This is a genomic window from Bacillus mesophilum (genome assembly GCF_008923265.1).
Classification (GTDB): domain Bacteria; phylum Bacillota; class Bacilli; order Bacillales; family Cytobacillaceae; genus Cytobacillus; species Cytobacillus mesophilum.
This window is the reverse complement of the sequence record NZ_WBOT01000002.1, coordinates 747822-805492: the sequence shown is the minus strand read 5'-3', so window position 1 is coordinate 805492 and position 57671 is coordinate 747822. Positions and strand designations below refer to the sequence as shown.

Here is a 57671-nt window from a genome sequence, read left to right as displayed (position 1 = left end):
TTGTATGTGCCCAAGGATATATTGCATGCGAAATTTAAAGATTTGCATGATGACGTATATCGAGCTGATGCAGTAGACAAAGCTGTTACTTTTATAACAAATTATAGTAAAAATCCTTCTCAAAAGGGCCTTTATTTTTACGGACAATTTGGTGTAGGGAAATCATACTTGTTAGGTGCAATAGCAAACGCGCTCGCAAATCAAGGGGTCTCTTCGATGATTGTATACGTTCCAGAATTATTCAGGGAAATGAAGAGCTCTATAGGTGATTCAACATTAAATGATAAAATGGAAGCTATTAAACGGGCTAACGTTCTTATGTTTGATGATATTGGAGCAGAAACGATGTCCAGCTGGACAAGGGATGAGGTTCTTGGACCATTGCTTCAATTCCGTATGCTTGAGAACCTGCCGACATTTTTTACTTCGAACTTTGATTTAAAAGAACTTGAACATCATTTATCCTATACACAGCGCGGTGAAGAGGAACGGATGAAGGCGCGCCGCATTATGGAACGGATTAAATTTTTATCCGAGCCTGTTTTGGTTGAAGGTCCGAATAGAAGAAGATAATATTTTTGGCTGCCTGTTTAGAACAGGCGGTTTTTTTGTATTTTGAATTTTGACTTAAAACCTCATTTTTGGCGATAAATTTTCTGGGCGGCGGATATCATGGCCCTCTCAATGAGAATAGCATATCTTTTTTCTTCTTTTTCATCAGTAAAAAGATATTTTATTCGAATTCTCATAAATAGGGTAAAAATCTGCTTACATTTAACTTAAACGGCCGATTTTTTCTCAGAATCCATCTATCGATCATTAGTTGAATCAGCTAATCACATTTCTGCTTCTAATTTAGACATGTCTCCCATATACATTAAAGGAAACCTTGCACCTGTTTAGTCATTCACTATGCAGGGGAAGCGAAAGGTAGAGATTTCTTTTAAGGGGGGATTTGGTTGATCGAAATCATTTTCCGAAGTAAGAAGGATGCATTACGTTTACATACACTGCTTCAAGATTTGCTGACCGCTTCAGGCTGTACTGATCAAATTCATCTTCGATATGAAGATCACCATATAGGTAAGCTGCAATTTTTTCATGAAGCTGAAAATGCCATACACTTGCTGAAAGAGGCTTTTTATGAGTTTGTCATAGAAAGCAAGATGGAGGACTGGTTTCGCACTATTTTAATAGATCAATATTTTTATCACGACGAGGAAGAACAGCACCAGATTATAGAAATAGCTCAATCTATTATTGAAGGCAATCGAGAGGACCTTTCTTCTTTTATACTTGACCGCAATGTGAAGGAAAGTGTCAGGAAAGACATTCACCAGATGATACAGCCAGACATCAGCTTCTCCTTCGACTCTTTTGTGAAATTTAGAATGCGCTCATTTATGGATCAGCTGGTCAAGTATATCGAAATTTCAATTGATGAATACAAAATGGAGCAGGAATACCAAATGTTTGTGCAAATGCTGCGTGAGTTCCTCGCAAAGCGCCAGTCAAAATTCGAAGAGATTCATGTGCTGATGAATGAAGGGGTCTTTTTTTATGATGAAAGCCTGATTGAGATTCGAAATACCGAGCTGCGGGCTCTTATAGACAGAAAGCTTCTCTTTCATCATCCTGTTTATGTCGACTCGGTAACGATTGCACCGCTCTTATCCATCGCACCGCATACAGTTTATTTGTATTGTGATGATGAGGAATTTCCTTTAGTGCGGACAATCTCAAATATTTTTGAAGAACGGCTGACGATTAAACCGGTTTCTGCTTTCCAATCCTGTAAGGACTTGCAGGAATTAAGCGGGCAAACACGTGAAATTAATTAAAAAACACAATCTGCAGCTTTGTTTAGAAAAATTTACAAAGGATGCCCTTGATTTTTTTGCTGTAAAAAAGCTATAATACGTACATATTACATTAATACAGCAAAAGTTATGACAAGGACATGGGTATTCTTTTCTTGTTTGAAGAGAGGGAAGGCATGGCTGCAACCTTCCTAGCATAGATTGGATACTTACCACCTTTTGAGCTCCGGCCAGGAAATGGGCTGGCGGATTACATCCGTTATTTTCTACAAGTCATTTTTTCCTATGGGGAAAATGAGAAGTAGGGTGGAACCACGTGTATATAATAACTCGTCCCTTTTTTGGGACGGGTTTTTTATTTTTCTGAAAAACATAACTTTTACCATTCATTAGGAGGAAAAGACGATGACTGAAATGATTAAAATTTCATTTCCAGACGGTGCAATCAAAGAATTTGCCAATGGTGTAACAACTGAGGAAATTGCGGCGTCCATCAGCCCAGGGCTGAAGAAAAAGGCAATCGCTGGCAAGGTGAACGGAGAAATGTACGATCTCCGCAGAGAAATTGAAGGAGATGCAGCGGTTGAAATCGTAACGAATGATTCTCCTGAAGCGCTTGAAGTATTGCGCCACAGTTCGGCTCACTTAATGGCTCAAGCGATTAAACGTCTATATAAAAACGTGAAGCTTGGTGTTGGTCCAGTTATTGAAGGCGGCTTTTACTATGATGTGGATATTGAAGAATCATTAACACCAGAAGATCTGCCGGTTATTGAAAAAGAAATGAAGAAAATCATCAATGAAAACATCGATATCGTCCGTAAAGAAGTCAGCCGTGATGAAGCGGTCGCTCTTTATAAGGAGATTGGCGATGAATATAAGCTGGAGCTTATTGAAGCCATTCCGGCAGACGAAAAGGTAACAATCTATGAGCAGGGAGATTTCTTTGACCTATGCCGCGGCGTCCACGTTCCGTCAACAGGAAAGCTAAAAGAGTTTAAGCTCCTGAGCATTGCAGGAGCATACTGGCGAGGAAACAGCGATAACAAAATGCTTCAGCGTATTTATGGGACAGCTTTCTTTAAAAAGGAAGATCTGGCTGAGCATCTTCGCTTGCTTGAAGAGGCAAAAGAACGTGATCACCGTAAGATTGGAAAAGAGTTAAACTTGTTTATGACTTCTCAAAAAGTCGGACAAGGTTTGCCGATGTGGCTTCCTAAAGGTGCAACAATCCGCCGCAACATTGAACGTTATATTGTCGACAAAGAAGAACGCCTGGGCTATGACCATGTGTATACACCAATCATGGGAAGCGTTGATTTATATAAAACGTCTGGTCACTGGGACCATTATCAGGAAGACATGTTCCCTGTGATGGAAATGGACAACGAACAGCTTGTGCTTCGCCCAATGAACTGTCCGCACCATATGATGGTATACAAAAATGGCATTCACAGCTATCGCGAATTGCCAATCCGTATTGCAGAATTAGGAACAATGCACCGCTATGAAATGTCAGGCGCTCTTTCAGGTCTTCAGCGTGTGCGCGGAATGACATTAAATGATGCTCATATCTTTGTACGCCCTGATCAAATCAAGGAAGAATTCAAGCGTGTTGTGCATTTAATTTTAGAAGTATACAAAGACTTTGACATAAATGATTATTCTTTCCGTTTATCCTACCGTGATCCTCAGGATACGGAGAAGTATTTTGATGATGATGATATGTGGGAAAAGGCACAGGCAATGCTGAAAGAAGCAATGGATGAAATCGGCCTTGACTACTTTGAAGCTGAAGGAGAAGCGGCATTCTACGGTCCAAAGCTTGATGTGCAGGTAAAAACAGCTCTTGGCAAGGATGAAACATTATCAACAGTTCAGCTTGACTTCCTTCTTCCAGAGCGTTTTGATTTAACATATGTTGGTGAAGACGGGAAACCGCATCGTCCGGTCGTTATCCACCGCGGTGTTGTATCAACAATGGAACGTTTTGTGGCGTTCTTAATTGAAGAATACAAAGGTGCGTTCCCTACATGGCTAGCACCTGTACAAGTTCAGGTGATCCCTGTTTCACCAGAAGTGCACTTCGACTATGCAAAAGAAGTGCAGGAACAGCTTCAGGCACAAGGATTGCGTGTTCAGCTTGATGACCGGAATGAAAAAATCGGCTATAAAATCCGTGAAGCACAAATGCAAAAAACACCATATATGCTTGTAGTCGGAGACAATGAAGTAGCTGAAAAAGCAGTCAATGTCCGCAAATACGGCGAACAAAAATCAGAAACAATCGCATTTGCAGACTTCTTGGAGAATATCAAGAAAGAAGTTAAGAGATAAAAGTTCAGTTATTAATTGCTTTATCAAAAAGAGAATTTGAGCAATATGCCCGTTGATTGGAACGGAATGGCACGAGACTCCTGCGGGAGAAGTGAGAAAGGTGAGATCCCACAGGCGCGCAGCGCCGAGGAAGCTCACCTCTCACCCGCGGAAAGCGAGTGCCATGCAGTGGAAATCACCCCTATTTTTTCATGTGAAAAAGAAATTACAAAATTTATATTGCCAAATCCCTATTCTTTTGATATCATTTTCTTCGTTGCAATAAAAACGACAGTTTGACAGCCTATTGTCTTTTGTGATATAGTATCTAAGGAAATTGAATACTGTTTGAGGAAAAGAAGAAGCACCCGCTTCTCACCTGATTGACGCAAATAGCAGTTGGCAGGTTTTACGTGAACATTTTTTGTTTATATACGTAAGTGTGGGTGTTTTCATCCGCACTTTTTTTATTGCCCATTTAGCTTTGATCCGGTGCAGCTAGCAGCTTCTTTCAGAATTCGACAGTATGGTGGAGCTAAAGAATACGTCTGGCCCCAGCAAAGCTACTGATCAAATCAATCTTGACCCAAACATTGTGTTCCGATTAAACCTTGGAGGTGTCTAACTATTAGCAAAGATATGTTGTTAAACGAGGGTATTCGCGCCCGCGAAATTCGTCTCATTGACCAGAATGGCGAGCAATTAGGAATTAAGTCTAAAAATGAAGCACTTGAGATTGCTGCTCGTGTAAATCTTGATCTTGTGCTTGTTGCACCGAATGCAAAACCGCCAGTTGGCCGTATTATGGACTATGGCAAATTTAAATTCGAACAGCAGAAGAAAGAGAAAGAAGCGCGTAAAAATCAAAAGATCATCAGTATTAAAGAAGTGCGTCTAAGTCCTACGATTGAAGAGCATGACTTTAATACAAAGCTTCGCAATGCGATTAAATTCCTTGAAAAAGGCGATAAAGTAAAGGCATCGATTCGTTTCAAAGGTCGTGCAATTACACATAAAGAAATCGGCCAGCGCGTTCTCGTCCGATTTGCAGAGGCTTGCTCTGAAGTTGGAACGGTAGAATCACATCCTAAAATGGATGGCCGTAGCATGTTCATGGTGCTAGCACCGAAAAACGACAAGTAAGAGGAGGAATTCCAAAATGCCAAAAATGAAAACTCACCGCGGCGCTGCAAAGCGTTTCAAAAGAACAGGTTCTGGTAAGCTGAAGCGTTCTCACGCTTACAGAAGCCACATGTTCGCGAATAAATCTCAAAAGCAAAAGCGTAAACTTCGTAAAGGAACTCTTGTTTCTTCAGGCGATTACAAGCGCATCCGTAACTTATTAGTAAATCTTAAGTAATATCCGATATTAGGAGGGAAATTTAATGCCACGTGTAAAAGGCGGTACTGTTACTCGCAAACGTCGTAAAAAAGTTATAAAATTAGCTAAAGGTTATTTCGGTTCAAAACATACATTATACAAAGTTGCTAACCAGCAGGTTATGAAATCTTTAATGTATGCTTACCGTGACCGTCGCCAGAAAAAGCGCGACTTCCGTAAACTATGGGTTACTCGTATCAACGCAGCAGCTCGCATGAACGGTCTTTCTTACAGCCGTTTAATGCATGGCTTAAAGCTTGCAGGCATCGAAGTAAACCGCAAAATGCTAGCTGAATTAGCGATTGCTGACGAAAAAGCATTTGCTGAATTAGCTGCAGTTGCTAAACAAAACTTAAGCAAGTAATTGCTTCTAAAAAAGCCATTCTCTTTCATGAGAATGGCTTTTTATACTTTTAGAACGTATACTCAACTTAAAACGAAAGAGAAGCAGGTACAGATATGATATTAATTACAGCAGCATTCATTATTATCGCTATAAATATTGTCGGGTTTCTGATCATGATGATCGATAAGCGAAAAGCGGTTAATCAGGAGTACCGTATCAGTGAAAAAAACCTATGGACAGTCGCCATATTCTTTGGTGCAGCGGGGATGACAGTAGGCATGAACATGTTTAGGCATAAAACAAAGCATACTCAGTTTAAAATAGGTCTGCCCTTGCTTACTATTATTCAGCTGGTTATTTTATATTTTTTACCGCACATCATTTAACTTCATATCCAGCGGGAATCAGATAGGACATATTGTAGGCTGATCGCTTTCTTAATCCAAGTTGTCATAACCGCTGATTTCTCCCCATATGCTAGAGTAGACAGCATGACTACGCATAATGAAGGGGTGAAATAAGGTGGCGGTACTGTTAACGATGGTGGAGACCGCAGGAATTCTAGCTCCAATGGCATTTATCCTTTTTCATATTGTAAGGCAGTTTCTTTTTATTCCAGTTCCGCTTGTCTGTGTAGCAGGAGGAGTGATGTTTGGCAGTGTTTTTGGTGCGCTTTTTTCCTTAATTGGCTTAACCCTCAGTAGCTTTTTGTTTTTCTTTTTGATTCATAGGCTGCCAAACACACATGGGAAGTTATCGAATTTAAAAAAGCGCTGGTTTGGGGAATACCGAAATATAAACGTATCCCAAGCAGCAGTATTAAGGCTTGTTCCTTTCCTCCATTATCATTTGATCAGCTTTTGTATAATGGAAAAGTGCAAAAGCTTTCCTCAGTATGCAAAAGCTACTGTCATTGCGAATATTCCGCTTGCTGTATTTTATACTGTGTTTGGCCAATTTATCAGCAGGTTTACACCGACCATGATCATCGTCATTTTGGGAGTCATTACACTGCTTTGTTATTTATTGCGTGAAAAAGTAACAGTTATTAAATGGACGGAGTTTTTTAAGGAAGCAGCATAAAAATATAATAGATTTGATTTTCATCCACTAGGCACCTTCCAATAGGAAGGTGCCTTTTCAATTTAAGATAAATCTCGATTAAATAGCACTCATTGGTCTCCTGACAATGGGTATCGTATTTTCTGTATTGGATATTATAGAAATAAATTACAAATTTATATATGGGATATTTTTTAGAATTCAGGAGGTACATGGCATGGTACAAACCAATAAGCTTAATGTCTCGGAGATAGGTTCCGTTTGGCAGACCTATCAAGAGAAAACACTTATTATGAGATTTTTGGAATATTTCATTGAAAAGGCAGAGGATCCTCAAGCAAGAAATATTCTTGGCGGGTTATGGCAAGAGCTTAATTTCTATGTGACAGAAATGGAGAATCTTTTTTCTGAACAAGGAATGCTTAAGCCAAATGGGTTTACTTCAGAAGATGTTAATCTGGAGGCTCCGAAATTATATGATAATGGATTCGACATTATGTTTGTACGTATATTAAAGGAAGTAAGCATGGGTCTTTACACGCTTGGCATGAATATGACCTATAATAAAAAGGTCATGGGAATTTATGAGGGACTCACTACAGTTACCCAGAAAATCTATAAGCTGTCAACTTCGTACTTGCTTGAAAAAGGCATTTTGGTTCCTCCGCCATTCGTAACGGTACCGAAACAAACGGAAGTGATTCAGAATAAGAATTATATGGCAGGTTTTAAGTTAATAGGTGATAAAAGGCCTTTAAATGATCTGGAGGTTGGGATCCTTCACCATAATCTTGAAGCTAATAATATTGGAATGCAGCTGATTACAGGGTTTGCTCAATGTGCACAAAATAAAGAGGCGAAGAAATATTTTATAAAAGGAAAGGAGCTCGCTAAGAAACAAATAAAAGCAATGCAGGAATTACTTTTGGAGGGAGATATTCAGCTATCAGCAAAGTCAGGAGCCACGGTAACGACTTCAACTGTTCCTCCATTTTCAGATAAGTTAATGATGCACTGTATTTATATTCTTAACGGATTCGGTCTTATTGGATCTGGAACAGGCGGTTTTTTCAGCTTAAGAAATGATCTGGCAATGAAAACACTTCTATTGGCAAAAGATGTTTATTTCTATGCGCAGGAAGGGATCGAGCTCAAGATTAAGTATGGCTGGTTCGAGGAGCCGCCGCAAATGGAAGACCGTTCACAGATTATAAAGAAGGGAAAATGAATAAAGGGTACTGTTGTAGAAGATATTAACGATAGTGTCGGACCAGCCTGGCACTAAAATAGGATGTGGAGGGATACAATTTGAGTACAATTTCAAGCTTAATTAAAAGGGTTATTTCTTTAATAATTAAGATTGCGTTCTTGATTGAAACCTCTAAACAGCGCCTAAACCGATTATCAAACCTGCTGCCGACAACATAGGCAGCAAATAAAAGTACAATTCTTAATAGAACATAATAAAAGGTAAACACAAATTCGTGTTTACCTTTTGTTAACAACAGGTTTTCCTATTGCATAAATTCCTTAACAGGACTTTTCCAATCAATTTTTGCACTCGGGTACTGCTCTGAAATTTTCTTTTCAATAAATAAGAAGTCTTCCTTTACAAGCCCCTTTAAAGCCGTAACTTTATGAGGCCAGACAAAAATTGAGACAACATCGAAAGAAGCCGCGGTTGTACCTAAGTACTTCTCTCCTTCAAATAGAACTCCTTTATATGTTACTAAGAAATTCTTATGAACGTTAGTTTCATCATCATAAAAATAATAACGTTTCTGCTCATGGGCAAGTTCAAGCTTTCTTTTTGGATTTAATAAATATTTTACAGCAGTGTATATTAAAAAGATGATGATTGCTAAAAGCAACAGACGCAACAGCCACATCATAACAAGCCCTCCAAATGCGATTTGCTACTATGTACGGATGAACTTCAAAAAAGTTTCAACTTTTTTTTATTTATTATAAAATTTATCATATATCGGTTCCTTTTATATATAATCGATGTGTGATTGATCAAGATAGGATGGTGCTGGAATGAATTTTGAAAGACTATTTAACATGCAAAAAGAACTGGATGCTCATATTGAGGCCAAACATGAATTAACTAATGAAAATCTATTTGACCGAAAAGTGCTTGCTCTGCTGGTTGAACTTGGAGAACTGGCAAATGAAACACGTTGCTTCAAGTTTTGGAGTGTAAAGCCGGCAGCTGCCCAGGAAACAATTTTGGAAGAATATGTAGATGGAGTTCATTTTATTTTATCTCTTGGAATAGAGCTTCAGTATGAATCAGCTGCTCCGGTTATTGAAGCTGCTGATCAGAATGACATAAATGAACAATTTCTTGCTGTTTTTGAACAGATACATCAGTTTAGGGCAGAAAAAACACGGGCTTCTTACGAAAAGCTTTTCTTAGTGTATTTACAGCTTGGCCAATTACTTGGCTTTTCAGCCGCTGATATTGAACGGGCTTATTTTGAGAAAAATGAAGTAAACTATGAAAGACAAAAAGAAAATTATTAGCTGAATTTTTGCACATTAACAGGGCAGTCTAGTATAATGAAGTGGAATACATATTAAGGGAGTCGAAATAATGGCTAAATTAGATGAAACGTTAACCATGCTTAAGGATTTAACGGATGCAAAAGGAATTCCAGGCAATGAGCGTGAAGTTCGCGAAGTCATGAAACAATACATAACTCCATTTGCAGACGAAGTAACAACCGATGGATTAGGAAGCTTAATTGCCAAGAAAACAGGCAAAGAAGGCGGACCAAAGATCATGGTTGCCGGCCATTTAGATGAAGTAGGTTTCATGATTACAAGTATTGATGACAAAGGTTTTCTTCGTTTTCAAACGGTTGGCGGCTGGTGGTCACAAGTTATGCTTGCCCAAAGAGTCACAATTGTAACAAGCAAAGGGGATGTAACGGGCGTAATTGGCTCAAAGCCACCGCATATTCTTTCAGCTGAAGCTCGTAAAAAGCCTGTTGATATCAAAGATATGTTTATTGATATTGGTGCCACAAGCCGTGACGAAGCAGCTGAGTGGGGCGTTAAGCCTGGTGACATGGTTGTTCCTTATTTTGAATTTACAGTGATGAACAACGAAAAAATGCTGCTTGCCAAAGCTTGGGATAACCGCATCGGCTGTGCAATTGCAATTGATGTATTAAAACAATTAAAAGATGCTGAGCATCCGAACGTGGTATACGGAGTAGGAACAGTCCAAGAAGAAGTTGGCCTGCGCGGTGCAAGAACAGCTGCACAGAAGATCCAGCCTGATATTGGTTTTGGCGTAGATGTTGGAATTGCTGGAGATACACCTGGTATCACAGAAAAAGAAGCTTTAAGCAAAATGGGCAAAGGACCGCAAATTATCCTTTATGATGCATCAATGGTATCACATAAAGGCTTGCGAGATCTTGTAACAAACACTGCAGATGAGCTGAATATTCCATATCAATTCGATGCTGTGCCTGGAGGCGGAACAGATTCAGGTGCGATCCACCTGACACATAACGGTGTTCCTTCTTTATCCATTACAATTGCGACAAGATATATCCATTCACATGCAGCAATGCTTCATCGTGACGATTACGAGAATGCAGTGAAACTAATTGCAGAAGTCATTAAGCGATTAGATGAAGATACAGTTAATAGCCTGAAATTTGATTGATAAAAAGAATCCGCAGATGCATGTCTGCGGATTTTTCTCATGTATACAAAGCTCCTCTTATTTCAAGCCGCTTTCAAGCGTGTGCAGCATTTCCTGTTTGTCTTCCTCAGAAGAGTTGTTCCAGATGACTTCAAAAAGAACACCAAGACCAGGCAGCATTTTTTCTTCCCCATTTTGGATAGCATCAACAATTGTATCCTTTAATTCATCCTGATTGTTTCCAGAAACATTATGAAGAATGGCATTACGCAGATTCAAGTTCATTTTTTTACACTCCTTCCAATTTCATGATTACATTCATAGTTTTTCTTTTCTCAGATTTATTATGTATGGTATTTACGTTATAATAGACAAACTGATGTTAGAAAAAGGAGAGAACACTGTGAACTATATTCACTCTGCACAAAATCAAAAGGTTAAGCAGTGGAAGAAACTTTTGACAAAAAAAGAGAGAGATAAGACGCTTACTTTTCTAGTAGAAGGCTATCATCTTGTCGAGGAAGCATTAAATAGCGGCAGCATTGCAGAAATCATAATGGGAGAACAAGTAGAACTGCCCGCAGCATGGAACTATGGAGATATCCCTGTCAATGTTGTCAGTAATGAGATCATTCAGCTGCTCTCTGATACTGAAACGTCACAAGCGATCTTTGCTGTCTGTGAACAGAAAACATATGACAGCGTTCTTGAAGAAGGAAGGAAGTTTCTCTTACTTGATGCGGTACAGGATCCCGGCAACTTAGGAACAATGATCCGAACAGCTGATGCAGCCGGTATGGATGCTGTTTTCGTCGGAAAAGGCAGTGTCGATATGTACAATCCAAAAGTTCTGCGTTCAGCGCAAGGCAGTCACTTTCATCTGCCGATCATCGGGGAAGATCTTGGTGTATTGATTTCTAAGCTTAAACAGCAGGGTGCAGCTGTGTACGGAACTGCATTGGAGAACGGCCGTCCATATACAGAAATAGATAAAAGTGATATTTTCGCTCTATTAGTTGGAAATGAAGGCAATGGTGTCAATTCGGAGCTTTTAGCTGAAACAGATGAAAATCTGTATATCCCTATTTTCGGGAAGAGTGAGTCTTTAAACGTATCAATTGCTGCCGGTATTTTAATGTATCATTTGCGTTCTTGAAATGGGCAGTGAATTTGCTTAAACGATTTGAAAGTTGTAAAAGAATGTACTATAATTAACAACAAATTATATGTAAAAAACAATGACGGAGAAAAGTAGCCTGCTGGAACTTTTTTAGGGAGAAAACACCTTGACTGCAAGTGTTTTTAAAAGGGATGCAAGTGAACATTCACCTCCAGAGTTGGCATCGGGACCATAGCAATCTGGCTATGTAAAGATGCACCGGCATCTGGCCGTTATCTCAATGAAGCGAATACATATACGCGGGTTCCCCTGTTTACATGTATTAAAAAGGGTGGTACCGCGAACCAAAACCTCGTCCCTTTATAGGGATTAGGTTTTTTTGTTTGTCCAAAAAAAGGAGGTTATTATACATGCAAGAACGTTTAAAAGAGTTGCAGACTGAAGCTCTCGAACGCGTGAACACAGCAGATGATCTTAAAGAGCTAAATGAGATCCGGGTTTCTTATTTAGGAAAAAAAGGTCCAATTACAGAAGTTTTAAAAGGAATGGGAAAATTATCAGCTGAAGAGCGTCCAAAAATGGGGGCTTTGGCAAATGAAGTGCGAGATGCGATTGCTGCTGCTATCGAATCGAAGCAAAAAAATCTTGAAGAAGCTGCTGTTGCTGCAAAGTTAGCTGCAGAAATGATTGATGTGACTTTGCCGGGACGACCTGTTAAATCAGGAAATCACCATCCTCTAACACGTGTGGTGGAAGAGATAGAAGATTTATTTATCGGAATGGGCTATACAGTGGCAGAAGGGCCAGAAGTGGAAAAAGACTATTATAACTTTGAGGCATTGAATTTGCCGAAGGACCACCCAGCCCGCGACATGCAAGATTCCTTCTATATCACAGAAGACATTTTGCTGCGTACTCAAACTTCTCCTGTTCAGGCTAGAACGATGGAAAAACACCAAGGCAAAGGGCCGGTTAAAATTATCTGCCCAGGGAAAGTGTTCCGCCGTGACCATGATGATGCAACACACTCTCATCAATTCATGCAGATTGAGGGCTTAGTTGTAGATGAAAATATCCGTATGAGTGACTTAAAAGGAACGCTAGAGGTTTTTGCAAAAGCGATGTTTGGCAGCGACAGAGAAATTCGTCTGCGCCCTAGCTTCTTCCCTTTCACAGAACCTTCAGTTGAGGTCGATGTTTCTTGCTTCAAATGCGGAGGCAAAGGCTGTAACATCTGCAAAAAAACAGGCTGGATCGAAATCTTAGGAGCTGGAATGGTACATCCAAATGTTCTTGAAATGTCTGGCTTTGACTCAAAGAAATATTCTGGTTTTGCATTTGGAATGGGTGTTGAGCGCATTGCGATGCTTAAATACGGTATTGATGATATTCGTCATTTCTATACAAATGATGTCCGGTTTTTAAAGCAATTTTCAATTCATGAATAAGTGTCAGGAGGAAAACACATGTATGTTTCATATAAATGGCTCCAGGATTATGTCGATCTTTCTGGCATAACTGCTGACGAGCTTGCTGAAAAGATTACAAGAAGCGGAATTGAAGTCGAAGGTGTAGAAAAGTTAACAGAAGGAATCAGCGGTGTTGTAATCGGACACGTGCTTGAAAGAGAGCAGCATCCGAATGCCGATAAGCTGAATAAATGTCTTGTTGATATAGGTGCAGAAGAGCCTGTGCAGATTATTTGCGGAGCTCCGAATGTAGACAAAGGCCAAAAAGTTGCTGTTGCAACAGTTGGTGCTGTTCTTCCAGGGAATTTTAAAATTAAGAAAGCAAAGTTGCGCGGAGAGGCTTCCAACGGAATGATCTGTTCTCTGCAGGAGCTTGGCTTTGAAGGCAAGCTTGTAGCAAAAGAATACGCTGAAGGCATTTATGTTTTTCCTGAAAGTGTTGAAGTTGGCAAGAATGCATTAGAAGAACTTCACCGTGATGATGAAGTACTTGAGCTTGGCTTAACACCGAACCGTTCTGATGCTCTAAGCATGCTTGGTGTAGCATATGAGGTTGCTGCCATTTTAGGCAGAGAGGTAAATCTTCCTGAAGGAAAAGCTTCAGAAGCGGCTGAAAAGGCAGAAGACTATATTTCTGTAGTGGCTGAAGCAGCTGAAGACAATCCATTATATATTGCAAAGGTAATCAAGAATGTAAAAGTAAAACCATCTCCGATATGGATGCAAGCGAGACTGACAGCTGCAGGCATACGCCCGCATAACAATGTGGTTGATATTACGAACTACATTTTGATTGAATATGGGCAGCCTCTTCATGCTTTCGATTACGATAAGCTTGGGTCAAAAGAAATTGTCGTCAGAAGAGCTAAAGATAGCGAAGAGATCGTAACACTTGATGATGCGAAAAGAACACTTTCCAGCGATCACCTTGTGATCACAAACGGAACAGAGCCAGTGGCATTAGCCGGTGTCATGGGCGGTGCAAATTCAGAAGTCCAAGGTGATACGACTACGGTTTTGCTTGAATCAGCTTACTTCAAAGGAAGCACAGTTAGAAAGGCCTCTAAAGATCATGGTCTTCGCAGTGAAGCAAGTGCACGTTTTGAAAAAGGGGTTGACCCGAATCGTGTGCGTGCAGCTGCAGAGCGTGCGGCTGTATTGCTTGAGCAATATGCGGAAGGCGAAGTTCTTGCTGGCAGTGCTGAAGCAAATACATTGAAAATAGAGCCTGCTGTTGTAGAAGTATCGATTGAAAAAATCAACCAAGTTCTCGGCTTACAATTGATGTCAGAGGAAGTTGTGGATATTTTCACTCGTCTGCAGTTCGAGGCTGTTGTCGAACAGGGACAAATTACGGTTACCGTTCCTACCCGCAGAGGAGATATCACAATTGGAGAAGATTTAATTGAAGAGGTAGCAAGACTTTATGGCTATGATAATCTTTTATCCACATTGCCAGTTGGATCTACTACCCAAGGCGGTCTTACGAAATATCAGCAATCTCGCAGAATCGTCCGCAACACGCTTGAAAGTGCTGGATTATACCAGGCCATTACGTATTCTTTAACAAGCGAAGCAAAAGCAAGCCAGTTTGCTCTTGAAGTCCGCGAGCCTCTGCCGCTTGCAATGCCAATGAGCGAAGAGCGCAGTGTATTGCGATTAAGCTTAGTTCCTCAGCTTCTTGAGGTATTGAAATATAATTCAGCACGTCAAAATGACAGCCTGGCTGTTTATGAAATTGGTTCGGTCTTTTTATCAAACGGGAAAGATCAGCTTCCAGAAGAAAAAGAGCATGTGGCAGGTGCTGTAACAGGATTATGGGTCAACCACCCATGGCAGGGCGAGAAAAAGCCTGTTGATTTTTATGTGCTAAAAGGAATTGTGGAAGCATTAGTTGACAAGCTTGGAATTAACGATCGCATCGAATTCCGTCAATCTGAAAGAGATGGCCTGCATCCAGGCAGAACAGCTGAAGTGCTGATAGACGGCAAAGCTTGCGGTTATATTGGGCAAGTTCATCCAACAGTTGAAAAGGAACTGGATTTAAAAGCAACGTATGTTTTTGAATTATCACTAGAGTCTCTTCTAGCAGAAACAGCACCGCTTGTTTACGAAGCGATTCCTAGATTCCCTTCTATTACAAGAGATATCGCCTTAGTAGCGGATCAGGAAGTGTCTTCTGGACATTTGCAATCCATTATTAAGGAAGCAGGAGGCACCCTGTTAAAAGAAGTATCTGTTTTTGACCTTTATGAAGGAGAGCGAATGGAAGCAGGGAAGAAGTCCATTGCATTCTCATTAAAATACTTTGATCCTGAAAAAACATTAACAGATGAAGAAGTGGTTAAAGCACATACTAAGGTGCTAGAGGCACTGGAAGAAAAAGCTGGTGCAGTCCTAAGGGGTTAATTCAGTTATTTAAAAAAGCCAAGAATGCGATGTCTGCATTCTTGGCTTTTTATTATTGTGGTGAATTACAGCTTAAATATCTTTAACGGTGTCATCGATTTTCTTCTTTTCATCTTCACTTTGGCTATTATCCTCGAGCATCCCTTTTGTAGAGCTTTTAAACTCTTTCAATGTTTGGCCCATGGCACGGCCGATTTCAGGGAGTTTCTTCGGTCCAAAAATGATTAGCGCAAGCACTAAAACTAAAATTAATCCTGGAATTCCAATGTTTGATAACATTAAAACACTTCCTTACTTATAATTGGTCTGCAAATTCCTGCTATTATGCTGAAAGAGGGCAGGAAGGTTAAGCTTTTCTATCAAATGAAATGAACTTCCAATTTAAAAAAAGCATTTTTCCATTAAAATAGTTGCATTTCCTATTAAATTCGAGCGTTTACCTATCAAATGGCGCATATCACTGCCGCTTATCTCAAGAAGGAGCCATACTGTTTCATTTTTTTACAGCGTACACATTCCTCTTCCACATGGGACGCTGATGTAAACGCAGCGTGACAGGAGGAACACTCCCTTTGATAGAGGTGGTGTATACGAGTGCTGGCTCTCTGAATATTATCTGTTATAATGATTGCTTTTTCCTGGCAAATATCTGCACAGAGCATGCACCCTGTGCAAGTTTGCGCGGTGATGGTAAGCTCAGTCTCTGAAAAATGAAAACAGTTTTTTCTGCAAAGCATTTCACATGCTTTACATAAGGTGCATTTTGACTCATCCAGCTCGATCTCTTTAAATTGATACTCTCTAAAATAATGGGCAAGCTCCAAATTCTGATGATTAAAGCGCCATTTTGCTGGAGCCATTTGTCTGACTGTCGAAGCTGCTCCTTTTTTCCAAAAAGAAAAGATTTCACGCCGTGTCATTTTTTCGTCTTGCTTTTGTATTTCGAATTGTATCACTAATGCCTCTTCATTAAGTTGTGCTAACTTGCTGTTGATTTCATTGAGAAATCTCTTCCACTCTTCGCTAAGTTCTTTATTGTGAAAGTAAACAGATGTCACTCCTGTTTGATAATATCCAAGCATTTCTTTTACTGAGGGAGGTTTCTCCTCTGCAATGAATACATGATGCTCTATTATGTGTCTTTTTGGATAAAAACCCTCTACAGCCTGAACAGGGCATTCTGCAATGCAATCGCCGCATTCAGTGCATTGATCAGATTGGATAACTGGTTTTCCATCTTTTAAAACAATGGCGTTTATCTCGCAGGAATCTAAACACTTTGTGCAGCTTGAAAAAGGACTTTGATAACGGCTGCACGATTTTAAAATTTCGAACTCATAATCCAAGCTTTCCATCCACCGATCGAATAGACCCATCAAAGCCGCTCCTTTCCTTTTTATTACAAACATAATTTGTGATTCATTTCACAATCAGATTCATGACTATATTATAAATCATGAAACTTGGGAGTGATATATCTTCTATGCACGAAAATTTACTCTTTTTTTTGTACGATAAGCCAATGAATTTTTACGGTGTTGTGACATCCATTGTGAATAGGCGTTTATTCTTATAAGATGAATGTAATGGATATTTCGAGCTTAGAAAGGAATTGAATTTAATGGAAATAAATTTTTCAGTTCCAGACTATTTGCAAAGATTATTAGTTTCCTCGCAAAAGGGAATGGAAGGGATCGCCCAGGAGTTAGCAGATATTTTATCAATCCCTATTCTGATCGCTGATCCTCTTTTAAATCAAATCGTATCTGCCTGGGATAAAGAAGGTACAAAAATAGAATACATTGAAACTGCAATAAATGGTCTAAATCAAGAAGTTCAGGAACCTGTATCATGTGTTATATCTGCAGGAGAGGAGCTTATTAAAGGGGTATGTATGGAAATTCATGTCGATGGGCGTGTTCGGGGATATGTAATTGCGGTGAATGATAGAAGTAGATTTCCTCTTGAACTAAAAGAAATCCTCCAGTTTGCATCAATGCTTTGCTCCAAGGAACTTCAAAATACATTAAAAATGAAACAGGAAAAACAAAAGCTGCGGGAAGTTTTTCTATATGACCTCTTATATGGAAATATTAAAAAAAGAGAAGATATTATTTCGTACGGGCAGATTTGGGGATGGGATTTTCAGCTGGCCCATACTGCAGTCGTTTTCTCCTTAAAAGATTTTGACTATTTTTCAGATGACCGGCATTTAATAGATTTGCTGTTCTATATGATTGAAAAAGCCATGCTTGATCGCAGGCAAAGACCGATCTCTATCAGGAAACGAGGCGAAATTATCCTCATGTATCCCTCGTCCCCTGAAGGGGGAACGGATCATCATTCAGAGATAAAGGATTTTGTTTACTTAATCATGTATTTGTCTAAATCCCATCATCTAAGTGAAAGAATTGCTGCAGGGATCGGAAGGAGAAGAATGATGCCGGAAGAAATTCACCGCAGTTACCAGGAGGCAAAGGTGGCGTATGAACTGGGATTGCTATTGAATATTTCCGTTCCGTTTTTTAGCAGCCTTGGCCTGGAGAGAATCTTATATAATCACGATTTACATGATTTAAAAGAGTACTATGAACATACACTGGGAGAGCTGGAAAAATACGATCTGGATCATGAAAGTGATTTAATGAGCTCTTTAAGTGTATTTGCTGCCAATCAATTTGATTTGACCAAAACAGCTGAAGGAATGTATGTGCACCGCAATACGTTAAGGTACCGTTTTAAAAAGATTGAAGAAATACTTGGTGAAAAGCTGGATGATATGAATGTAAGGCTAAATATTATTGCCGCCTTAAAAATTAAGCAGCTTGGAAAAATCTAAAGATTGAGGTGGTGTACAGCATGAAAATCTTCCGAAATGCTTGCCCGCGAAATTGCTATGCCTCCTGCAGCATGCTTTCTTATGTGAATAATGGGAAGCTTGTAAAGGTGGCTGGAGATGATCAGCATGGCTATACGAAAGGAAACATATGTGCAAAAGGATATGCTTTTACACAATATGTATCTCATCCTAATCGGCTAAAATATCCGATTATGCAGTCACCTCGGAGCTCTGGAAACTGGAAAAGAATATCGTGGGAGCAGGCATATACTATAATTGCTGACAAGATCATTGAATTAAATGAGCGCTATGGATCGAATTTAGCAAGCGGCTATAATAAGTTTTCAGGCAATATTGGGCTGCTGCATTATGCGGCTGAAGCTATGTTTAATAGTATAGGGCCGCATACAAAACCAAAAGGAAACCTCTGTCTGACAACTGGAAATGAGGCTCTTAAGGAGAGATTTAAGCAATTCGAACAAAGCAGCCCTGAAGATATGGCAGCTGCAGATTTAATCGTGATCTGGGGTGCGAATCCCGCTGTTACAAATGTTCCGCAAATGAAGTATATATTCCAGGCAAGAAGAGCGGGTGCAAAGGTAGTTGTCATTGATCCAATATTTACAGAAACTGCAGCAAAAGCAGACCTTTATATTCAAATTAAGCCAGGAACTGATGGGCTTCTTGCTTTATATGGTGCTAAACGTATAGCTGATTCTTCATTCTTTGATGAAAACTATGCTCAGGATTGCACAAACAATTTTATTGAGTTTAAAAGGATAATGGAAGAGGTTCCAAGTGCAGACAAAGTGAGCGATCTTACCAATGCCCCTATATCGGCAATTGAAGAACTTGCAGAATTATATATAGAAGCAGCATCGAGTGTTACATGGATTGGATTTGGTATGCAAAGAACAAACACAGGCGGTGAAAACATTCAAGCTATAAGTGCTCTTGCTGCGATGACAGGTTTCCTTCAAAAAAAGAAAGGAAAGCTCTTCTATGCACACAATGACTTGGAGCAGTTTCCATTACACCTTTTGAAATTTCCGGAACAAAAACATTCCGAAGCCCAGGCTTCGAGAGCAATAGATATAAATTCATTTGCAAAAAATGCCTTAAAGCTTTCGGACCCGCCATTAAAGTTTTTATGGATTGCTTCACGAAATCCCTTCTCCCAGGATAATAATCTGCAGTCATGGATGAAGCTGATACAGCAGCTTGAATTAATCGTAACAGTTGATTTATATATGACCAAAACAGCTGAGATATCTGATATTGTCCTCCCAGCAGCTACCCATTTTGAAGAGATGGACTTAATTGTGAGCTATTGGCATCATTGGATCTCTATTAATGAACAATCCTTGCCAGGTTACTTTGAATCAAAAAGCGATCTGCAAATTACAAGAGAACTCACAAACAAGCTGAATGAACGATCGCCAGGTTTCTCAACTTTTCCATCTGAGCTGGAGGCATTAGATTGGATTCAAAAAGAGCTGTCGCCTGTAATTCAAGAGCTTTACGGTATTCAAGATTATACAGATTTGCTGAGTGGACCACATTTAAAAAAGCCAGGGAAAATTCCCGCTAAGGAAAAGTTTAGCTTTAATATTCCGGATGTAAGTGCTTATTTAGAAAATGTAAAAGTTCAGGAAGACAGCTTATTATTTCCGTACCAGCTGATCACTCCGCAATCACTTTTAACAATACATTCGCAATACGAGCATCTGACATGGCTGACTGGGACAGATGAAAATAGTGAGGATACTATTGCTGAAATCTCTGCCTTTGCAGCTGGGGAAAATAGATTAATGCCAGAAGACAGCATCGAAATTTTTAATGAAAATGGCTGGGTAGATGCTAAGGTAAAGGTTAACCCCTATTTAGCGAAAAACATTGTACTTGTTAAACAGGCAGGTAAAAAACCTATTAATTGGATTATTGTTCATCAAGAAAGCGACCAATGTCAGGAAACAAGTACACACTTTTACGACAGTAAAGTGAACATCCGAAAGAAAAAGGTGAGCAGGGATGGTTAAACAGCTTGGTTTTGTCTTCGATATTGATTTATGCATTGGCTGTAAAACCTGTGAAGTTGCTTGCAGAAATGAGAATCAAACTGCTGGAACTGTGCGGTGGCGGAAAGTGACAAGACAAGTTGATGGCAGCTTTTTATCATTATCATGTAATCATTGCAGCAGTCCGGAATGCTTCAGAGTGTGTCCGGAGAATGCATTTACAAAGAGAATGGACGGTATCGTAGAAATTCACGCTGAGCGCTGCAGCGGATGTGGTCTATGTATGGAGGCATGTCCGTATCATGCACCTCAATTTGACCCTATTACACATAAAGTCACTAAATGCCAAATGTGCAATAGCCGGATCGATCAAGGGTTGCAGGCTGCTTGTGTGGAGGCTTGTCCGACAGAAGCATTAACTGTCAAAGATTTAAACACGTTCTGCCATGTAAACGGAATGGGAACAACATTGGGCTTTCCTGATACTAGACTTACAAATCCATCTATCGTATTTTTTCCGGAGAAAGAACGGAAGAGGTATTTTCAGATAGAGTCATTTTCGGAAGGCAGAGTATGAGCCATAGACGGAGAAATTCCGTTTAATATGCCTAGAGGGTGCTTATAGAGGAGATTTTTCAAAAATAATGCAAAAATGCCTGGTCCACCATATTCCAAGCATTTTTGCACGATTCGTTCTCGTTTTCTATTTCTTCTGATCCGGATGCCCCTTATCCACTGAAAAGGACATGCTGTAACAGCGACCGTTTTAGAATTGGTACTGTGCTTGTGCAAGTAATCCTTTTTGTTTCGCTTCTTTTACCCATTGCGGATATTCCTGCATAAGCAGGTCATATAATTCGCTGTCAGAGATGTTCCCAGGGTCTTCTGCACTGAAAAAATCTGCGTTATCTATATATCTTCCTTTTAAGTCATCGAGCTTTTCCAGGAAGGTAAAATCTGATTGAAACATACTTGTGAAGAATCGGCGTTTTTTCGTCCCTTTATTCGATTTCCCAATAGCCATGAATTGCCAGAACAAAGGTTCATAGGAAGCATTTTGAATATGGCTGATTGTTGCACTTTCATCAAATGTTGCTCCATCTGTTACAAACATAACATAAACAGGAACATTGCTTGCATATGGAGTGTTTCTTTTAGAGGCAGAGCCAAAGTAATGCTCCCGAATGGTCTTCATAGCTTTACCGTAATAGGTTCCGCCCTCAAGTGGATATTTTTTTATAAGATTGTTAACAAAGCCACTGAAATTATCAACAGATAATTCTCCTGCATCGTGTGCGTTTGCTCCGAATAAGAAAATATCAATAGTGCCATCATCATCAAAACGTGTTCCTAATGCAAGAATCCTCTCGGCAAATTCCTGTATTTTTCCGGAACGGTACAGGCTATTCATGGAACCGGATATATCGAGACATAAAGCCACCTTTGCCTGGTGGTCATGCAAGCCAGCTTTCTCTAAAGACACCTTCGCTTTTTTTGATAAATCTAATAGTTTAGGAGCTTGTTCTGCCATCTTCTTTTCGAGCATGATTTTTTTCGTCTGAGATTGAGAGGTTTCTGGAGCCGGCGGCTGTTGAACAGGTGGTGCTGGCTGTGGCTGATCTTGCTCCTCTGCCACTTCTCCGCCGAAGTCCTTTAATAGTGCTGCTAAACCTCCGTCAAAACCTCTTCCAACAGAAGATGCTCTCCAAACCCCTTTCTGATAGATTTCAGTCATAATGATCGCTTTTTCATTCTGAAAATCCTGTCCGCTAAATGAGTATTCCAAAATAGCTTGTCCTTCTGCTTTGATTTGCAGTATGCCGCTCTGTATCATTTCCATTGCTTCATTACCATCAATGGTCGCAGTGAATACAAGGTTCTGGATCGATGCTGGGAGCTTTGATAAATCAATGCGGAAATGGCCCATCCCGCTTTTATGATTCAGCAGCTGAATTTCTTGTGAGGGGGAAGCTGTTTGATTATAAAAAATCATATACGAGTCATCTGCTAGTTTCTTATTTTCATTTAGTCCAAAACAGGTGATGTCAATTTCTGCATGAGCGTTTATGATGACTTCGATCTCAATGATCGAGTCGGCTGTGAAATCAGATAGTTTAACTTTTTCTCCGCGAATTAAGTGCTTCATATGATCCTCCTGAATTGTTTTTGTTAATAGAATTATACGATACAGGCTATGTCTGTTCAATTTTCACAGCTGGTGTCGGTCTCTGCAGGGTTTCATAAGGTTTACGGGAGACAAGAGTGGGAACATTTGAATATATACAGGCTATAAAGGAGATGTGACAATGAAAAAGACCATTATGATTACGGGAGCTGGTTCTGGATTGGGAAGAGGTACTGCAATTGGGCTGGCTAAGGAAGGCCATAAAGTCATTGCAGCAACAGAAACGACTTCACAGAAAACGAGTGTACTCAGAGAAGCTGAAGAACTGGGACTTTCAAATTTGGAAGTACTTAAGATAGACATTACCAATCCAATCGATTTAGTCCAAATAGATGAATATGATTTTGATATTTTCGTAGCAAATGCCGCTATTAATGAAGGCGGACCGCTGAGCGAAATTCCGATGGAGCGCTTTAGAGCCATCTATGAAGTGAACGTATTTGCGACACTTGAATCTGTTCAATATGCAGCGAGGAAACTTGTTGAAAAAGGGAGCGGAAAGATTTTCTTCTTAAGTTCGATGGCAGGCGTTATGAAAACGGCATACGGCGGTCCATATGCTTCTACTAAGCATGCCATTGAGGCCCTGGCTTTAACTCTTAAACAGGAGCTGGATCCACACGGCGTAAAGGTGGCAACGATTAATCCAGGACCATACAACACTGGATTTAATGACAGGGCAGCAGAAGAAAAGTGGAAATGGTTTGATGATGAAGTTCACTTTACAAGTGGTGAAGATATGAAGGAAAAGGAAAAAGGCCTAGAAAATCAGTATGATCCTAAAGAAATGATTGAGGTAATGGTCGATCTGATTCCATCTGATCATCATAAGGTTCGAACTGCCTATCCGCCAGAAACGGAGGAGCAAATGAAAGAAACGGAAAAGAAACAATGGGAAATGGAGATTTAAAGGATTTGTATCAGCTTTTCTAACAATAAATACCCAAGAATGCTTGATCGGCATTCTTGGGTAACATAAGTCTATTACATATATTTTTTTCTATAAAGTTTCTTGGATTTTTCAGTATTGGCAAAATGCAGCTTCACAAATTGAGGAAGTGCCTCTATTCCTTTTTCATGAATTAAGCGTGCACCGGCTTCATCGACTTTGCCGCCAGCTCCTTTCGTTAAAGGGAATCCAGCTTCTTTTGCCAATTTATCAAAATGTTTTACAAATGCATAGCGGGCAAGAATCGATGCTGCTGCAACAGCAAGATGAACACTTTCAGCTTTTGTACTGAAGTAGACCCGATCGCGGTGCACCTTTGGCTGGCTTTTTAGATATTGGTAATAAACATCCTTTTGCGCAAATTGGTCAATTAAAATCACTTCAGGCTGCTCTGGAGCAATTTTCTCTAGCAGATGGCCAATGGCTTGGTTATGAAGAAGAGCCTTTATTTTTCCCTGCGACATCCCTGACATTTGCAGTTTATTATATTTATCATTATGTAAGGTTAAGAGACTGTATGGTATTACTTCTTTAATTTGTTTGGCAATACTGATGATTTTCTCGTCATTTAAGTTTTTAGAATCACGAACGCCAAGTTCCTTCAGTAATGGGAGGTTTGCTTGACTTACATATGCGGCAACAACGGTAATGGGTCCGAAAAAGTCTCCTGTCCCGACCTCATCCGATCCTATACAGGAAAGACTGCTGATATTTTCTGGCAGATTTGCAGCAGCAGGTTTACTTTCCTTTTTTGCCTTTGGTTTAGCGATATCCCCGCCCCACCTGGCAGATTCTGATTCTGCTCCGGCTCCTTGAAAAAGAACCTTTCCAGATTTGTAGGCTGTAATAGAGCAATTGTTTGCTTTAGCAGCAAATACGCCCCCGGGAGGGACTTTTCCAGTAGAGAATGGCTCATAGTGAGCCTGCATTTCTTTAATCTCAGGGTAACTCTTTAGCAGTACAACATGACTCATATTTTAATCTCCTTCTAAAAATCTCTGAATTTACAGTATCTGTGCTTTTTTGGCATGCTTTGACTTCCCACAAATTAGACCTTCGTGTTATGATATTGATTAGGATTCTTTTGAATGGGGGTTCAAAGGTTGTCAAATACGGAAAAAAATCGCACTAGTGTAGATATATATGGGCAGCAATATGTAATTGTCGGCACTGAAAACTCCAGTCACATCCGGCTTGTTGCATCAATCGTTGATGATAAAATGCGTGAGATAAGCTCTAAGAATCCTTCACTCGATACGAATAAATTAGCTGTCCTCACAGCTGTTAATGCTGTTAATGATTATCTGAAATTAAAAGAGCGGCTTGAGGATGAATTAAAAAGAGTAAAGGACTGAAAAGCATCATGCTTGATCTTTTTATAATAGTTATATTGTTATTTGGTTTTTTAGTAGGATTAAAGCGTGGCTTTATCCTGCAGCTGATTCATTTAACGGGCTTCATTATCGCTTTTATTGTCGCGAGAATGTATTATGAGCCTCTTTCGGAAAAGCTGACCCTATGGGTGCCTTATCCCAATTTCGGCAGTGATTCAACCATGCAAATGTTTTTTGCAAATGATAATTTAGAGGATGCTTACTATCGTGCGATCGCATTTGCCATCATATTTTTCGCTGTAAAAGTACTGCTGCAGATTATTGGAAGCATGCTTGATTTTGTCGCAAGCTTGCCAATTATTAAACAGCTTAATATTTGGGCAGGCGGCATTCTTGGTTTTATAGAAGTTTATCTTATCATGTTTATTATATTATACATAGCCGCATTAGTACCAATTGCGGGAATGCAAACATATTTTAATGATTCATTTATGGTGGATTTAATTGTAAATCATACACCTATATTATCAGAGACAATTAAGGATATGTGGATCGAATATATGGCAGCCTAACTTCTCTTTGCGGAGAAGTTTTCTTTTTGACTAAGGATGAAATGTTATAATCACTAAGGATGTACTCTTTGATTAATAGGAAACACTAAATAAATAGGATCTAAATGGGCAGGTGTGTAAAATGACCATCAACAAAAAAGATGTTATAAAATTATTGGAAACTATTGCAGTATATATGGAATTAAAAGGGGAAAATCCCTTTAAGACAGGGGCTTTCCGGAAGGCTGCTATTGCTTTGGAAAACAGTGACTTAAGTTTGTCTGAAATGACAGATTATACGAGTCTTTCTGGCATAGGTAAAGGCACAGCAGCTGTTATAGAAGAATTTGTACAGGAAGGCACATCTTCGGTGTTAACTGAGCTGAAGGAACAGGTGCCGCCTGGATTAATTCCTTTGCTGCATATTCAAGGTTTAGGCGGTAAAAAAATCGCAAAGCTCCATAAAGAGCTGGGAATTACAGATGCACAAGAATTAGAACAGGCATGCAAGGAAAATCGAGTGCAGGGACTTGCTGGATTTGGAGCGAAGACAGAGGAAAAGATTCTGGCCGCTTTATTAAATGCCGGTACACAGCCGGATCGGCTGCCGCTTGCTTATATGCTTCCTGTAGCAGAAGCAATAGAGGATGCGCTGGGAAATATCCCAGAAGTACTAAGGTTCTCCAGAGCCGGCAGTCTCAGAAGAATGCGCGAAACCGTTAAAGACCTTGATTTTATTATTTCTGCAGATGATCGGACAGCCGTAAAAGAGCAGCTTCTTGGTCTGCCATCCATTAGAGAAGTAATCGCAGCGGGAGATACAAAGGTTTCGGTTGTTTTTGAGCATCAATATGATGTTTCCTGTGATTTTCGGATTGTTGCACCCAGTGAATTTGCGACTACCCTGCATCACTTCACTGGCTCTAAGGATCATAATGTAAGAATGAGGCAGCTTGCTAAGGAACGCGGAGAAAAGATCAGTGAATATGGAGTAGAAAACATTGAAACTGGAGAAGTAAAAACATTCTTATCAGAAAAAGAGTTTTATGCACATTTTAACTTGCCGCATTTTCCGCCGGAAATTCGAGAAGATGGCAAGGAAGTTGACTCGTATACACAAGAAACGAAGTTAATTTCGCTTGAAGATATTAAGGGCGACCTTCATATGCATTCGACGTGGAGCGATGGAGCGTTTACAATAGAAGAAATGATTGAGGCATGCCGAAAGCGCGGCTATCAATATATGGCCATTACAGATCATTCCCATTATTTGAAGGTAGCTAACGGTCTGACACCAGAACGGTTGCGCCAGCAAAGAGAAGAAATAAAAAGGCTTAATGAAAGATATGATGATATCACCATTTTAGCAGGAGTTGAAATGGATATTTTACCGGACGGCACACTTGATTATGATGATGAACTGCTTGCTGAAATGGATATTGTCATTGCTTCCATTCATTCATCCTTCTCACAGCCGAAGGAAAAAATAATGGATAGGTTAAAAACTGCTCTGCAAAATGCTCATGTAGACATTATTGCCCATCCCACAGGCAGACTGATAGGGAAACGGGAAGGCTATGCAGTGGACATAGATTTATTAATTCAATTAGCTAAAGAAACGAATACAGCACTTGAATTGAATGCCAACCCTAACAGACTTGACCTTGCTGCTGAGCATATAAAAAAAGCGCAGGCAGCGGGAGTCAAAATCGTCATTAATACAGATGCCCATAAAATTGATACACTGGCTCATATGGAAATAGGTGTATCTGCAGCGAAAAAAGGATGGGTTCAGACATCATCCGTTTTAAATGCTATGGAAATCCAAGATTTATTGGATTACTTAAAAACGAACAATTGATATATTTTGAATCATAGAAAGGCGGGGAGGACCCTGCGGCAAGTCACTTCCGCATTTCGACTTGTCTAGCAGAATGGCTTACCCTCGAGGTCATAAGTTAAGCCATTCAAAAGGTTATAGAACAACCTTCCGCCCCGCTTGCCTTATGTTTGTCGGGGCTGAATGAGCCACTTCTGATTATCTATAAATCACATCCTCGAAGGAGGGGGAATTATGCAAGAACGCGCTTTAAAGGTTTTGGAATTTAATAAAGTTAAGGATCAGCTGCTTGATTACGTATCATCTGAGGTCGGCAGAAGAAAAGCAGAGAAAATTCAGCCATCCACCGACTATGAGACGGTTGTCCGTCTGCAGGAAGAAACAGATGAAGCTGCTACAGTACTAAGGATTAAAGGCAATATTCCTTTAGGGGGAATTTTTGATATAAAGCCGCATGCCAAGCGAGCAGTAATCGGCGGGATGCTCAGTCCGCATGAGCTAATGCAGGTGGCATCGACCGTACATGCCAGCAGGCAAATGAAAAGGTTTATTCAAGAATTTTCAGAAGAAGAAAATGAAATTCCCATCTTAATGGCATATTCTGAAGAGATTATTGTATTAGCGGATTTGGAAACCTCTATCCGCAATGCAATTGATGAAAATGGTGAGGTGCTGGATAGTGCGAGTGAAACACTGAGATCGCTTCGGGTCCAGCTTCGCACAAGAGAAGCGCGTGTGAGGGAAAGACTTGAAAGTATGATCAGGTCTTCTAATGCCCAAAAGATGCTGTCTGACGCTATCATTACGATCAGAAATGACCGCTTTGTTATTCCTGTTAAACAAGAATATAGAGGCAACTACGGCGGGATCATTCATGATCAGAGTTCATCCGGCCAGACATTATTTATCGAACCTCAATCTGTTGTGCAATTAAATAATGAATTGCAAAGCATTAAAGTAAAAGAACAGCAGGAAATTGAAAAAATCTTAATTGCACTTTCAGCATACACAAGTGAATTCAAAGCAGAGCTGGAAACGATTGTGGATGTGCTTGCTCAGATTGATTTCATGTTTGCAAAAGCCAGATATGCTAAAAAGATTAAAGGCTCTAAGCCTAAAGTTAACGATGAGGGAAGAATTTCTCTCTTTAAAGCACGGCATCCGCTTATCCCAATAGACGAGGTAGTCGCGAATGATATTGCCATCGGCGATACGTATACCTCTATTGTCATTACTGGACCAAATACAGGCGGAAAAACGGTAACACTTAAAACAGTTGGATTATGTACTTTGATGGCTCAGGCGGGGCTGCAAATCCCGGCTCTTGATGGATCAGAGATTGCTGTTTTTGACGCTGTTTATGCAGATATTGGGGACGAGCAGTCCATTGAGCAGAGTTTAAGTACATTTTCATCTCATATGGTAAATATTGTCGACATTCTTGAAAAGGCTCAATACAACAGTCTTGTTTTATTCGATGAATTAGGTGCTGGCACGGATCCGCAGGAAGGTGCAGCATTAGCGATTTCCATCTTAGACGAAGTGAATAAACGAGGAACCCGTGTCATTGCGACAACTCATTATCCTGAATTAAAGGCATATGGGTATAATCGGGAAGGTGTCATCAATGCCAGTGTCGAATTTGATATTGAAACATTAAGTCCAACCTATAAACTGCTGATTGGTGTTCCAGGCCGAAGTAATGCATTTGAAATCTCCAAACGCCTTGGCTTAAAAGAAGATGTTATTAATGTGGCAAGGTCGTATATTAGTGCGGACAGCAGCCAGGTGGAAAATATGATTGCATCCTTGGAGGAAAGCCGCAAACAAGCCGAAGCGGACCGTGAAGAGGCGAATGAATTGCTGAAAGATGCAGATCGGCTTCATAAGGATCTTCAAAAGCAGATGGCTGAATATTATACAAAGAAAGAAACTCTTTACGAAAAATCTGCAGTAAAAGCAAATGAGATTGTTGAAAAAGCGAAGCAGGAAGCAGAGCAGATTATCCATGATCTGCGGAAAATGCAAATAGAAAAACAAGCAGAAGTGAAGGAGCATGAATTGATTGAAGCGAAGAAGCGGCTTTCAGAGGCAGCTCCGGCACTGAAAAAGAAACAAAGTCCTGAAAGAAATGCCGATGGCAAACGGAAGTTAACACCAGGTGATGAAGTGAAGGTATTAACGTTTGGCCAAAAAGGACAGCTGCTTGAGAAATCAGGTGACAATGAATGGCATGTTCAAATCGGAATTCTGAAGATGAAAGTGGAAGAAAAAGACTTAGAATTTATCAAAAGTCCTAAAAAGGCTGAAACAAAACCGCTTGCTACAGTTAAGGGCAAGGATTACCATGTCAGTCTGGAGCTTGATCTTCGCGGTGAACGATATGAAAATGCCCTTATGAGAGTCGAAAAATATATCGACGATGCTCTGCTTGCCAACTATCCGCGCGTATCAATCATTCATGGAAAAGGGACTGGTGCACTGCGGCAGGGGGTACAGGAATATTTACGCAATCATCGTTCTGTTAAGAAAATTCGCTTTGGAGAAGCGGGAGAAGGCGGAACCGGTGTAACCGTCGTGGAATTTAAGTAAGAGGGGAGAATAGAATATGGAAGGTTTTTGGGAAAATGAATTTATCCAAACCGCTGCCTACTATAGTGTTGTCATCCTTTGTATGATTGTCTTTTTAGCTGTATTCGAACTTGTCACAAAGTACAAAAACTGGGAAGAAATAAAAAATGGCAATATCTCTGTAGCAATGGCCACTGGAGGGAAAATATTTGGTATTGCCAATGTATTTAGACACTCCATAATGCATAACGATGCGCTCTTTACCATGATTATATGGGGAGTCTTTGGATTTTTCCTGCTGCTTGTCGCATATTTTATCTTTGAGTTTTTAACACCAAGATTTAATGTAGATGATGAGATTAAGAACAATAACAAAGCAGTTGGTTTTATTTCAATGGTCATCTCCATTGGTCTGTCATTTGTCATCGGAGCAAGTATCGGATAGAGGGAGAAGGGGAAAATGGAGAAGCTTGCAAAAGTATTAATCGTGGTTAGCGCCCTTTTTGTGCTAGTTGGACTTGTATATATTTTTTTCATTGCCTAATGGCAATAACAAAAAAAGAATTGCCCGTGTTTAGGGCAGTTCTTTTTTTGTTATGCCTGTAAGATGGGTATGAATACCTTCTGTTTATGAAATGCTCCGTTTATTCTAATTGTTTTGTTTACACCAGTATATTATAATGAGATGAGAACAATTAGAATGTTCAAAATACTTAAAGAAAGGGGTTTGCGTATGACAGAGTATAAACCATGGCTTAGCCTGTATCCTGAAGAAATTCCTAAAGAACTCATCTATGAAAATCAGCCTGTTCAGGATTTTTTGAAAAAAACAGCTGCAGAATTTCCTGAAAAAACAGCTGTTCATTTTATGGGTAAGGAATTCACTTACTCATACATTTATGAAGCTGCGCTTAAACTTGCAGGCTATCTGCAATCGATTGGGATTGAAAAAGACGATCGGGTAGCCGTTATGCTGCCGAATACTCCACAATCTGTTATCAGCTATTATGGGATCCTATTGGCTGGCGGGATCGTTGTTCCGACAAATCCGCTTTACATGGAAAGGGAATTAGCGTACCAGCTGAAGGATTCAGGCGCAAAAGCAATCATTACAATGGACATTTTATTTCCGCGTGTGTCGAAAGTAAAACAGCAGACAGATCTTCAACATATAATTGTAACCGCTATCAAAGATGCGCTTCCATTTCCAAAAAATCTTATTTATCCCTTTATACAGAAGAAACAATACGGAATTGTGGTCAATGTCAAGCATGAAGGGAATCATCATCTATGGACAGAAATACTAAAGCTATCTTCTTTGCCTTTAAGTGAGCAGGAGATTGACTTTGAGAATGACTTGGCTCTCTTGCAATATACCGGCGGAACGACCGGCTTTCCTAAAGGTGTTATGCTGACACATAGAAATTTAGTGGCGAATACGGCAATGTGCCGAGCTTGGCTGTATAAGTGTGAAAGAGGGAAAGAGACTGTTCTTGGCATTTTGCCTTTCTTCCATGTTTATGGAATGACGACGGTCCTGCTGCTTTCCGTTTTAGAAGGCAATAAAATGGTGTTAATGCCAAAGTTTGATGCAGGGGATACCTTAAAAACCATTCAAAAGCAAAAACCTACCCTGTTCCCAGGTGCACCAACGATTTATATTGGGCTATTAAACCACCCTGATATTGAGAAATATGATCTTTCATCCATTGATTCCTGTATTAGCGGCTCCGCAGCACTTCCGGTAGAGGTTCAGCAGAAATTTGAACAAATTACAGGAGGAAAACTAGTCGAAGGCTATGGCCTGACTGAATCATCACCTGTTACACATGCTAATTTCTTATGGGATATGCCGAGAATAAAAGGAAGCATTGGTGTGCCTTGGCCTAATACAGATGCTGTCATTTTTTCAATGGAGAATGGGGAAAAGCTGCCTCCAGGTGAGATCGGGGAAATTGCTGTTAAAGGTCCACAAGTAATGAAAGGCTATTGGAACCGTCCAGACGATACGGAGCAAACTTTAAGAGATGGCTGGCTTTTAACAGGAGATCTTGGCTATATGGACGAAGAAGGATATTTTTATGTAGTGGATCGTAAAAAGGATATGATTATTGCTGGGGGCTTTAATATTTATCCCCGCGAAATAGAAGAAATCCTATACGAGCATCCAGCCGTTCAGGAAGCAGTTGTAGCAGGTATACCAGACCCTTATCGCGGTGAAACCGTTAAAGCCTATATCGTATTAAAAGATGGGAACGAAGTAAGCGAAGAAGACTTGAATGTATTTGTCCGTAAGCATTTGGCAGCCTTTAAAGTTCCAAGAGTATACGAGTTTAGAGAAGAATTGCCTAAAACAGCAGTAGGGAAAATTCTGCGCCGAGCATTAATTGATGAAGAGAAGAAGAAATTTACCGAAGATGAAGAAAAGCAAGCGTAGACGATAAAATAAAAAAATGAAACATTCTTGCTTTCATTTAAAAGAACCGGGATATTCGGCTCTTCTTTTTTGAATATTAAGGCTTGTCCATTCATGATTTTAAATGCCATAATAGGATAAAAGAAAAAAGTGGTTATTTTCTTGACAATATAACCTTCTATTACTATTATTAAATTATGAATGATGATTCATTCATTAAATCTTTCTTTGTGTTCAGTATTACATTTAACAGCTCATACGAAGGACTGCAGAGTTGTGTTTATAGAATGAAAAGAGATCACGAGATAAGATGTTAGATGTGTCTTGAAGGGAGGGAAACGGATTGAAAAAAGATAAACCAAAATATCGGCAGATCATCGATGCAGCTGTCGTTGTTATTGCTGAGAATGGCTATCACCAGGCACAAGTTTCCAAAATTGCAAAGCAGGCTGGTGTTGCTGATGGAACGATATACTTATATTTTAAGAATAAAGAAGATATTTTAATCTCTCTCTTTCAAGATAAGATGGGCCATTTTATTGAAAGAATTGAAGAGCAGATTGCAGGAAAAGAACGGGCTGTAGAGAAGTTATTAGTCATGGTCGAATCCCATTTTACAATGCTTTCTCAAGATCGGCATCTTGCTATCGTAACACAGTTAGAGCTAAGACAGTCTAATAAGGAGCTTCGCCTTAAGATCAATGAGGTGTTGAAGGGTTATTTATCTCTTGTTGATAAAATTCTTGTTGAAGGAAAAGAAAACGGTGAGTTTTCTGGAAATCTCGAAACGAGACTTGCGCGGCAAATGATATTTGGGACGATGGATGAAGTGGTGACAACCTGGGTAATGAATGATCAGAAGTATGATCTTCCCTCTTTGGCGCCATCTGTACATCAGCTGCTGATCAGCGGATGCAAGGCGGATTGACCATCTAATAAGCAGAGAGGTGAATAAACCAATGGTATACTTAAAGTGGAATCATCAAGATCATGTTGCGACAATTAAAATCGACAGAGCACCTGCGAATGCACTATCATCACACGTTTTAAAAGAATTCTCATCTGTACTGGATGAAATTGAAAAAGTAGATGATATTCGTGTTGTATTGATTCACGGAGAAGGAAGATTTTTCTCTGCTGGAGCGGATATAAAAGAGTTCACTTCCATTACTAGCGGAAGCGAGTTTGAAAAGCTTGGCCAATATGGTCAGGATCTATTTGAAAAGATGGAGAGATTCCCGAAACCATTAATTGCAGCCATTCATGGTGCAGCATTAGGCGGAGGGCTGGAGCTGGCAATGGGCTGTCATTTCCGACTTGTTGCAGAGAATGCCAAGCTGGGACTGCCGGAGTTACAGCTGGGATTAATACCCGGTTTTGCAGGCACGCAAAGACTTCCGCATCTTGTAGGCAGAGCCAGAGCTGCTGAAATGCTTTTTACAAGCGATCCGATCACAGGGCTTGAAGCTGTTAAATACGGACTGGCTAACCATGCCTATCCAGAAGCTGAACTGTTAGAAAATGCCTATAATTTAGCCAAAAAAATCGCAAAAAAGAGCCCGCTTTCCATTAAGGCGACGATTGAGCTATTAAATTACACAAAATCAGATCAGTTTTATGAAGGCGTCAAAAAAGAAGCTGAGCTTTTTGGCGAAGTATTTGCATCAAATGATGGCAAAGAGGGCATCTCAGCTTTTATTGAAAAGCGTGAGCCCAACTTTACAGGCAAATAATGCAACAAGTAGTAAATGATTAACTGAAGGTGAGCGGATGCTCAAAAGCCTTCAGTTTCATTTAACATAAATTTTCCGAATCTTTAGAAGTGAAGAAATGATTTAATAATTTAGGAGGGACATTATGAACATCTATGTTTTATTAAAAAGAACGTTTGATACTGAGGAAAAAATCACGATTTCTTCCGGAAAAATAAATGAAGATGGCGCTGAGTTTATTATCAATCCTTATGATGAGTATGCAGTGGAGGAAGCCATCCAGGTTCGCGAAGCACATGGGGGAGAAGTAACGGTTGTTTCAGTTGGAAGTGAGGAAGGTGAAAAGCAGCTTCGTACTGCACTTGCGATGGGAGCCGATAAAGCTGTATTAATCAACACGGAAGATGATCTTGAAGAAGGAGATCAGTTTACTACATCAAAGATCTTGGCCGAATATTTAAAAGACAAGGAAGCAGATTTAATCCTGGCAGGAAATGTGGCAATTGACGGCGGATCTGGTCAGGTTGGACCGAGGGTGGCTGACCTCTTGGATATCCCCTATATTACTACCATAACGAAACTTGAAATTGATGGGACAAATGTAAGCGTTGTCCGAGATGTTGAAGGAGATTCTGAAGTGATTGAAACATCTCTTCCTTTATTGGTTACAGCTCAACAAGGCTTGAATGAACCTCGTTACCCTTCGCTGCCAGGGATTATGAAAGCGAAGAAAAAACCTTTGGACGAATTGGAGCTGGATGATTTAGATCTTGATGAGGATGACGTAGAGCCGAAAACAAAAACAATTGAAGTGTACCTGCCTCCTAAAAAGGAAGCTGGAAAAATTCTTGAAGGCGAATTGCAAGATCAAGTAAAAGAACTTGTACAGCTTCTTCATAACGAAGCAAAAGTCGTTTAATTAAACGTAAAATAAAACGCAGGAGGTTAACATAATGAGCAGAAAAGTTTTGGTATTAGGTGAAGTAAGAGATCATTCTTTGCGTAATGTCACATTTGAAGCAATCGCCGCAGCAAAGCAGGCTGCAGAAGGCGGCGAAGTGGTCGGATTATTAATCGGTGATTCTGTAAGCGCTTTATCAAATGAGTTAATTCACTTTGGTGCAGACCGCGTACTAACGGTTGAACATGAATTGCTAAAGCAATATACTTCAGATGGCTTTTCACAAGCATTAATGGCGGCAGTGGATGCTGAAAGTCCAGACGGCATTATCCTGGGGCATACTGCATTAGGAAAAGACCTTGCACCTAAGATTGCAGCAAAGCTTCAATCCGGATTAATCTCTGATGTTACGCAGATTGAAGAAGCAGGCGGAAATATTGTCTTTACACGGCCAATTTATTCAGGCAAAGCCTTTGAAAAGAAAATTGTAACAGACGGTCTTATCTTCGCAACGATTAGACCTAACAATATTGCTCCTCTTGAGAAGGATGAAACAAGATCAGGAGAAACATCAGCTTTATCTGTTGATATAAAAGATCTTCGCTCCATTATTAAAGAGGTTGTCCGCAAGGCAAGTGAAGGAGTAGATCTTTCAGAAGCAAAAGTGGTTATTGCAGGCGGCCGCGGAGTGAAAAGCGAAGAAGGCTTTGAGCCGCTAAAAGAGCTCGCACAGGTCCTTAACGGTGCCATTGGTGCATCACGGGGAGCTTGTGATGCAGAGTATTGTGATTATTCACTGCAAATTGGCCAGACAGGAAAAGTCGTAACACCTGATTTGTATATTGCTTGCGGTATTTCAGGAGCAATCCAGCATTTAGCGGGAATGTCGAACTCTAAAGTGATCGTTGCCATTAATAAAGATCCTGAAGCCAATATTTTTAAAGTTGCGGATTATGGCATTGTTGGCGATCTTTTTGAAGTCGTACCGATGCTGACAGAAGAGTTTAAGAAGATCTTAGTAAACGCGTAACAAAATCATTGAAACAGACGGATCCAACTGCTATCAAAGGTAAAGCAGCAGCTGTCTGTTTCTTTTTATTAAAATATTGATCCTGCTTTCATGCTGCTTTGCAATTGAATGGAGCGTGCGGGAATTCCAGGAGATGCAAAGAGATTATTTACTCTTGCATATCAAGATAACATATCATAAAAACAACCATGTCTGCGAAAAAGCAATCATGAATAATCCAATGAAATTGAGGGTATAGTACCAACGAGCAAATTGTTCGCTTCATATGGTGTTAAATGGTATACTCTCGATATGTTATGAATTAGTTGAATTGATTAGGAGGCATATAAATGGCTATTACACATGCAACAGATCAAAACTTTACTGAAGAAACAGGTTCAGGTTTAGTACTTGCAGATTTCTGGGCTCCATGGTGCGGACCTTGTAAAATGATTGCTCCAGTTCTTGAAGAGCTTGACGGAGAAATGGGCGATAAAGTAAAGATCGTTAAAATCGACGTAGATGAAAACCAAGAAACTGCTGGTAAATTCGGCGTAATGAGTATTCCTACATTAATCGTTCTTAAAGACGGTGAAGTAGTAGATAAAGTAGTTGGCTTCCAGCCAAAAGAAGCATTATCTGAGCTTCTTTCCAAGCATGCATAATTAGCATATTTGGATTTTGATGTTTTTTTAAATCAGCTTCTTCAATCAGATCTGTCCTGATGCAATGATGAAGAGTGCATCTTACTATAATCATTGCTGCAGGAAAGCAGATAATGAGTGTAATGATAGTTGATCCCCGGCTTCTTCCTGAAGGCCGGGGTTTTTACTTCCCTTTCGAGGATGTGTTTGACGATGAATGACATCATTAAAAATAAATTAATGATTTTGCCTGCACAGCCAGGGTGCTATTTAATGAAGGACAGGCAAGGCACTATTATTTATGTGGGCAAAGCGAAAGTATTAAAAAACAGAGTCAGATCATATTTTACTGGCTCACATGATGGAAAAACGCTGCGCCTTGTTAACGAAATTGAGGACTTTGAATATATTGTCACATCTTCCGACATGGAAGCGCTGATTCTTGAGCTCAATTTAATAAAAAAGCATGATCCTAAATACAATGTCATGCTAAAGGATGATAAAACTTACCCATTTATTAAATTAACTGCTGAAAGACATCCGCGCCTTATTACGACAAGAAAAGTGAAAAAAGACAAAGGCAAATATTTTGGTCCATATCCAAATGTTCATGCAGCAAACGAAACAAAAAAGCTGCTCGATCGCATTTATCCGCTTCGGAAATGTGCTACCCTACCTGACCGCGTATGCCTGTATTATCATTTAGGACAATGCCTGGCTCCATGTGTGAAGGAAGTGGATCAGCAGCAATATCGGACAATGACAGAGGAAATTACCCGCTTTTTAAATGGCGGTTATAAAGATATAAAGAAAGAACTAACAGAAAAAATGGCGGCTGCGGCCGAAGATCTTGATTTTGAGCGTGCAAAAGAGTATAGAGACAAAATCGCTCATATTGATGCAACGATGGAAAAGCAAAAAATGACAATGACGGACTTCACCGATCGTGATGTCTTTGGTTATGCTGTTGATAAAGGCTGGATGTGTGTACAAGTCTTTTTTATCCGCCAAGGCAAGCTGATTGAAAGGGATGTCTCTATGTTTCCCATTCATAACGAACCTGAGGAAGAAATCCTTACGTTTCTCGGCCAATTTTACATGAAAGCAAATCATTTTAAGCCAAAGGAAATTTTAGCACCATCTTCTGTTAATGGCGAAATGGCAGAAAAGCTACTTGGTGTAAAAGTATTGAATCCGCAGCGGGGTCAAAAGAAGGATTTGGTTTCATTAGCTTATAAAAATGCCAAAATCGCGCTGCAGGAAAAGTTTTCTCTCATTGAACGTGATGAAGACCGGACGATTAAGGCAGTGGAGAGTTTGGGTGAACAGCTTGGAATCTATACGCCGCATCGGATTGAAGCATTTGATAACTCAAACATTCAAGGTGCAGATCCGGTATCTGCCATGATCGTTTTTATTGACGGAAAACCGGCGAAACGGGAGTACCGCAAGTATAAAATTAAAACCGTTCAAGGACCTGACGATTATGAATCCATGCGTGAAGCGGTTCGCAGAAGGTATACTCGTGTATTAAAAGAAGAGCTGCCTTTGCCGGATCTGCTTATTATTGATGGAGGAAAAGGTCATGTTGAAGCGGTCAGAGATGTACTTGAAAATGAGCTGGGTCTTGATTTGCCGCTGGCCGGACTCGTTAAAGATGAAAAACACCGAACATCACAGCTGTTGTTTGGGAATCCTCTGGAAATAGTTGCGCTTGCCCGCAATAGCCAGGAATTTTATTTGCTGCAGCGAATCCAGGATGAAGTCCACCGCTTTGCCATCACGTTCCATCGCCAGTTAAGAGGAAAAGGTACATTCCAATCCATGCTTGATGACATTGCTGGAATCGGTGAAAAGCGCAAAAAGCAACTCCTAAAGACATTTGGCTCAGTAAAAAAAATGAAGGAAGCTTCTGCAGATGATTTCCGCCAATTGGGAATTCCTGCTAATGTAGCAGAAGAACTCGTAAAGAAACTAAGTGAATAGCGTTGTCATCATATAGACAATATGCTATACTTGGACCAACTTTCATATTCACTCACTTTTTTATACTTTCTGAAAGTATAAATTTATAGACTTAGAACAGTGACTAGCTGCTGTGCTTAGCCCATCTTGGGGTATAAGCTGAACTGTCCAGAGGGTTATAGACAATCTTCTAGCCAGCTCGGTTTTTGCTTATCGGGGTTTTGCAAGGCGCTTCCGCTTTCTTAGCGTAAAGTGAAGGTAGAGGTGCAAGCTTCATCAGTAACAGCTTTGAGGAGAATGAGCTCCGACGATTTGCTGTGAAAGGGAATGTTTGCCGAAGCAGGGGGAGACTCATCACTCACCATGCTGGTCTTGCATTGAATAAATGCCGGATTGTCAAGACACTAGTCTTGGAGAGCTATCTCACTGTGTGCACGTATTTTTTGTATACGTTTGACTACACAGCAATGAGATAATTCTCATTGCTTTTTTGTTTTGTCAGCATCTTTCAGAAGAAATAGGGAATCGAATAACTAGCATTTTTCATACAAATCTGCAAAAAAGAGAAGAATACAAAAATCATTCTTCTTACTGAGACAAAACAAAATGGCAAAGGGAAATCATCATAGTCGGAAGGAAGGGTATTCAAATGGGTTTAATTGTGCAAAAGTTTGGGGGAACTTCGGTCGGCAGCGTCGATAAAATTCAAAATGCTGCAAACCGGGTCATTGAAGAAAAAAATAGGGGTAACGATGTTGTCGTTGTGGTCTCAGCGATGGGAAAGACAACAGATCAGCTTGTTGGCATGGCAAAAGAAATTACGTCCTCCCCCAGCAAAAGAGAAATGGATATGCTCTTAACAACCGGGGAACAAGTGACAATCTCGCTGTTAAGCATGGCTTTAATTTCTAAAGGTCATCCGGCCGTTTCAATGACAGGCTGGCAGGCAGGTGTTGAGACAGAAGAAATTCATGGAAATGCAAGAATCTTAAATATTGATAGTGATAAAATTCAAAAGGAAATTCAGCAAGGCAAAATTGTGATTGTGGCCGGCTTTCAAGGTGCTACCTCAGAAGGAGAAATCACTACTCTGGGCAGGGGCGGATCTGATACAACAGCCGTTGCACTTGCAGCAGCGCTAAAAGCTGATAAATGTGATATATATACAGACGTGACAGGGGTATTTACAACAGATCCCCGTTACATAAAGAATGCCCGCAAGCTTCTATCCGTTTCTTATGACGAAATGCTGGAACTTGCCAATTTAGGAGCCGGAGTTCTGCACCCAAGAGCGGTTGAATTCGCGAAAAACTACGGAGTTTCTTTAGAAGTAAGATCAAGCATGGAAAAAGAACAAGGAACAACGATTGAGGAGGAAGTTAAAATGGAGCAAAATTTAGTTGTACGCGGAGTTGCGTTTGAAGATGAAATCACAAGAGTATCTGTCATCGGGCTTCCAAGCAGCCTTGGCGGATTATCTACCATTTTCTCAGCACTAGCCAATGATCATATCAATGTGGATATCATTATTCAGAGTATGACGGAAGGCGAAACTTCTTCGCTGTCTTTCTCCATTAAAAATGAAGATTTAACAGAGACTGTTAAAGTGCTTGAGAGAAATCGTGATCAGCTTCAATATGATCGAATTGAATGGGAATCTGGCTTGGCAAAAGTTTCAATCGTAGGCTCAGGCATGATTTCAAATCCAGGGGTAGCAGCAGAAATGTTTGATGTGCTTGCTCAGAACGAAATTTTAGTCAAAATGGTCAGTACATCTGAGATTAAAGTTTCAGCTGTCGTAGAACAAGTGAAAATGCTTCCTGCCGTTGAAGTGCTTCATGATGCGTTTCAGCTATCTGCCAATTCAGTGAAAGCATAAGAATAACAGTAAAAAAGAAGAAGCTACTTTTATTCGAGAGCTTCTTCTTTTCCGCATAATTCAGTATCAATACCGCAAATTATAGAAAACTTAGATGGTATCCTTTTTATCCCACTTAACAGTAAAAAGAACTTTTCCTTTTCTTTTCTTAGGATGTTCGAACGCTTCACATATGTACCCTTTTTGCTGTTCGATCTGTTCAGCAATAAAACCCGCTTCAAGCTGAAAGGCACAATCTTCATCGTTTTTACAGCGAGCGCTGATGATTGCGCTTGATAATTCTAAGTCCAACTCATTTTTTGATTCGTTCAAGAGCATTAGATTGCCCCAGCCTGCGCTGGAGAAAAAAGAAATCATTTCATCTATCGAAGCCAATGGGTATTTTCGTGCCAATCTTTTGCCTGCCCAATATAAAATACCGGGAGCTTCTTTGCCCAGTAAATCCTTAAGCAGCACTTCACGAATTAATTCATACCCAAATGCTGGCACAGTTTCATCATGAACGGTTAACGGTTTTTGCTCTGGTGTTTGATCAGTCAATAATCTCCCCTCTTTCTATGAGACTATTATATACAATTTAGAACCCTTTTAGTCAAAGATACATGAAAAAAGCATATATTTGATAAGGGAAAATAATGCTATTTTAATATATTTCATCTTTTGATAAAAATGAATGGTAATTCAAGTGTGAACGTGTTTTTTTCAATTTCAATATATTTATAAAATTTTATTAATATTGAACAATTTGTGTATCCGTTTTCTTGACGCTCTTTTCTGTTGAGAGTAAAATGGACTTGTCACATAATTGTAAGATATAAATTTTCATTTTTTACTGATGTTAGGATATGAATAGTTCCTGAGCATCACGTTACAAAACAGGGGGGATATTTTATGGCGGGGAATCGAGAGTTTTTTTATCGCAGATTGCATTCATTGCTTGGTGTTATTCCGGTTGGATTGTTTTTAGTACAGCACTTGGTTGTGAATCATTTTGCAACTAAAGGTGAAGAAGCATTTAATGATGCGGCACATTTTATGGAAAGTTTACCATTTAGGATTTTCCTAGAGTTGTTTATCATATTTTTGCCTCTTTTATTTCATGCAATCTACGGGCTTTATATCGCTTTTACAGCAAAGAACAATACTGTTAAGTACGGCTTTTTCCGGAACTGGATGTTTATGCTTCAAAGGGTAACCGGTGTTATTACACTGATCTTTGTGGTATGGCATGTATGGGAAACGCGTATCGCAGCTGCATTTGGTGCAGAAGTAAACTATCAAATGATGGAGAATATTTTTGAGAATCCTTGGATGATTGCATTTTATATCGTTGGTGTAATCTCTGCTATTTTCCACTTTGCTAACGGTTTATGGAGCTTCTTTGTGAGCTGGGGAATTACAGTTACTCCAAGATCTCAATTAATCTCTACTTATGCAACACTAGGTATTTTCGTTGCACTTTCAATTGTTGGTATTCGCGCGATTTTCGCATTTGTATAAAATTATGCAACCTGTTGATATAAAGAAGCAATAAGGGAGTGAGTCACATGGGTAAAGGAAAGGTTATCGTAGTTGGCGGCGGTTTGGCAGGCTTAATGGCCACAATCAAGGTTGCCGAAAAAGGGTATCCAGTAGAATTATTTTCATTAGTACCAGTAAAACGTTCTCACTCTGTTTGTGCCCAGGGCGGCATTAACGGAGCTGTTAATACAAAAGGTGAAGGAGACTCTCCTTGGGAGCATTTCGATGATACAGTATACGGCGGAGATTTCTTAGCAAACCAGCCGCCGGTGAAAGCTATGACAGAAGCAGCACCAGGCATTATTCATTTATTAGACCGCATGGGTGTAATGTTTAACCGTACACCAGAAGGATTGCTTGACTTCCGCCGCTTTGGGGGAACACAGCATCACCGTACAGCATTTGCCGGGGCAACAACTGGTCAGCAATTATTATATGCACTTGATGAGCAAGTCCGCCGTCATGAAGTTTCCGGATTAGTCACGAAATATGAGGGCTGGGAGTTCTTGGGATCTGTTATTGACGATGATGGGGTATGCCGAGGGGTTGTTGCTCAAAACTTAACAACCATGGAAATTAAATCTTTTGCCGGCGATGCAGTTATTATGGCTACAGGCGGCCCAGGGATTATCTTTGGAAAGTCTACAAACTCTGTTATCAATACAGGTTCCGCTGCATCGATCGTATATCAGCAGGGCGCATACTATGCAAACGGAGAATTTATTCAAATTCACCCAACTGCCATCCCTGGTGATGACAAGCTGCGTCTAATGAGTGAATCTGCCCGCGGTGAAGGTGGACGAGTATGGACATATAAAGACGGAAAACCTTGGTATTTCCTTGAAGAAAAATATCCTGCTTATGGAAACCTTGTTCCTCGTGATATCGCAACACGTGAAATTTTTGATGTCTGTGTAAATCAAAAACTAGGTATCAATGGTGAGAACATGGTTTACTTGGATCTTTCACACAAAGATCCAAAAGAACTGGATATTAAGCTTGGTGGCATTATCGAAATCTATGAAAAATTTATGGGTGATGACCCTCGTAAAGTACCAATGAAGATTTTCCCTGCTGTTCACTACTCAATGGGCGGCTTATGGGTTGATTATGATCAGATGACGAATATTCCTGGCTTGTTTGCTGCAGGTGAGTGTGATTATTCACAGCACGGTGCAAACCGTCTTGGCGCAAACTCCTTACTTTCTGCCATTTATGGCGGTATGGTTGCCGGTCCAAAAGCACTTGATTATATTAATGGTTTGGAAAAGACTGCAGAAGATATTTCTTCAACTGTGTTTGACCGTTTTGTTCAGCAGGAAGAAGAAAAATGGAACAGCATTATGTCTATGGATGGCACTGAAAATGCCTATGTGCTTCATAAAGAGCTTGGAGAATGGATGACGGATAACGTAACGGTTGTACGTCATAATGACCGCTTACTGAAAACAGATGAAAAAATTGTAGAGCTTTTAGAGCGCTATCAAAATATAAATATTAATGACACAGCAAAATGGAGCAACCAGGGAGCGATGTTTACCCGTCAGCTTCAAAACATGCTTCAGCTTGCACGTGTTATTACCATTGGAGCTTATAACCGTAATGAAAGCCGCGGAGCGCACTACAAGCCAGACTTCCCAGACCGTAATGATGAGGAATTCTTAAAAACAACAATGGCTAAATTTGTTGATGCAACAAGTGCACCAGCTTTCCATTATGAAGAAGTAGACACAGGTTTAATCACTCCGCGTAAACGCGATTATACGAAGAAGAAAGGTGGCAAATAAGCATGCAAGAGACACAAGCTAAAACAGTTACGTTTATTGTCAGCCGTCAGGATTCTCCTGATGCCACCCCGTATCAGGAAGAATTTAAGCTGGAATATCGTCCAAATATGAATGTTATTTCCGCACTGATGGAAATCCGCCGTAACCCAGTTAACGCCAAAGGTGAAAGTACAACCCCTATTAACTGGGATATGAACTGTCTAGAAGAAGTTTGCGGAGCCTGTTCAATGGTTATTAACGGCAAGCCGCGTCAATCTTGTACAGCCCTAGTGGATCAGCTGGAACAGCCGATTCGCTTAGAGCCAATGCGTACTTTCCCTGTAGTGCGTGACCTTCAGGTTGACCGCAGCAGAATGTTTGATTCATTGAAGAAGGTAAAAGCATGGATTCCAATTGATGGAACATACGATCTTGGCCCAGGGCCGCGCATGCCTGAGAAAAAGCGCCAATGGGCATATGAGCTATCAAAATGTATGACGTGCGGTGTATGCTTAGAAGCATGTCCAAATGTAAACAGCAAATCTGATTTCATTGGACCAGCACCATTATCACAAGTGCGTTTATTCAATGCACATCCAACTGGAGAAATGAACAAAGCAGAACGCCTGGAGCAAATTATGGGCGATGGCGGACTTGCTAACTGCGGTAACTCCCAAAACTGTGTTCAATCTTGTCCAAAAGGTATCCCTTTAACAACATCAATCGCAGCTTTAAATCGTGATACTACATTCCAATCATTCAAGAACTTCTTCGGTAGTGACACGGTTTGATTCTGCAATTTGCCCTTTCCGTTTAAAACGGGGAGGGTTTTTGGTTTTTATAGGGGAGTTTTGAGATGGAGGGTTGGGGGCAAAGCTTGTAAATCAGAAAAGGGTACATGGTGTGGTCCATAAAAAGGTAGGGGTGTTGAGAAAAGTTGATAAATACACCTTTGCGCTCCATATAATGGTAAATGGTGACGCATAAATCAGAAAAACACACCCGTAAAGTCCAGAAAAAGGAAAATGCTGCCGTGCAAACCTGATAAACACACCTGGATAGTCCAGAAAAAGGTAATTGGTGTCGCGAAAACCCAATAAACACACCCGTAAAGTCCAGAAAAAGGAAAATAGTTTCGCGAAAAACCGAAAAACACACCCGTAAAGTCCAGAAAAAGGAAAATGGTGTCGCGAAAAGCCGATAAACACACCCGTAAAGTCCAGAAAAAGGAAAATGGTGTCGCGGAAACCCGAAAAACACACCCGTAAAGTCCAGAAAAAGGAAAATGGTGTCGCGGAAACCTAATAAACACACCTATATAATCCAGAAAAAGGAAAATAGTGTCACAAAAACCTAAAATTACATCCCCCTAACCCCAAAAAAAGATATCTAAATCCATCAAAACACCGTACCTAAGAAAATTCAGCAGTCAATATTATTTTTTTCCTGCCTCCCAATCCGTAACCAAAAAACGAACTCCCCACTCCTATATAAATCATCAATTCGGGAACTATATCCTTAAGCTGCTACTTAAACCTGAGGAGAATTTAACGAGATGAAAAAGAAAATGCTGTTGCTGTTCTTAACGACTCTTATACTCTGCACGCTGCCTCCCGCAAATACATCAGCAAGAACTAAGGAAGTATCTTTCACAATTATTCATACCAATGACACACACTCACATCTTGAACAAATGCCTCGTCTTATTACAGTGATCAACAGTATTCGAGCTGAACATAAAAATACTCTTCTTTTAAATGCTGGTGATGTTTTTATTGGTACTTTATATTTTTCGCAATTCAAAGGGCTTGCCTCCATCCCTTTTATGAATAAATTAAAATATGATGCAATGACATTTGGCAATCATGAATTTGACTTGAAATCAGTGACATTGGCTGATTTTATTAAAAGAGCCGACTTTCCATTTGTGAGCAGCAATATTGATTTTAGCGCTGATCAGCTGCTTGAACCACTATTCGTCCGTAAGATAACAGCAAATCCTCAACCAGGAAAAATTTATCCAGCGATTATTAAAAAGGTGGATGATGAGTTAGTTGGAATCTTCGGACTAACAACAGAGGAAACACCTCTTATTTCCCAGCCAAACCAAGATTTGATTTTTGAAGATGCACTTATAATGGCCAAAAAAACGGCCGCTCAATTAGAGCACTTAGGGGTCAATAAAATCATTGCTCTTTCTCACTTAGGTTTTGAGGAAGACCAAAAACTTGCTCCTATTGTTAAGGGGATAGACATTATCGTTGGCGGACATTCGCATACCAAGCTTGAGGAGCCAACTGTCATATATAACGGAAAGGATCCTGTATTGATTGTGCAGACAGGCGAAAATGCTGCTTATGTGGGTGAGCTTTCTGTTTCATTTGATGAAAATGGAATGATCAAGAAATGGAATGGCAGCCTTTTAGACGTCCAAGCGAAGGATTCAAAAGGGAATTACAAATATGAGGAGGATGCGTGGGCCAAAAAACAGTTAAGTGAAGCAGACCAAGAGCTTGTCGAGCTTCTTCAAGAAACTGTGGGGTATTCACTCATACCATTAAACGGAGCAAGGGAAGATGTACGCAGAGAAGAAACGAATCTAGGCAATCTTATTGCAGACTCTATATTAAAAAAAGCAAATGAGGTTGTTCCAACACAAATCGCCTTTCAAAACAGCGGCGGCATACGGGCCTCAATACCAGAGGGAAAGGTTGTTATGCGAGATGTGATGGCTGCATTGCCTTTTTCAAACACCTTATCGATTGTGGATATAACAGGATTACAATTAAAAGAAATCTTAGAGCACAGTGTCTCGCAACTGAACGGGAACACAGGACAGTTTTTACAAGTTTCAGGCATTCGGTTTACATTTAATCCCCAATTGCCTACTGGAAAAAGAGTACAATCTGTTAGGGTGAATGATGGAGGTCATTATGAATTATTAAATCCTTCAAAGATTTATACGGCCGCAGTTAATTCGTATCTTGCAGGTGGAGGAGAAGGGTATGATATTTTTAAGAGAAAGAAAGTGAACGAGAACATCATTGAAACGCCATTTCTGGATTATGAAATGTTAGCGGATTACTTAAAGGAACATAGTCCGGTTGCTCCCAGAACAGAAGGAAGAATCCAAGAAGTTTTTACTAACGAAGAACTGTGAAATTATGTTAAAATAGAAAAGTGAATAGTTATTCATTTTAAAAGGGGGATTAAGATGAGAAACAAAACTTACATAAAAGATATAAGCCAGTGGGAAAGGGAATTTTCTTACTTCTATGAAACAAAAGTAAGGTTTAATGAAACAGATATGTTTGGTCATTTGAATAATACGGTTCCTTTTGTTTATTTTGAATCAGCAAGAATTGAATTCTTTAAAAGTCTCGGATTTATGCAGAATTGGCTGAAGCCAGAAGTGGAATGTATCCCTGTCGTTGCTGATCTGCAATGCGATTTTGTGCAGCAGGTATTTTTCGATGAACAGCTGAAAATCTATGTTAAAGCTGCAGCAATTGGAGGGTCTTCGGTGGATATTCACTATATGGGTAAAAATAATAACGAAGAAATCGTTCTGACTGGCAGAGGAACGATGGTGCAAATATCGAAAGAAACGGGAAAAGGTGTTCCATGGACTGAGGAAATGCGGGAGATGCTTGCTGGTATGAAGCATGACCTTGTAAATGAAAACTAAATAGTAACTATACGTAAGCTTGTCATAATACAGTGGCAGGCTTTTTGGTTGTTTTTAAAAGCTACACCTGAACTCAGAAGAAAGGAATAACGTTTTTTTCCACCACTTCATGGTACCCCTTACTCCTTTTATACATATCATAAAAAAGGCGAAAAGCTACCAAGTAATAGGTCATTGCCGCGGGTGAATAGATCAAATCGACGCAGCGGTTTATTGAAAAAAAGTTCCCTGAAAATAAACCTTCTTTGATGGTCATTTGTAGTCACTTCATATCTGATATGTACATATGATATGGTGACTAAATATATACCCACCCCGCGATTCATAGCTGGCGAAAGGCAAGGAGGGTTACAATACTTGAAGGAGAATGAATATACTCACAAGCCATTACTCACTAAACGCGAAAGAGAAGTATTCGAACTGTTAGTCCAAGATAAAACGACGCGTGAAATCGCTGGTGAATTATTTATAAGCGAAAAGACGGTTCGGAATCATATTTCGAATGCCATGCAAAAGCTTGGTGTAAAGGGGCGTTCACAAGCTGTTGTAGAGCTCCTTCGAATGGGAGAGCTAGAACTTTAATCAAGACCGGCAATTCGTCATCGGATTGCCGGTTATGATGTTTATGGACAGTTTTTCAGATACATAGACTTGTCCTGACCCATAATCTGTATGATCCCAACATATAACAGCTTGGAAATGGAGTACCGAATACAATTATTTTCTTCCATATAGGTATTCGTTCTTGAATTTTCTCTTAAAAAAAGCGAAAATTAATCTAATGGGGCGAAATATGGGTCTGTTAAAACTACATAGGAGTGTATGGAATGGAGCTTGAGGATTTAAAAGGAAACGGCGTAAACGACGTAGTTGCGAATATAGAAAAAGATTTGCGTTATATAGCTGGTATTGTGAAGCAAAAAGGCCGGGAAATCTTAAGTAATTATACCATTACCCCTCCACAGTTTATTGCTCTGCAATGGCTGCTTGAGGATGGAGATATGACAATTGGCGAGCTTTCTAATAAAATGTTCTTAGCGTTCAGTACAACAACGGATCTAGTTGATCGCATGGAGAAGAGCGAACTTGTGAAAAGAGTAAAAGATCCTAATGATCGCAGAGTTGTTCGTATTCATCTTCTAGAAGAGGGCGAAAGAATTATTGAAGAAGTAATTAGGAAGCGACAAGCCTATTTATTGGATCTGCTTAACCATTATTCTGAAGAAGAAGTTATGCAGCTTAGCAAAAACCTAAATCGATTACACCAAGATATGGCGAAAGAATGAGGCGGTAAGTTTTGAGGAATAGACCGATAGGGGTTATTGATTCGGGAGTTGGCGGATTGACCGTGGCGAAGGAGATTATGCGGCAGCTGCCAAACGAGAATATTATCTACCTTGGGGACACAGCACGCTGTCCATATGGTCCGCGAACAGGTGCTGAAGTTAAAGAGTTCACATGGCAAATGACCCGATTTCTGCTTGAGAAAAATATGAAAATGCTGATCATTGCCTGCAATACGGCTACAGCAGTCGCTTTAGAAGAAATCCAGGCAGAATTGCCAATCCCTGTGCTCGGCGTCATTGCTCCCGGGGCAAGAACAGCTATGAAAGTCACCAATAATCATCGAATTGGCATTATTGGCACCGAGGGAACGATTAAAAGCAAGGCATATGAAAAGGCAATAAAAAATATCTCCAGTAAGTCGGAGGTTTTCGGCTTAGCATGTCCCAAGTTTGTACCGCTGGTTGAAAGCGGAGAATATGAAGGTGAAATACCGAGAAAAATTGTAGCGGAAACATTGGCTCCGTTAAAAGATTATCAGCTTGATACGCTTGTTTTAGGCTGTACCCATTATCCATTGCTGGAGCAATTGGTGAAAGAGTACATGGGGAAGTCAGTTAAAGTAATTAGTTCGGGGGAAGAAACAGCCAGAGAAGCGAGTACGATCCTGCATCATCTTGGTCAATTAATTGAAGGTGAGCAGAAGCCGATTTATCATTTTTTTACAACAGGCTCACCGGCAATTTTCTCCAAGATCTCATCTAAATGGCTCGAAATTGAGAAGCCAATTGTTGAGAAAGTACATCTATCATAATGAACAGAAAACACCTCTATCATGATCTACTCATTTATAGAGGTTGTTTTTTTTCTAAATAGGTCAAAAAAAGTTGAAATGAGAAGAAAGGATGATTTGTTTGTTAACTGAAGCATATCAGCATCTGCAGCAATATTTTGGCTATTCTACTTTCCGGGCTGGCCAGGAAGAGCTGATCAAGCGTGTTTTAAACAATGAACACACATTAGGCATACTTCCGACTGGAGGAGGAAAGTCCATCTGCTTTCAAATTCCTGCCTTAGTAAAGACGGGAACCACAATCGTCATTTCCCCGCTTATCTCCTTAATGAAGGATCAGGTTGATGCACTGACTGCTGCTGGAATCCCTGCTGCTTTTATTAACAGTTCCTTATCCAGAAATGAATATGAAGATACAGTTTATTCCCTGCGAAATGGAGATTACAAGCTTCTTTATGCAGCTCCTGAACGGTTTGAATCGCCTTCATTTATCGGACTGCTGAATTCAATTGATATCTCTATGATTGTTTTTGATGAAGCCCATTGTATTTCGCAATGGGGACATGATTTCCGGCCAAGCTACCGGTCGATCATCCAGAATATTGAACAGCTTTCTTCCAGTCCGGTCATTATGGCATTGACAGCCACAGCGACAAAGGAAGTGGAGCAGGATATTTGCCGTCTGCTTGATATTCACGATGAAAATACGATCATTACAGGTTTTTCGCGTGATAACTTATCTTTTCATATTATGAAAGGCGTCAATAAACGGGATTATATTGAAAGCTTTGTCCGAAAGCATAAGAATCAATCAGGGATCATTTATACATCAAGCCGAAAAGAAGCGGATCAGCTGTATACATTTTTAAATGGCAAGAATGTTAAAACGGCAAAATATCATGCAGGACTTTCTGAACAGGAAAGAAAAAACGAGCAAAATCGTTTTGTATATGATGAAGTGGAACTGATGGTTGCAACGAATGCTTTTGGAATGGGTATTGATAAATCGAATGTCCGCTATGTTATTCATTATAATATGCCTCGCAATATTGAAGCGTATTATCAGGAAGCAGGGAGAGCTGGACGTGATGGCGAGGAGAGTAAATGTATCCTGCTGTTTGCACCGCAGGATATTCAGCTTCAGAAATTCCTCATTGAAGAATCGAACCTTGATTACACGATGAAGGAACAGGAATACTTTAAATTAAAGCAAATGACTCATTATTGTCATACGGAAAAATGTCTGCAGTCGTATATTGTTGAATACTTTGGCGATACATCTGCAGAGAATTGCGGAAAATGCAGCAATTGTCAGGATCAGCGGGAAAGTGTCGACATTACCAGCGAAGCTCTCATGATCTTTTCATGTGTTAAAAGAATGGAAGAACGGTTTGGAGTGACGTTAACAGCACAAGTGTTAAAAGGATCTTCTAATAAAAGAATAAAAGAATTAGGTTTTCAGAATCTATCAACCTATGGTTTATTAAAAAACCGCAAGGAAAAAGAAATTACAGACATCATTAATTTCCTGCTTGCAGGAGGCTATCTGCAGCTGACAGACGGTAAATATCCCGTCGTGAAACTATCAGCACTAGCACTTCCTGCTTTAAAAGGAGAAACGAACATTCATATGAAAATTGCATTGGCTCCAGAACGTGTGGAAGGTGCTGAAAATGAAGAGTTATTTACAAGACTGCGGGCGTTAAGGAAAGAGATTGCAGATCGTGAAAAAATACCTCCTTATGTTGTGTTTGCGGATACGGCTTTAAAGGAAATGTGCACATATTTCCCTCGAGATAAGGCTGAAATGCTGCAGGTTAAAGGTGTCGGACAAGCCAAATATGAAAAATACGGTGAAACTTTCTTAGGTGAGATTCAAAGCTTTTTACAAGATAATCCCGAAATTACACCAGCTCCTGCTGCTGTTCCATCCAGTTCTTCAAGCCCTGCCAAAAGCAGTGGAGATAATGATGTTGCGAGTCATATCCTTTCATACAATATGTATATGGACAATATGTCTATAAAAGAGATTGCCAAAGAACGCAACTTTTCATCGATGACTATTCAGAATCATATTTTCAAAGCTATAAAGGAAGGCAAGCCTATTGATTGGGACATGCTCTTTGATGAAGAACTAGAAAACGAGGTATTAGTTGCTGCCTCAAAAGTCGGTCATGAAAAGCTGAAGCCGATTAAAGAAGAGCTTGGTGAACTGGCGGATTATTTTACCATTAAGGCTGTTCTGACAAAACATGATTTAGCTTAATAGCTCCTGTTTGTCCAAAATTGTCATAAAACAATTCAAGATTTTCTCTCCAAAGACGGTCTAAATTACAAATAGGCTCGTATACATGTAGTACAAACTGTCTTAGGAGGGAAAATTTCATGTCAATAAATAAAAAATGGACAATAGTATCAGCTGTGGTTGTGTCATCCGTATTATTAACTGGGTGCGGATTATTTGGCGGCGATGAGAAGGAACAGATCGATCCGCCACAATCTGTAACATACACAGAGGATGGAGAAGTCATTACGGAAGAAACAGCAGGTGCAGGTGAAGAAGTGGAAGAAGTCAGTTCCCTTCAGACTGAACTATACTTAGTTGATAAAAATGGCTATGTTGTTCCGCAAACATTGCAGCTGCCTGAAACCAATTCAGTTGCAACACAGGCACTGGAATATTTAGTTGAAAATGGTCCTGTGACTGATCTGCTTCCAAATGATTTTAAAGCTGTATTGCCTGCAGATACAAAATTGTCTGTGAATGTAAAAGATGGAGTAGCAACTGTTGATTTTTCGAAGGAGTTTCAAAACTATCAGCCAGAGGATGAAATGAGAATCCTCGATTCCATAACATGGACGCTTACTCAATTTGATACGATTGATGAAGTGAAGCTGACGCTAAACGGCAATGAGATGACAGAAATGCCTGTTAATGGCACACCAATTGGCGAGTCGCTTACAAGAGCGAGCGGCATTAACCTGGATGCAAGTGATGTTATTGATATTACAAATACGAAGCCAGTGACAGTTTATTACCTCGGAGGTGCAGAGGATAATTATTACTATGTTCCTGTTACAAAACGGATCAGCAATGAAACAGATGATAATGTAGTTGCAGTCGTAAACGAGCTTGCAGATGGGCCAAACTATGGTTCTAATCTGTTAATGGACATGAATAATGATGTACAGCTGCTGGATGAACCAAAAGTGGAAAATGGGACAGTGACATTAAACTTTAATGAAGCCATTTACAGTACCTTTGATGATGAAGAGAAAATGATCTCCCAGCATTTAATGAATGCATTGGTACTTTCCTTAACAGAACAAAAGGGTGTTGAAAGTGTGGCCATTACGGTGAATGGCGAAGCTGGTTTCTCAAATGAAAACGGCGAAATCATTACGGAGCCTGTAACACGTCCAGAAAAAGTGAACACAGGTAGTTTTTAAAAATGAGTTTTTGATATACTATATAGTAACAATAAAAGAGGTAGGCAAATATTGCCGCCTCTTTTTATTGGATTCACTCTAGTAGTGAAAATGACTTGAGGGGGAAATGTACCATTGCGAAATGATGGACGACAACCGCTGCAATTGCGGCCTATACATATTGATACAAACTATTTGAAGCATCCTGAAGGCTCTGTGCTCATTACTGTTGGCGATACAAAAGTAATCTGTACGGCAAGTATTGATGAACGAGTGCCACCGTTTTTAAGAGGACAAGGGAAAGGCTGGATTACAGCAGAATATTCCATGCTCCCGCGCGCAACTGATCAGCGCAATATTAGAGAATCTTCTAAAGGCAAAGTTTCCGGCCGGACTATGGAAATTCAGCGCTTAATCGGCCGGGCTTTAAGAGCGGTTATCGATTTAGATGCACTTGGTGAAAGAACAATCTGGCTGGATTGTGATGTCATCCAGGCGGATGGCGGGACAAGAACTGCATCAATTACAGGTGCCTTTGTAGCAATGACGCAGGCGATCAACAAGCTTCACAGCCAAAAGAAGCTCTCAAAATTTCCGATTCACGATTTTCTGGCTGCCACAAGTGTTGGAATTTTAACAAATGATCAGGCTGTTGTTGATTTGAATTATATTGAGGACTCTAGCGCAAAAGTGGATATGAATATTGTCATGACGGGGAATGGAGAATTTGTTGAGCTTCAAGGAACAGGAGAAGAATCAACATTTTCATATAATCAGCTCCAGGAAATGTTAAAAGCAGGGCAGGACGGAATCTCTGAGCTTTTTGAACTGCAAAAAGAAGCTTTAGGGGAAGAGATAACAGGGAAGATTAAAAAATAAGAAATAAACAAAGAGGGAGAGAAGCAAGCATGCAAGAAGTAATCATCGCAACCAAAAATGCAGGAAAAGCCAAAGAATTCAAACGCATGTTTTTGCCGCTTGGCTATGAAGTGAAAACCTTGCTGGATTATCCGGAATTTGAGGATATCGAAGAAACGGGAAGTACATTTGAGGAAAATGCCATTTTAAAAGCAGAGGCCGTATCAAAAGCTCTTAATAAAATTGTCATTGCCGACGATTCAGGGCTTATGATCGATGCATTAGATGGCAGACCTGGAATCTATTCTGCACGCTATGCTGGAGAAGCGAAAAACGACGATGCCAACATGGATAAGGTCCTAGAGGAGTTAAAGGATGTTCCTGAAGCTGAGAGAACGAGCCGTTTTTACTGCGCTTTAGCGGTTGCTGTTCCAGGGAAAGAAACAGAGACAGTAGCGGGTACATGTGAAGGAACCATTTTAACGGAAAAACGAGGAAGCTTTGGATTTGGCTACGATCCAATCTTTTTCTGCGCTGAAAAAGGAAAAGCCATGGCAGAGCTTGAGCCGGATGAAAAGAGTGAAATCAGCCACCGCGCGAATGCTTTAAGAAAGCTGGAGGACATGCTGCCAGTTCTTTTTCCAGGAGCTGATGGGAAATGAAAATCCTTATATTAAGTGACAGCCATGGACTAACGGATGAATTGGTCTCAATTAAGGAACGTCATCAGGATTGTGCCATCATGATCCACTGTGGAGATTCCGAGCTTGAGCCAAATCATCCAGCAATGAAAGGGTTCACTGCTGTTCGGGGAAACTGTGATTTTTATGGCGGCTATCCCGAGGAGATCATCAGCCTGGCAGATGGCTTAAAGGTTTTAACGGTACATGGTCATTTGCATTCGGTTAAGTCATCACTGATGAATCTGTCATACCGGGCAAGAGAAAAAAGTGCCAATATCGTTTGCTTTGGTCACTCACACCAGCTTGGCGCTGAAATCATTGACGATATTCTTTTTATCAACCCTGGCAGCATCTCTATGCCGCGGGGACGTGTAGAGAAAACATATGTCATCTTAACGATCGACCAAACAGAGCTGCAGCTTGATGTGTATGAAACAGATGGTGAGAAATTAGACGAGCTTTGTCGTAACTTCTCCCTTCCAAAAGAGTAAAGAATCGCATATAATAATTGAGGGAAGCAAACACTTCCCTCATAAAGAATTTTTTTCTAAAAATATGTTGACTTTTAATTACTACTTTAATATAATAAATATTGTCCTCAAGAGGACATTAACATTTAAATATGTCCCAGTAGCTCAGCAGGATAGAGCAACGGCCTTCTAAGCCGTCGGTCGGGAGTTCGAATCTCTCCTGGGACGCCATTTACATAACAGTTTAACCCTTGATATGACAGGGGTTTTGACAGATAAGGGATGCTAACACAGATTAGAACACTGTGGGAGCATCTCTTTTTTTGTCCCTACAATATTTATGCAAGTTCTACTACCTCCAACTTAAATTTAATGGAGGAGTTAGGATGACTAAGAAAAAAGGTATCTTTGATGTAAATGCAGATATTAACCTTTTTAATCAAGGAAAGGGAACAGCTGTAGAAGAAAAACTCTTAGTTGGTTCAGCAAAAGGAACAGCATCAACTAAGAAAGATGGCAGAGAATTAGACAGTGTAATGGATATTATTATTCAGCAGATGAAAGTAAGTGGATACAGAGAAAGAACTATTACTGACTATATCAGGTATATGACACAGTTTAGGAAAATCACAAATATAGAATACCTTGAGGAAATTACTACAGACACTATTTATTTATGGCTTGATTCAATGCAAGTATCAAATCAGACAAAATTGACAAGGCTAAAATGTCTTAAGGCAATACTAGGGAAGTGTTTCAATAATGGATGGTTTGGCTCAAAGTTTTGGCATGGCATCAACATTAAGGTTGATAAGAAGGTTAAAAAGGGTGCTAAAAAGGATGATGTAATGGTTTTATTGTCTTTGTTAGACTTGAATACCTTTATTGGGTTAAGAGATGCTGTGGCAGTTTTAACTCTTTATAAGACAGGAGTAAGAATTAACACACTAGGGCAACTCCAAGAAAGACATATTGACTTTGAAAATAAATTGCTCTGTATGGATGGTACAATCTTGAAAAACCACAAGGTTCTAAAATTACCTGTTGATGATGAACTTATACATTTGTTAAAAATTCTAATACAGCAAAATGATAAAATTAGAGCATATTATGGGGAGAAGAATTCTTATTTGTTCATTACTTGCAAAGGTACTTCCCTTAATACCAAGTCCACCAACAATGCAATCTCAAAACAGTTAAACAAATATGCTAAAAAGTATGATCTGCATAATATTAATCCTCATGCTCTGAGAAGGGGGTATGCAAAGAGTCTGTTAGAGAAAGGAGCAAATCTTGCTTTAATCTCCAAAGCTCTAGGACATTCAAATTTAGGAGTAACAACTCAATATCTAGATATAGATGTTGATGAGGTTGCAGATAATTTAAGGGATTTTTTATAAGTAATTTTCCTCCTGCTTTATCGAATGCAGGAGTTTTTTATGTTTATATTTATATGTGAAAGAATTTAAATTGTTATACAGTAGATTCTTGACTCCCTTCTTCTGCACTATCCCCTTTATCAAACATAAGAGTAAGAGTGAACTGCCTGCCAATCTTTCACTGATGCTATTATAATACTGTGAATGTAAAAAACTAGGACATATGGTATAATTGAATTCTAAATAATTTGCCTTTTTTGAAAACATTAATGTGGGGGTCTATTATGTTACTGAGTAATACTGATATAAAAAGGGAGTTGGTTAGTGCTAAAAAACTTAGCATCTACCCCTTAATTTTGGAGAATATTAAAGCCAGTTCAATTAACTTAACTGCAAGTGCTCATGCATGGGACATTAAGACTGGGGATTCTGTTGTAACATCAGATAATAAGAAGATAATTGTAAGGGCTTCCACAACTGTGTCTATACACACCAAAGAGGCGATATGGGTATCTAGAAGAATTGGAGGTACATATCATCCTAGAGTATCTTTGGTGGCAAAAGGATTAAGCAACATATCAACTACCTTAGACCCTCAATGGTATGGACTCTCTCTAGTAACTGTAAGTAATAATACAGATCAAGATATAGAGCTTAAAGTAGGAGATGCTTTTGTTTCTGTTATGTTATATTATGTGAACTCTCCTGCTGAAAAAGGGAATATAGATAATCAGGCTAGTAGACCTGACTTATACAGTAGGTTTAATCTAACTGATGATGACAGAGACTTTCTTAACCAACAATGGCATAAAAACCATCCTTCCATAGTAGCTGCTATGAAAAGGTCTGATACATACAAAGAACTTGTTAATGATAAGAAAAGGTTTAGCAGATGGTTCAAAAGCATTTCTACAAACCCACTGATTGTTGGCATCTTGGCGGGAATAATAAGTGGTGTAATAACAGGCATTATAATTTATAAGCTAGGTATGAATTAATGACAGCATTCAGAGTGACCTTTCTAGTATCAAAGAAAGGTCTTATTTTTTTGCTTTTTCCACAAATTTACATTCAAACTATTTTTTACTGTAGGTATCTTTGACAGCCTTCTCTCCCTCCTCAATACCCCCTAGTCCCCCTGTACCCCCCTTTGGCATCTAGTATCTATTTAGACTCTACCTTAATTAGACAAAATGACCACTCTGGATTATACTGAGTTTCTAGTGTCTATTTTAAATGTCTATTTAATTATCTGCATAAATCAGGAGGATACATATATGGCTAAACAGTATGGATATGCAAGAGTTTCAACAGCAGAGCAAAGTCTTGAGGTACAGATACAGGCTTTAAAAGAGGCTGGAGTATCTGAGATTTTCAAAGATAAAGCTACAGGTAGAAAT

54 protein-coding genes, 1 tRNA gene, 1 riboswitch and 2 other annotated features (2 of these 58 cut by a window edge) are annotated in these 57671 nt (G+C 39.8%); of the genes, 48 read left to right on the top strand and 7 right to left on the bottom strand.

Features of this window, described 5'->3' with window-relative positions; genetic code table 11:
* From dnaI to F7732_RS08885, 9 genes are all read left to right on the top strand, one after another.
* Positions 1-573, top strand: the 3' portion of a protein-coding gene (gene dnaI, locus F7732_RS08925) for a primosomal protein DnaI (protein ID WP_151573510.1). It extends 357 nt beyond the left edge of the window; 573 of the gene's 930 nt are visible here — the last part of the coding sequence; its start codon lies beyond the left edge, outside the window; its stop codon occupies positions 571-573.
* Between the two features lie 386 nt (positions 574-959).
* Complete coding sequence (gene ytxC, locus F7732_RS08920; RefSeq protein WP_151573509.1) at positions 960-1841, top strand: putative sporulation protein YtxC; 882 nt, start codon at positions 960-962, stop codon at positions 1839-1841.
* 384 nt (positions 1842-2225) lie between these two features.
* Positions 2226-4157 carry a threonine--tRNA ligase gene (gene thrS / locus F7732_RS08915; protein WP_151573508.1) on the top strand — a complete coding sequence of 644 codons (1932 nt, stop codon included), beginning with the start codon at positions 2226-2228 and terminating at the stop codon, positions 4155-4157.
* A gap of 329 nt (positions 4158-4486) precedes the next feature.
* Positions 4487-4610: a sequence feature (ribosomal protein L20 leader region), on the top strand.
* A 165-nt stretch (positions 4611-4775) separates the two neighbouring features.
* A complete protein-coding gene (gene infC, locus F7732_RS08910) occupies positions 4776-5279 on the top strand; it encodes a translation initiation factor IF-3 (RefSeq protein WP_066443063.1) in 504 nt (167 codons plus the stop codon).
* 16 nt (positions 5280-5295) lie between these two features.
* The gene (rpmI, locus tag F7732_RS08905) at positions 5296-5496 is read left to right on the top strand and encodes a 50S ribosomal protein L35 (RefSeq protein ID WP_009333215.1); all 201 of its coding nucleotides are present in this window, start codon (positions 5296-5298) and stop codon (positions 5494-5496) included.
* A 25-nt stretch (positions 5497-5521) separates the two neighbouring features.
* A complete protein-coding gene (rplT, locus tag F7732_RS08900; RefSeq protein ID WP_066443064.1) occupies positions 5522-5881 on the top strand; it encodes a 50S ribosomal protein L20 in 360 nt (119 codons plus the stop codon).
* Positions 5882-5976: 95 nt separating this feature from the next.
* Complete coding sequence (locus F7732_RS08895; RefSeq protein WP_151573507.1) at positions 5977-6249, top strand: DUF1294 domain-containing protein; 273 nt, start codon at positions 5977-5979, stop codon at positions 6247-6249.
* Positions 6250-6385: 136 nt separating this feature from the next.
* On the top strand, positions 6386-6946 hold the full coding sequence (locus tag F7732_RS08890) for a TVP38/TMEM64 family protein (protein ID WP_240056571.1): 561 nt from the start codon (positions 6386-6388) through the stop codon (positions 6944-6946).
* A 196-nt stretch (positions 6947-7142) separates the two neighbouring features.
* Positions 7143-8153 (top strand): DUF3231 family protein, encoded by a 1011-nt coding sequence (locus tag F7732_RS08885; RefSeq protein WP_151573506.1) that lies wholly within the window; start codon positions 7143-7145, stop codon positions 8151-8153.
* A 286-nt stretch (positions 8154-8439) separates the two neighbouring features.
* Here F7732_RS08885 and F7732_RS08880 read toward each other — a convergent pair whose 3' ends face one another.
* Positions 8440-8817 (bottom strand): sigma-w pathway protein ysdB, encoded by a 378-nt coding sequence (locus F7732_RS08880; protein ID WP_151573505.1) that lies wholly within the window; start codon positions 8815-8817, stop codon positions 8440-8442.
* Positions 8818-8965: 148 nt separating this feature from the next.
* Between F7732_RS08880 and F7732_RS08875 the strand changes: the two genes are divergently transcribed.
* Together F7732_RS08875 and F7732_RS08870 are read left to right on the top strand one after the other, a co-directional pair.
* On the top strand, positions 8966-9454 hold the full coding sequence (locus tag F7732_RS08875) for a dUTP diphosphatase (protein WP_151573504.1): 489 nt from the start codon (positions 8966-8968) through the stop codon (positions 9452-9454).
* A gap of 70 nt (positions 9455-9524) precedes the next feature.
* Entirely contained in the window at positions 9525-10610 is a 1086-nt protein-coding gene (locus F7732_RS08870) for a M42 family metallopeptidase (protein WP_151573503.1), read from the top strand.
* 57 nt (positions 10611-10667) lie between these two features.
* On the opposite strand, the gene sspI is transcribed toward F7732_RS08870, so the two are convergent.
* Positions 10668-10874: a small acid-soluble spore protein SspI gene (sspI, locus tag F7732_RS08865; RefSeq protein ID WP_066443070.1), complete on the bottom strand. Its 207-nt coding sequence runs from the start codon at positions 10872-10874 to the stop codon at positions 10668-10670.
* A 118-nt stretch (positions 10875-10992) separates the two neighbouring features.
* Between sspI and F7732_RS08860 the strand changes: the two genes are divergently transcribed.
* The 3 genes from F7732_RS08860 (at position 10993) to pheT (ending at position 15587) form a co-directional block, all read left to right on the top strand.
* A complete protein-coding gene (locus F7732_RS08860; RefSeq protein ID WP_151573502.1) occupies positions 10993-11745 on the top strand; it encodes a TrmH family RNA methyltransferase in 753 nt (250 codons plus the stop codon).
* 73 nt (positions 11746-11818) lie between these two features.
* Positions 11819-12072, top strand: a binding site (T-box leader).
* 47 nt (positions 12073-12119) lie between these two features.
* Entirely contained in the window at positions 12120-13157 is a 1038-nt protein-coding gene (pheS, locus tag F7732_RS08855; RefSeq protein WP_151573501.1) for a phenylalanine--tRNA ligase subunit alpha, read from the top strand.
* Between the two features lie 18 nt (positions 13158-13175).
* Positions 13176-15587, top strand: a complete 2412-nt coding sequence (gene pheT, locus F7732_RS08850; RefSeq protein ID WP_151573500.1) for a phenylalanine--tRNA ligase subunit beta — start codon at positions 13176-13178, stop codon at positions 15585-15587.
* A 72-nt stretch (positions 15588-15659) separates the two neighbouring features.
* On the opposite strand, the gene F7732_RS08845 is transcribed toward pheT, so the two are convergent.
* On the bottom strand, positions 15660-15866 hold the full coding sequence (locus tag F7732_RS08845; RefSeq protein ID WP_151573499.1) for a twin-arginine translocase TatA/TatE family subunit: 207 nt from the start codon (positions 15864-15866) through the stop codon (positions 15660-15662).
* A gap of 188 nt (positions 15867-16054) precedes the next feature.
* Positions 16055-16963, bottom strand: coding sequence for a 4Fe-4S dicluster domain-containing protein (locus F7732_RS08840; RefSeq protein ID WP_151573498.1), 909 nt, complete (start codon positions 16961-16963; stop codon positions 16055-16057).
* A gap of 245 nt (positions 16964-17208) precedes the next feature.
* Between F7732_RS08840 and F7732_RS08835 the strand changes: the two genes are divergently transcribed.
* The 3 genes from F7732_RS08835 to F7732_RS08825 are packed head-to-tail and all read left to right on the top strand — an operon-like array spanning position 17209 to position 21021.
* Positions 17209-18426 carry a PucR family transcriptional regulator gene (locus F7732_RS08835; RefSeq protein WP_151573497.1) on the top strand — a complete coding sequence of 406 codons (1218 nt, stop codon included), beginning with the start codon at positions 17209-17211 and terminating at the stop codon, positions 18424-18426.
* A 20-nt stretch (positions 18427-18446) separates the two neighbouring features.
* A complete protein-coding gene (locus F7732_RS08830; RefSeq protein WP_151573496.1) occupies positions 18447-20465 on the top strand; it encodes a molybdopterin-dependent oxidoreductase in 2019 nt (672 codons plus the stop codon).
* Positions 20458-21021 carry a 4Fe-4S dicluster domain-containing protein gene (locus F7732_RS08825; protein WP_151573495.1) on the top strand — a complete coding sequence of 188 codons (564 nt, stop codon included), beginning with the start codon at positions 20458-20460 and terminating at the stop codon, positions 21019-21021. Before F7732_RS08830 ends, F7732_RS08825 begins: the two co-directional genes overlap by 8 nt.
* 189 nt (positions 21022-21210) lie before the next feature.
* On the opposite strand, the gene F7732_RS08820 is transcribed toward F7732_RS08825, so the two are convergent.
* Complete coding sequence (locus F7732_RS08820; RefSeq protein ID WP_151573494.1) at positions 21211-22590, bottom strand: VWA domain-containing protein; 1380 nt, start codon at positions 22588-22590, stop codon at positions 21211-21213.
* A 160-nt stretch (positions 22591-22750) separates the two neighbouring features.
* Between F7732_RS08820 and F7732_RS08815 the strand changes: the two genes are divergently transcribed.
* Entirely contained in the window at positions 22751-23539 is a 789-nt protein-coding gene (locus tag F7732_RS08815) for an SDR family oxidoreductase (protein ID WP_151573493.1), read from the top strand.
* A gap of 74 nt (positions 23540-23613) precedes the next feature.
* Here the strand turns inward: F7732_RS08815 and rnhC are convergent, their stop codons facing one another.
* Positions 23614-24552, bottom strand: a complete 939-nt coding sequence (gene rnhC, locus F7732_RS08810; protein WP_151573492.1) for a ribonuclease HIII — start codon at positions 24550-24552, stop codon at positions 23614-23616.
* Between the two features lie 129 nt (positions 24553-24681).
* On the opposite strand from rnhC, the gene zapA reads away from it, so the two are divergent.
* The 13 genes from zapA to F7732_RS08745 all read left to right on the top strand — a co-directional run bounded on the left by zapA (position 24682) and on the right by F7732_RS08745 (position 40400).
* Complete coding sequence (gene zapA, locus F7732_RS08805; protein WP_066443082.1) at positions 24682-24933, top strand: cell division protein ZapA; 252 nt, start codon at positions 24682-24684, stop codon at positions 24931-24933.
* A gap of 8 nt (positions 24934-24941) precedes the next feature.
* A complete protein-coding gene (locus F7732_RS08800) occupies positions 24942-25484 on the top strand; it encodes a CvpA family protein (RefSeq protein WP_151573491.1) in 543 nt (180 codons plus the stop codon).
* Between the two features lie 121 nt (positions 25485-25605).
* Positions 25606-27324, top strand: coding sequence for a DNA polymerase/3'-5' exonuclease PolX (gene polX, locus F7732_RS08795; protein ID WP_151573490.1), 1719 nt, complete (start codon positions 25606-25608; stop codon positions 27322-27324).
* 213 nt (positions 27325-27537) lie between these two features.
* The gene (locus F7732_RS08790) at positions 27538-29895 is read left to right on the top strand and encodes an endonuclease MutS2 (RefSeq protein WP_151573489.1); all 2358 of its coding nucleotides are present in this window, start codon (positions 27538-27540) and stop codon (positions 29893-29895) included.
* Positions 29896-29911: 16 nt separating this feature from the next.
* Positions 29912-30319: a DUF350 domain-containing protein gene (locus F7732_RS08785; protein WP_151573488.1), complete on the top strand. Its 408-nt coding sequence runs from the start codon at positions 29912-29914 to the stop codon at positions 30317-30319.
* 288 nt (positions 30320-30607) lie between these two features.
* The gene (locus F7732_RS08780) at positions 30608-32311 is read left to right on the top strand and encodes a long-chain-fatty-acid--CoA ligase (protein WP_151573487.1); all 1704 of its coding nucleotides are present in this window, start codon (positions 30608-30610) and stop codon (positions 32309-32311) included.
* Positions 32312-32633: 322 nt separating this feature from the next.
* On the top strand, positions 32634-33218 hold the full coding sequence (locus tag F7732_RS08775) for a TetR/AcrR family transcriptional regulator (RefSeq protein WP_066443088.1): 585 nt from the start codon (positions 32634-32636) through the stop codon (positions 33216-33218).
* A gap of 31 nt (positions 33219-33249) precedes the next feature.
* Positions 33250-34023 (top strand): enoyl-CoA hydratase, encoded by a 774-nt coding sequence (locus tag F7732_RS08770; protein ID WP_151573486.1) that lies wholly within the window; start codon positions 33250-33252, stop codon positions 34021-34023.
* Between the two features lie 124 nt (positions 34024-34147).
* Entirely contained in the window at positions 34148-34921 is a 774-nt protein-coding gene (locus tag F7732_RS08765; RefSeq protein ID WP_151573485.1) for an electron transfer flavoprotein subunit beta/FixA family protein, read from the top strand.
* 34 nt (positions 34922-34955) lie between these two features.
* Entirely contained in the window at positions 34956-35933 is a 978-nt protein-coding gene (locus tag F7732_RS08760; protein ID WP_151573484.1) for an electron transfer flavoprotein subunit alpha/FixB family protein, read from the top strand.
* A 329-nt stretch (positions 35934-36262) separates the two neighbouring features.
* Positions 36263-36577: a thioredoxin gene (gene trxA / locus F7732_RS08755; RefSeq protein ID WP_066443093.1), complete on the top strand. Its 315-nt coding sequence runs from the start codon at positions 36263-36265 to the stop codon at positions 36575-36577.
* 192 nt (positions 36578-36769) lie between these two features.
* Positions 36770-38542 carry an excinuclease ABC subunit UvrC gene (gene uvrC, locus F7732_RS08750; protein WP_151573483.1) on the top strand — a complete coding sequence of 591 codons (1773 nt, stop codon included), beginning with the start codon at positions 36770-36772 and terminating at the stop codon, positions 38540-38542.
* Positions 38543-38772: 230 nt separating this feature from the next.
* Positions 38773-38950: riboswitch (Lysine riboswitch) on the top strand.
* 220 nt (positions 38951-39170) lie between these two features.
* A complete protein-coding gene (locus F7732_RS08745) occupies positions 39171-40400 on the top strand; it encodes an aspartate kinase (protein ID WP_151573482.1) in 1230 nt (409 codons plus the stop codon).
* Between the two features lie 90 nt (positions 40401-40490).
* Here the strand turns inward: F7732_RS08745 and F7732_RS08740 are convergent, their stop codons facing one another.
* A complete protein-coding gene (locus F7732_RS08740; protein ID WP_151573481.1) occupies positions 40491-40940 on the bottom strand; it encodes a YslB family protein in 450 nt (149 codons plus the stop codon).
* A gap of 351 nt (positions 40941-41291) precedes the next feature.
* Here F7732_RS08740 and F7732_RS08735 point away from each other — a divergent pair, with 351 nt between their 5' ends.
* The 17 genes from F7732_RS08735 to F7732_RS08655 all read left to right on the top strand — a co-directional run.
* Positions 41292-41900: a succinate dehydrogenase cytochrome b558 subunit gene (locus tag F7732_RS08735; protein ID WP_151573480.1), complete on the top strand. Its 609-nt coding sequence runs from the start codon at positions 41292-41294 to the stop codon at positions 41898-41900.
* Between the two features lie 47 nt (positions 41901-41947).
* Positions 41948-43708, top strand: coding sequence for a succinate dehydrogenase flavoprotein subunit (gene sdhA, locus F7732_RS08730; RefSeq protein ID WP_151573479.1), 1761 nt, complete (start codon positions 41948-41950; stop codon positions 43706-43708).
* A gap of 2 nt (positions 43709-43710) precedes the next feature.
* The gene (gene sdhB, locus F7732_RS08725) at positions 43711-44478 is read left to right on the top strand and encodes a succinate dehydrogenase iron-sulfur subunit (protein ID WP_151573478.1); all 768 of its coding nucleotides are present in this window, start codon (positions 43711-43713) and stop codon (positions 44476-44478) included.
* A 764-nt stretch (positions 44479-45242) separates the two neighbouring features.
* Positions 45243-46847 (top strand): bifunctional metallophosphatase/5'-nucleotidase, encoded by a 1605-nt coding sequence (locus F7732_RS08720; protein ID WP_151573477.1) that lies wholly within the window; start codon positions 45243-45245, stop codon positions 46845-46847.
* Between the two features lie 54 nt (positions 46848-46901).
* Complete coding sequence (locus tag F7732_RS08715) at positions 46902-47375, top strand: acyl-CoA thioesterase (RefSeq protein ID WP_151573476.1); 474 nt, start codon at positions 46902-46904, stop codon at positions 47373-47375.
* 357 nt (positions 47376-47732) lie between these two features.
* A complete protein-coding gene (locus F7732_RS08710; protein WP_009333184.1) occupies positions 47733-47957 on the top strand; it encodes a helix-turn-helix domain-containing protein in 225 nt (74 codons plus the stop codon).
* A 245-nt stretch (positions 47958-48202) separates the two neighbouring features.
* Positions 48203-48661 (top strand): MarR family winged helix-turn-helix transcriptional regulator, encoded by a 459-nt coding sequence (locus F7732_RS08705; protein WP_151573475.1) that lies wholly within the window; start codon positions 48203-48205, stop codon positions 48659-48661.
* Between the two features lie 11 nt (positions 48662-48672).
* A complete protein-coding gene (racE, locus tag F7732_RS08700) occupies positions 48673-49473 on the top strand; it encodes a glutamate racemase (protein WP_151573474.1) in 801 nt (266 codons plus the stop codon).
* 91 nt (positions 49474-49564) lie between these two features.
* The gene (gene recQ, locus F7732_RS08695; RefSeq protein WP_240056570.1) at positions 49565-51718 is read left to right on the top strand and encodes a DNA helicase RecQ; all 2154 of its coding nucleotides are present in this window, start codon (positions 49565-49567) and stop codon (positions 51716-51718) included.
* Between the two features lie 119 nt (positions 51719-51837).
* Positions 51838-52902: a GerMN domain-containing protein gene (locus F7732_RS08690; protein ID WP_151573472.1), complete on the top strand. Its 1065-nt coding sequence runs from the start codon at positions 51838-51840 to the stop codon at positions 52900-52902.
* Positions 52903-53016: 114 nt separating this feature from the next.
* Positions 53017-53760 carry a ribonuclease PH gene (gene rph / locus F7732_RS08685; RefSeq protein ID WP_066443106.1) on the top strand — a complete coding sequence of 248 codons (744 nt, stop codon included), beginning with the start codon at positions 53017-53019 and terminating at the stop codon, positions 53758-53760.
* Between the two features lie 29 nt (positions 53761-53789).
* Positions 53790-54401 (top strand): XTP/dITP diphosphatase, encoded by a 612-nt coding sequence (locus F7732_RS08680; protein WP_151573471.1) that lies wholly within the window; start codon positions 53790-53792, stop codon positions 54399-54401.
* Entirely contained in the window at positions 54398-54913 is a 516-nt protein-coding gene (locus F7732_RS08675; protein WP_151573470.1) for a metallophosphoesterase family protein, read from the top strand. The genes F7732_RS08680 and F7732_RS08675 overlap by 4 nt, the downstream gene beginning before the upstream one ends.
* Positions 54914-55046: 133 nt before the next feature.
* Positions 55047-55123: transfer RNA gene (locus F7732_RS08670), tRNA-Arg, on the top strand.
* Positions 55124-55278: 155 nt separating this feature from the next.
* Positions 55279-56292 carry a tyrosine-type recombinase/integrase gene (locus F7732_RS08665; RefSeq protein WP_102230757.1) on the top strand — a complete coding sequence of 338 codons (1014 nt, stop codon included), beginning with the start codon at positions 55279-55281 and terminating at the stop codon, positions 56290-56292.
* 263 nt (positions 56293-56555) lie between these two features.
* The gene (locus F7732_RS08660) at positions 56556-57269 is read left to right on the top strand and encodes a dCTP deaminase/dUTPase family protein (RefSeq protein ID WP_151573469.1); all 714 of its coding nucleotides are present in this window, start codon (positions 56556-56558) and stop codon (positions 57267-57269) included.
* Positions 57270-57548: 279 nt separating this feature from the next.
* A protein-coding gene (locus tag F7732_RS08655) for a recombinase family protein (protein WP_102230759.1) crosses the window boundary here: on the top strand, positions 57549-57671 show its 5' portion. The gene runs 459 nt beyond the window's last position; only the first 123 of its 582 coding nucleotides appear in the window; the start codon lies at positions 57549-57551; its stop codon lies beyond the right edge, outside the window.

Excerpts from the sequence above, each read along its gene's own strand:
- thrS (WP_151573508.1), top strand. The coding sequence starts at position 2,226 with ATGACTGAAATGATTAAAATTTCATTTCCAGACGGTGCAATCAAAGAA.
- infC (WP_066443063.1), top strand. The coding sequence starts at position 4,776 with ATGTTGTTAAACGAGGGTATTCGCGCCCGCGAAATTCGTCTCATTGAC.
- rpmI (WP_009333215.1), top strand. The coding sequence starts at position 5,296 with ATGCCAAAAATGAAAACTCACCGCGGCGCTGCAAAGCGTTTCAAAAGA.
- rplT (WP_066443064.1), top strand. The coding sequence starts at position 5,522 with ATGCCACGTGTAAAAGGCGGTACTGTTACTCGCAAACGTCGTAAAAAA.
- F7732_RS08895 (WP_151573507.1), top strand. The coding sequence starts at position 5,977 with ATGATATTAATTACAGCAGCATTCATTATTATCGCTATAAATATTGTC.
- F7732_RS08885 (WP_151573506.1), top strand. The coding sequence starts at position 7,143 with ATGGTACAAACCAATAAGCTTAATGTCTCGGAGATAGGTTCCGTTTGG.
- F7732_RS08880 (WP_151573505.1), bottom strand. The coding sequence starts at position 8,817 with ATGATGTGGCTGTTGCGTCTGTTGCTTTTAGCAATCATCATCTTTTTA.
- F7732_RS08875 (WP_151573504.1), top strand. The coding sequence starts at position 8,966 with ATGAATTTTGAAAGACTATTTAACATGCAAAAAGAACTGGATGCTCAT.
- F7732_RS08870 (WP_151573503.1), top strand. The coding sequence starts at position 9,525 with ATGGCTAAATTAGATGAAACGTTAACCATGCTTAAGGATTTAACGGAT.
- sspI (WP_066443070.1), bottom strand. The coding sequence starts at position 10,874 with ATGAACTTGAATCTGCGTAATGCCATTCTTCATAATGTTTCTGGAAAC.
- pheS (WP_151573501.1), top strand. The coding sequence starts at position 12,120 with ATGCAAGAACGTTTAAAAGAGTTGCAGACTGAAGCTCTCGAACGCGTG.
- pheT (WP_151573500.1), top strand. The coding sequence starts at position 13,176 with ATGTATGTTTCATATAAATGGCTCCAGGATTATGTCGATCTTTCTGGC.
- F7732_RS08845 (WP_151573499.1), bottom strand. The coding sequence starts at position 15,866 with ATGTTATCAAACATTGGAATTCCAGGATTAATTTTAGTTTTAGTGCTT.
- F7732_RS08840 (WP_151573498.1), bottom strand. The coding sequence starts at position 16,963 with ATGGGTCTATTCGATCGGTGGATGGAAAGCTTGGATTATGAGTTCGAA.
- F7732_RS08835 (WP_151573497.1), top strand. The coding sequence starts at position 17,209 with ATGGAAATAAATTTTTCAGTTCCAGACTATTTGCAAAGATTATTAGTT.
- F7732_RS08830 (WP_151573496.1), top strand. The coding sequence starts at position 18,447 with ATGAAAATCTTCCGAAATGCTTGCCCGCGAAATTGCTATGCCTCCTGC.
- F7732_RS08825 (WP_151573495.1), top strand. The coding sequence starts at position 20,458 with ATGGTTAAACAGCTTGGTTTTGTCTTCGATATTGATTTATGCATTGGC.
- F7732_RS08820 (WP_151573494.1), bottom strand. The coding sequence starts at position 22,590 with ATGAAGCACTTAATTCGCGGAGAAAAAGTTAAACTATCTGATTTCACA.
- F7732_RS08815 (WP_151573493.1), top strand. The coding sequence starts at position 22,751 with ATGAAAAAGACCATTATGATTACGGGAGCTGGTTCTGGATTGGGAAGA.
- rnhC (WP_151573492.1), bottom strand. The coding sequence starts at position 24,552 with ATGAGTCATGTTGTACTGCTAAAGAGTTACCCTGAGATTAAAGAAATG.
- F7732_RS08800 (WP_151573491.1), top strand. The coding sequence starts at position 24,942 with ATGCTTGATCTTTTTATAATAGTTATATTGTTATTTGGTTTTTTAGTA.
- polX (WP_151573490.1), top strand. The coding sequence starts at position 25,606 with ATGACCATCAACAAAAAAGATGTTATAAAATTATTGGAAACTATTGCA.
- F7732_RS08790 (WP_151573489.1), top strand. The coding sequence starts at position 27,538 with ATGCAAGAACGCGCTTTAAAGGTTTTGGAATTTAATAAAGTTAAGGAT.
- F7732_RS08785 (WP_151573488.1), top strand. The coding sequence starts at position 29,912 with ATGGAAGGTTTTTGGGAAAATGAATTTATCCAAACCGCTGCCTACTAT.
- F7732_RS08780 (WP_151573487.1), top strand. The coding sequence starts at position 30,608 with ATGACAGAGTATAAACCATGGCTTAGCCTGTATCCTGAAGAAATTCCT.
- F7732_RS08770 (WP_151573486.1), top strand. The coding sequence starts at position 33,250 with ATGGTATACTTAAAGTGGAATCATCAAGATCATGTTGCGACAATTAAA.
- F7732_RS08765 (WP_151573485.1), top strand. The coding sequence starts at position 34,148 with ATGAACATCTATGTTTTATTAAAAAGAACGTTTGATACTGAGGAAAAA.
- F7732_RS08760 (WP_151573484.1), top strand. The coding sequence starts at position 34,956 with ATGAGCAGAAAAGTTTTGGTATTAGGTGAAGTAAGAGATCATTCTTTG.
- trxA (WP_066443093.1), top strand. The coding sequence starts at position 36,263 with ATGGCTATTACACATGCAACAGATCAAAACTTTACTGAAGAAACAGGT.
- uvrC (WP_151573483.1), top strand. The coding sequence starts at position 36,770 with ATGAATGACATCATTAAAAATAAATTAATGATTTTGCCTGCACAGCCA.
- F7732_RS08745 (WP_151573482.1), top strand. The coding sequence starts at position 39,171 with ATGGGTTTAATTGTGCAAAAGTTTGGGGGAACTTCGGTCGGCAGCGTC.
- F7732_RS08735 (WP_151573480.1), top strand. The coding sequence starts at position 41,292 with ATGGCGGGGAATCGAGAGTTTTTTTATCGCAGATTGCATTCATTGCTT.
- sdhA (WP_151573479.1), top strand. The coding sequence starts at position 41,948 with ATGGGTAAAGGAAAGGTTATCGTAGTTGGCGGCGGTTTGGCAGGCTTA.
- sdhB (WP_151573478.1), top strand. The coding sequence starts at position 43,711 with ATGCAAGAGACACAAGCTAAAACAGTTACGTTTATTGTCAGCCGTCAG.
- F7732_RS08720 (WP_151573477.1), top strand. The coding sequence starts at position 45,243 with ATGAAAAAGAAAATGCTGTTGCTGTTCTTAACGACTCTTATACTCTGC.
- F7732_RS08715 (WP_151573476.1), top strand. The coding sequence starts at position 46,902 with ATGAGAAACAAAACTTACATAAAAGATATAAGCCAGTGGGAAAGGGAA.
- F7732_RS08705 (WP_151573475.1), top strand. The coding sequence starts at position 48,203 with ATGGAGCTTGAGGATTTAAAAGGAAACGGCGTAAACGACGTAGTTGCG.
- recQ (WP_240056570.1), top strand. The coding sequence starts at position 49,565 with ATGATTTGTTTGTTAACTGAAGCATATCAGCATCTGCAGCAATATTTT.
- F7732_RS08690 (WP_151573472.1), top strand. The coding sequence starts at position 51,838 with ATGTCAATAAATAAAAAATGGACAATAGTATCAGCTGTGGTTGTGTCA.
- F7732_RS08680 (WP_151573471.1), top strand. The coding sequence starts at position 53,790 with ATGCAAGAAGTAATCATCGCAACCAAAAATGCAGGAAAAGCCAAAGAA.
- F7732_RS08675 (WP_151573470.1), top strand. The coding sequence starts at position 54,398 with ATGAAAATCCTTATATTAAGTGACAGCCATGGACTAACGGATGAATTG.
- F7732_RS08665 (WP_102230757.1), top strand. The coding sequence starts at position 55,279 with ATGACTAAGAAAAAAGGTATCTTTGATGTAAATGCAGATATTAACCTT.
- F7732_RS08660 (WP_151573469.1), top strand. The coding sequence starts at position 56,556 with ATGTTACTGAGTAATACTGATATAAAAAGGGAGTTGGTTAGTGCTAAA.